The following is a 57,671-nucleotide window of genomic DNA, read 5'->3' as shown; positions in this document are numbered from 1 at the left end:
TCCTTTTTGCCAGCAAGATTGTACCCCCATTTTAGCATAAACACTGCGTTTTCCAACAATTTTCGGCAAAAAAAGAGAAAGCGGAGCGTCGGCTGTAATGTTCTCCGGCTTCGTCTTTCTCTACTAAATATTCTATTCGCTCTGGAATCCGGGTTTGATGACTTTCAGACCCTCCGCTGCCGACTCCGGCTGTTTCATTCTCGTCTTGATCTCCCTGAAACCGACAAAGCCTTTATTCTCTTCATCCCATAAGCGGAAATGCAGTGCCTTCAGGCTGGTTCCAATGGTAATCGTTGTAGCGTGCTGCAGAGGTGTTGATGCATTGTGTGCCAGCTCCAGATTATAGTTCGGCACCTTCGGACTCAAATGATGAACATGGTGAAATCCGATATTGCCGGTAATCCATTGCAGCACCTTCGGCAGTTTATAATACGAGCTGCCTTCCACCGCGGCTGATACATAACTCCATTCTTCTTCATGCTCAAAGTAGGAATCTTCGAATTGATGCTGCACATAGAACAGCCAAATGCCGAGAAAGCCGGAAACGAATACGATCGGCAGCTGCACCATCAGAAAAGCCTGCCAGCCCATCGCCCAGATGAGCGAAGCATAAAGTGCGGCAATGGAAACGTTAGTCAAATAGGTGTTCATCCGTTCCTTGCGTCTTGCACCTTTGGCATTGAAACGGTATTGAATCAGGAAGACGGCGACCGGTCCGACCACGAACATGATCAGCGGATTGCGGTAGATGCGGTAGTACAGGCGTTTTAATGGCTTCGCTGCGATATACTCCTCTACGGTCATAATCCAGATATCGCCGATCCCCCGCTTGTCAAGGTTGCTGCTCCCGGCATGATGGATGGAATGGCTATGCTTCCACTGGCGGTAGGGTACAAGCGTCAATACGCCCGTAATCGTCCCGATGATATCATTGGCTTTGCGGTTTTTGAAGAACGAGCCATGGCAGCAGTCATGGAAAATAATAAAGGTACGGATCACAAACCCGGCTGCGGGAACCGCGAACACAAGCGTTAGCCAGTAGGATACAGACAGGCTGAAATAGGCAGCCATCCATAAAAGCACAAGCGGAACGAGGGTATTAATCAATTGTCTGATACTCGCACTCTGATTTGTTTTTTCAAAGGGGGCCATACTTTTTTTCAGGCTGGAGAGCTGGGATGTCTGGTTTGTAGTCATCTAGTTCGTTTCCTCCTCGGATGTTCCAGGTAACGGATACATTCATCTATCTTCATTATAGAGTAGTATGTGTCATCCCAGAAAGGCATAAACATCAATGATGTTGTATGACAAATGTCATACCTACGTTCCAATTAGTGGTATTATTGGGATTTAGAGAGTATTCCCGCGTCAATAGCTAGGCTGAAGAACCTGAGAGAGCTATGTATCTATTGTGCAAGCTCGGATCGGCCGACTCCCGGGTATCAGGCCAAGCCGAAGGAAGAGATCCGCTTAAACCGTATCCCGCCGGAAATTGGAGAGCTGGAGCAGCTGGAGCAGCTTATCATTCAATATACCTCGATCCATGAGCTGCCGCCCCAGTTAGTGAAGCTGAGGTACCTGCAAAGCTTGAACTTGGAAATGTGTATGATCCACCGAAAACCTGATTTTCTCAATGGTATGAAGCAATTGAAATACATTAATATATCACGGGATTCGTTATGGGGAAATGATTGAATCAAGAGCGCAAACTTCAACAACAAAATCTAATTCGCCTGCCGGGAATTCGCCTCACGGTATTCCGTTGGGGTATTGCCGGTGGCTTTTTTGAATACTTGGGTAAAGTAGCGCGGGTCCTGATAGCCGACAAGCGGCGCGACCTGATAGACCTTCACGTTGCTGTTCTGCAAAATATATTTGGCCTTCTCCATCCGGCAATGGGTTACAAATTCCAGGAAGGTATAGCCGGACATTTGTTTGAACAGTGTGCAAAAGTGGCTGATGCTCAGATCCGCAACCTCCGCAACTTCTTCTATGCTGAGATCCTTGTGGTAGTTAGCTTCAATATACCGTCTGGACTTCTCTACTATGCTCCGGCCATCCTCACGGGAGGCCGATTTATGGCTCTCCAGCATCCATTCGCGGAATTCCATCTTAAGTGCAGCAATCATTGCCGACAAGGTACCGAGACCGTGCATTCTGCTGAGCAAACCTTCTAGTGACCAGTCGGTATGCAAATTAAGATGTTCAAATTGCCGGTACAGCACCACAATCATCTCAATGATCAGTCTCTCTGCAAGCTCCTGCGGCAATCCCTGCGCTTCAATGTAATCGGCCATTTCATCGAATAAGGACATCATCCGCTCCAGATCCAAAGTCCGGATACTCTCAATCAGGGCTAGCTCCAGCTCCTTCGGATATTTCACTTCCCGGCTCCCGCCAGGCAAAGACTCCTCATCAAGAAACACACCTGCCTGCCCCGAATAAAACCGCTGGTACAGTGCTTTGCAGGCGAGCGGGTACACAGTGCTCAATTGATTAATTCCCTGTGTAGTCCGACTGATGCCTACCGAACACTCCAGCTTGGAATATCTTTTAATCCCGGCGGTCAGCTGCTCGCCAAGTTCTTTTCTGCCTGCACTTAGGTTCCCGGGGAATAGCAGAATCCACTCTCCGTTATAGAACGGGAATACGGACAACACTCCATTTTCCAGCGACCACTCTTCCAGAATGTTCCGTACCGCGAAGAGCCAGAGGCGCTTCTCCTCCACACTCCAACGGGCGGTCAGAGAAGCATAATGATCAAGCCGGACCACCGCCATGAAATAGTCGCTTTCCAGCTCGCTATTCTCCAGCCATTTGAGATGCTGAAGCGGACGCGGATTGCCGAGCGTGAATTCAGCGAACATCCGCTCACGGGCCAGCATGGACAAGGTCTGCACCGAGAGCAGCAGCTGTTCATTCTCCTTCTGGCGGTCGAGTCTTTCTCTGGCCCGGGCGAGCATCTCGGTCAATTCGTCGTGATCAATCGGTTTCAGCAAATAATCAAATGCCCCTTGCCGCAGCGCCTCCCGGGCATATTCAAACTCCCCATAACCACTGATGAAGATAAAGATCAGCTTGCCGCTGCGCGGCAGCACCTCCTTCATCAGCGCAATGCCATCAAGGACCGGCATGCGGATATCACTAATGATGATATTGGGTTCTGTCTCCTCAATCAAACGCAGCGCCACTTCCCCATTCCTTGCTTCTCCCACAATCGTTAGACCCAGTTCCTCCCAAGGGATGGCCACATTCAAGCTTCGCAGAATGATCGGTTCATCATCTACCAGCAGCACTTTGTAATTCACCAGTGTTGCACCCATCTCAAGACCCCCCAGGCTTATTGTATGGCCGAACTCCGAATCAATTTCCAGTATTGCTCTGATGAGATCTGTAGCTGCTTCAATGCCTCATCGCCCTGCAGGCCGCCATCAATCATCTCTTCTATGACACTCAGGAATGTTTTCTTGACCTCCGGTGACAGCAGATTATCGTAGGGCACGAAGCTCTGCTGATTCTTCTCCATCATCTCCATGACCTGGGCGAATACCGGCCCAGTCTTATTCGGATCAATGGGAATCCGCATGGACGGAATTCTTAAGCCTTCATACACGATCCGGCTCTGTATCTCTTGGGTATAGAATCCTTTCATCAGTGCAAGTGCCGCTTCCCGTTTGGCTCCGCTCAAGCTGGAGGACAACCCGATCCCGATGGTATACCCGCCCGCGATAGAGGCTTCCTCACTGCTGTTCAGAGCCGGGAACGGAATAACCCCAACTTCGTTCTGGAAATCTGCTGGTGCTTTCTCCCCTGAGAACAGGTTAATATCCCAGTTGCCGTTCAAATACATGGCAGCCTGCCTGCTTGTGAACAGCCCGACTGCATTTTCCGGGGAGGTATCATTAGAAAGCGGGCTAAATGCCTCCTCCCCGATCCATTGCCCCAGATGCCGGAACGCCTGCTTATAATAGCTGTTCTCAAAGCTGGCTCCTTCCTTACCGGTAACCAGTTTCTGGATCAGATCCGGACCCGCGTAGCGGTCCATTAAGTAATGGGCAAATATCCCGGCAGGCCAGCGGTCTTCATTGCCGAGCGCAAAGGGAATGTAGCCCGCTTGCTTCAATCGGAGGATCGCTGCATCCAGTTCAGCCAGCGTCTCAGGGACCTTAATACCCAGCTTATTGAAGATCGTCCGGTTATAATACAGCGGCTCCGCATTGCCTTCAATCGGAAGTCCGTAAATATGATTATTATTGAACGTCCACAGGTGCAGATCCTTGAATTGATCCTTCAAGCCATTCACCTGGGCGAAATCCGTTAAGTCCATCAAGCGGTTGGAACGGACATAAGGCTCGATCTCGGCTCCTCCAAATAACACGAACATATCCGGGGGCGTGCCGGTAACCATTTCACTCTTGAGCTTCTGCTCACGGTGGATGGTCTGGTCCAGTCCCTCGAAATTCACTTTGACATTGGGATGTTCCTGCTGATACTTCTCTACCACCTCTTCGAAAATAGCCAGTAATGGCCGATCATGCTCCTTAATCCAGAAATGGCGGAAGGTGAGGGTGATTTTCTCCTGGGCATTGTCCTCAATCGGTTCCCTTCTGCCTTGCATAATAAAGAGAACCGCTCCCGTCATCAGGCCAATATAGAGAATAATCCAGCCCCGTTTCATCAGCCATCTTAGGACAATCTGCTTTCTAGTCATTCCATCCGCTCCCGTCATGGCTGAATTCTCGGAATACGGATACAAATTGTTGACCCGAAACCAGGGGAGGAACAGACTACAATGCCGTAAGGATTGCCGAACCGGATTTTCAGGCGCTCATGCACATTTTTTAGTCCAACCCCGCTGTCGCTGTATTTTTTCGGATTGATGCGTTCCTTGTTCCACAGACTCATCAGCGTGGCGAGATCAAAGCCCGGGCCGTTGTCCTTGACTATAATAATCAGATCCTTTCCCATCTCCTCCGCTGAGATTGTAATTACTCCGTGCTCCTCCATCTGCTCAATGGCATGGTATAAAGCATTCTCGACAATCGGCTGGACAATAAGCTTCTGGGTCATCAGGTATTTCAGGGAATCCGGCAGCTCCAGTGCATAAGAGAACTTGTCTTCAAAACGGAATTTCTGAATATCCAGATAGTGTCGGACATGCTCAAACTCCATCTGCAGTGGAATCAGTTCCTGATTCTGGCTGATGCTGATCCGCAGCAGCTTGCCGAGAGAGACGACCATTTTGCTGATATCCCGGTTCCCAGCCAGTACAGCCATGGAGTTGATGGATTCCAGTGAATTATAGATAAAATGTGGGTTAATCTGCGCCATCAGCGCCTGCATTTCTGCTTCCTTTTTACGGCCCTGCTCGGTCTGCACCTGCTCGATCAGTTCCACGATCTGTGCGCTCATCCGGTTAAAGCCGTCAATCAGTGAATCGCTTTCATCATCGGCCCGGGGAGGTATGGTTATGGGTGTAAAAATACCCTGCTTTACCCGTTTCATGCCGTTCACTGCACTGTTGATGCTGCGCACAAGCCGGCGTACAAAATAATGGTCAAACAAAAACGCAGATATTAATGAAACCGCACCTAGTATGAGGGCAATATTGCGGATCGACACGGACTCTGAAGAAATCAGATTCATCGGTGTAATCGCTGCCAAATACCAGTCTGTATTATGTGAAGGCAGGAAAGTAATCAGTGATTTCTCCCCTTGATAATTGTCGATGTAATAGTCCTCATCCCGGGAATAGTTGTCCTGTAAAAAAGGGAAATCCGTTCGTTGCCCGATATGCTCCCCGGATTTGGTAAAGACGATGTTCCCCTGCTTGTTCACCAGCAGAATATCCCCTTTTTTCAGTGTGGCGGCTTCCCAGAAAATCTGATCCAGCAAATCCGGTTTCACATACACCACCAGATAACCGATATCCTCCAGGGAATAATAATCCTTAATTATCCTGGCCTGCACCAGCACTGGGTTACCGGAAGATTCCGAGCCGTTCTCCCCTGGACCTGACCAGACGGGACGCCCCTCCGCGCTCTCCATTGCCCCGTACCAGACCTGCTTCCGCATGTCAGAGAAGGACATTGGTGCGTTGTATTGATACAATAGACGGTCTTTGCCATATAAACTAAAGGAAGTTATCATAGGATGGTTGATCAGCAGATTGTTAATCTCCTGCTTACGGTCATAGGTCAGCACAAAATCCGGCTGCTTCAGTGACTGCTGAATCGCCGGCTGCGTTATGGCCGAGTTGGTTATGGATGAAATTTCACTGAGTGCGAACTTCAGCTTGCGGTCCGTCTCCAGAAGCGAGATCCAGTAGAAATTGCTGGATTTCTTCTCCATGGCATTGGAAAAATTAACATAGGTCACGCTCCCCATCACAATGACGGGGATGAACACGAGAAGAATAATAGCGAACAATATTTTGCGGCGGAGCTTCATAAATCCTTCCCTTCCTCCTGCTGTCCTATGTCCTTATTATTCTTCACGGTAATCCTTATTTCCTGTTAGCTCTTGATTGCACCCGAAGTCAGTCCGGCAATGACCCACCGGCTAAAGAGCAGGAACACAACCAGCAGCGGCAGCGTTGCGGTGAAGGTGGCGGACATAATCATTCCATAATCCAGACCGTCACGTGTGGTAAACAGCTGCTGGAGGGCAATCTGAATGGTATAATGCTCTTTATTCTTCAGAACGACGAGAGGCCAGAAGAAATCATTCCACACGGTCATGAAGTTCAGAATGCCAAGTGTAGCCATGGCCGGTGTAATGACTGGAATTGCAATGTTCCAAAAGATGCGGAAATGCCCACCGCCGTCAATGCGGCCGGCTTCAATCAGCTCCGTATGTACGGCTGTAGAAATGTACTGACGCATCCAGAAAATCCCAAATGCATTAACCATCGCCGGCACAATCAGTGCTTTGAAGCTGTCGATCCAGTGCAGCTTTGCCATAATCACGTAGGTTGGCAATACACCCAGCTGCTGCGGTACAAAGAGGGTGGCAATGACAAAATAGAACAGTACATTTTTGAACGGAAACTCATATTTGGCAAACGCATAGCCGGCCAGTGTGCAGAAGAACACGACCGAGATCGTCACCATCGACGAAACAAACAGAGAGTTACCCAGCGCCTGGAAGAAATCCGCTTTATCCAGTACACGCTTGAAGTTGTCGATGAACTGATCTCCGATAGTCAGCAGCGGCGGCACATGAAAGACAGCACCTTTGTCATTAGTACCCACCACAAACATCCAGTAAAACGGAAAGATGGATACCAGCGCCCCGAGAATTAACAAAACATAGAACCAGAATTTGCCAAAAAGACCGAGATCATCCGGATTTTTTTTGAACATACGTAGTGTACTCACGCTTTTTTCCCTCCTGTATCTCCACCCATGCGGCTTGAGACCAGCATATTAAGCAAAGAGAAAATAATCGTGACGAGGAACAGCAGAACTGCCGTAGCCGCCGCCGTACCAAAGAATCCATTACGGAAGGCTTCACTATACAGATAGGTCACCATTGTAATCCCTTCCTGCCGTGTCGAGCCGGTTCCGGATTGGCCCAGGAATACATATGGCTCCGTGAAGAGCTGCAGGGCGCCAATCGTAGAGAGCAGGGTAACAAAAATAATGAACGGACGCAGCAGCGGAAGAGTAATGAACGTAAGCTGCTGTCTTCTGCTGGCTCCGTCGATGCGGGCCGCTTCATACAGATCCATCGGAATACTCTGTAGACCCGAGAGGAAGATAATCGCGTTGTAGCCCGTCCAGCGCCACATGACCATCGAGGAAATGGCAATTTTGACGCCCCACCACCCGGAGTTGAAGGCTACGCTGTCTAAGCCCAGTCCATTCAGCATCCAGTTGATCATCCCGTTATTGCCGAACAGTGTGCTGAATACCAGCGTAACGGCAACGATAGAAGTGATGTTCGGCATAAAATAGAGAATGCGGAATGTTTTTTTGAACCGGGTCATCCCTGAATGCAGGAGTACGGCCAGCAGCAGCGCCAGAATAATCTGCGGCACTGTTCCCATAAGTCCCATAATGAGCGTGTTGGTGAAAGAGATCCAGAAGGTGGGGTCGCTCGTCACCAGATCATAGTTTTTCATGCCGACATACTTCATGGGACCCAGTGCATCCCACTTGAAAAAGGATAAATAAATCGTGAAAAAGATCGGGTACAGTCCAAATATCGAGAACAGAATAAAGAAAGGAGAAATAAAGGTATATGCAGTAATGCGGCTCCGTCTTTGTTCAGTTAAAAAAGGGCGTTTGCTCTCGGCATGTGGACTCGCGAGTACGGGCTCAGCCATGTCACACCTCCAGGGAATATAACGTTTTTAAATCCGGATTCAAGGAGGATACTGCACCCCATGAATCCGGACAGTCATGACAACTTCATTGAAAGACTTAGCCGCGTTCTGCCAGAGTCTTCGCCTGTTTCACAGCTTCATCCCACTCTTTGGCCGGATCAGCTTTCTTCTCCAGCACGTTTTTCAGGGCGTTCTTGAAGAACGTATCGGTCTGGTCATGCAGAGGACCGTAGTAGACAGGTTTTACGCGGTTTGCTGATTTACCGAATTCAACCGCAGTCTGCTGGCCGCCAAAGAAATCATCCTTGAAGTCCTTAAATGCAGGATCTTCATAGAGTGCAGGAATGGAAGGCATCAGACCCTTGGTCTTGAACGATTCGAGCTGGTTGTCTTTATTGACCAGCCATTGGATAAAGTCATAAGCTTCCTTAGGATGCTTGCCTTCCTTTGGCAGGGTGATGAACGATCCGCCCCAGTTGCCTGCGCCTTCAGGAAGCTGGGCGATTTTCCATTTGCCGGAGGAATCCGGTGCGTTGCTCTTAATGTTGCCAGCCATCCATGCAGGTCCCATAACCACTGCAAAGGAACCGTCACTCATACCTTGACCCCACTCAGGGGACCACAGCATTACATTGCTGATCCAACCTTCCTGAATGCCCTTAACCGTGAAATCATAAGCTTTCTTCACCTGCGGATTCGTGTCGCCGATGAATTTGCCGTCAGCTTTGCTGAAGTAAATTTCGTCAGCGGACTGATCGCGCAGAGCGTTATAAGTCAGATCCGTCAGATCCACAAACGGCTTGCCGGTTTTGTCTTTGAACGCTTTAGCTACCGTAGCGAATTTATCCCAGGTATCAATAGCAGCGCCGAAGCCGTCAGGATCATCCGGTAACCCGGCAGCCTTAGCCAAGTCCGTGCGGTAGTATACAACGGTAGGTCCGATATCTGTTGGAAGACCCAATTGGAAGCTGCCATCCACAGAAGAGGCTTGTTTCCATTTCCAGTCCAGATAATTGGCTTGAATATCCTTCGCACCATAATCGTTCAAGTTGTAGAATTTATCCTGAGCCCCCAGGAAACGTTCCATGAAACCGATTTCAAGTTGAAAAATATCAGGTGCTCCCGAACCCGCAGACAATGCTGTCGTCAGGTTGTTGTGGTGAGCGGTCTGGTCACCGGTGTTCTGAACCTTAATGGTAATGTTCGGATGATCCTTCGTGTATTGGTTCGCCAGCTCTTCATAGTTGACATTGCCAAGCGTCCAGAAGGAGAGCTCAATTTTTTCAGCAGGATCTGCAGCCTTTTCGGTTGCCGGAGCATTTGTACTTGCCGCGTTGTTACCTGCATTTTCTTTTTTGGTGTCGTTCCCGGCTTTGTTGTTCCCTCCGCATCCTGCCAGTGAACCTACTAGCAGAACGGCGGCAAGTGACACTGCCAGGTGCTTTGCTTTTCTCATTCCTCTGTACCCCTTTCAAAGGTTTCTCTTACAAGATTTAGTGTACAGTAGGCAATCCGGTTTTTTGAGGAGGCAAACTTCCGATTTATGGTGGAAATATTTACGATAGTGGTTATTCACCTTTGTGCTCACTCTGGATTTATGTGCTGCACACAGGTATACTATTTTTATTTCCATCCTTCCCCCATCCAGATCCTTATATTTTACAAAAGGAGAGTATTATCATGCCTATCAACCGCCCTTTGCTGACCGACAACGATCTTCAGGAAGCCGTTGACCGCAAACTGCCGGTTCGGGTCTTCGAGGATGACCATCTGGTGAATTCCGGAGCGACCGTCGTCCGCTTCACCGATTCGGATGTTGTGATTCAATCCCGGGTCAGCGACTTAACCTATTATTCCCGCAGGAGCTGCCAGTTCTTTGAGGTTAGACCTTAGCCGCTTTAACAAATTCACATTTGATTATGCACAAAAGAGCTGTCGCATAAGCCATGAAATGGTGGTACGCTCTTTGTTTCAAGAGTTGGATAGACGGTTGCGCTAGGTGAGGACGCTCCGCGAACGAAACGTTGTTCCAATCGCTGTGGTCTCCAGATTTTTTTCATTCCCCTTAGCGGTGAAAATCCGGAGACCAAGGCGAACGCTTCGCTTTTCCACAATCATTCCGTTCTCTCCGCTGTTTAAGTGGGAACCCTATCTGCAATCCTTCTAAAATCATAAATAAAGAAACCTTTCTTTGGTAAAATGGAAGTGCACACAACCATTTTAAATCAAGGATAGGTTTCTTTTGTACATTCAATATACCATGGACCAACTTTGCTTGGAGAGTGGACCAGAAAGAAGATATTCCAGAAAATCATCGTCTACGCCTACACTCTGCTGGAGCAAGCAACCAAAGACCAAAAACGAAGAGCAGCAATTCTCCAGTAGTGGAAGAATCACTGCTCTTCTTTCGTTTTACGATTTTTTAAAATGAACTTTCCCACTCGTAGAAAATTCTACTTATGGGACAGCCCCTATCTTTTTAAACGTTATAGGTTTGCTGGACTGCTACAGTTATTTCTTCAACCCGCCATTCGCCTTCATTTTCTCGCTCAGAATATCCTGAAAGCTGAGTGTTTTGTCATCCGACCTTTGCGGCTTCGGATCAGCCACAGGTTGAGGTCTGAAATATTGATGATTATAGGCCATAAGATTATGTACTGTCATACTCATTTAAGTTCAACCTCCTTGAATAGGTTCGACCATATTTGCGTATCTGCGCATCATCTTATCCCTTATTTAACCCGTACCTTCCAATCCTAAACAGTTTTTTTGCATATGAAGATAAAAAAAATAAAAACCTCCGTATCCGCTAAGCGGAATGGAGGTTGAACAAGTTTCAATAGTAAGAGGCCTATACACATTTAGGTTCATTATTTCTGAGCTGACCAGGAGACTTCGTTCAGATGATCAAGCTCGCCTTGCTCAAGACGGAAGCTCATGGCTCCAATATTCTCCCGTGCATGACGGACCTTGGAAGCCCCTGGAATAGCAACTACCGTGTCCCCGTTGTAATATATCAGCCAGTTAAGGGCAATTTGACCAGGAGTCACTCCATACTTCTCAGCTAATCCCTTCAGGCTCTCTATTAATGGCTTACTGCGGGCCAGCCCTTTGTCATCCAGGCCGGACTGCAATTTTCGCATACGTGATATTGCCTGGATCTGCGCAGGGTCCTGGTGGAAGCGTCCGGTCAGGATGCCTTGCTGCAGCGGGGAGTAGGCGATAATCGAAATCCCAAGCTCTTTAGCCGCCGCCATCGTTCCATTCCGGTCTATTTTTCGGTCCAGCAGATTGTATTTCACTTGGTTGGAGACAAGGTTCAAGCCATATTGGCGGAGCAGCCGGTGGGCCTCTGTCATCTGTTTCGCCGAATAGTTGCTCACCCCGATGTTACGGATCTTACCAGCTTGCACAAGACCGGCCATCGCTTTCATCTCACTGGCGATCGAAGAGAGGGAAAAGGGCTGATGAATCTGGTACAAATCGATATCCCGCCCGCCAAGGCAGCGAAGCCGTTCATCAATCGTGGAAGTAATGGAATTAGCGGTGCGGAACAGCGGCCACCATTTGGTTGCAATCAGAGGCGTGGCATGGGGGCTGTTCTCCCTCTTCATCTGATCCAACACATGAGCCAGAGCTTCCTCCGATTTTCCGCCGCCATAAATCTCTGCAGTATCAACCCAATTCATGCCGCCTTCCAGACTTACCCGGACAATTTCCAGAATATCCGCATCCTCCAGATTACTCCAATACTTCCCGACAATGCCTTTGCCCCGGCTGAATTGCCAGCATCCCAGTCCAAGCGGTGACACCAATAACGCGGATTGCCCCAAAGGACGTAAGCCGGCAGTTGCCCATCCTGATTCCATGAATCATCCTTCTCCCATAGATAGAGTACGATCTGATGTGCAGACTGAACACAGAAAATCCCTGTGCTAATCAGCAGATACAACCCCAGCTTAAGACTTAAGGCTTTGACTGTCAATTTAGCCTTACAGTCAGCTTGACTGTCTCTGAAACGAGTCTGTTCCCGTATGGGTTATCCGGCGGTTCAATCCGTATTGTCAGCTTCCCGTATAGTGAGGATAGAACTCTTCCCCTCCCAAGTCACCGAAAGTCCAAGAGCATGGATCAGTGCAGAGGCCGGGACCAGCTCTGTATAGCTGACTTTTACCGGAGGCGGGGTCATTGTCATACTTTTTCCGCCAGCTAACTGGATCTGGCTCTCCCGGATCAGCAGAGACTTGCCGTTTCTCGTAAGCTTTGTGCCTGCATCCCAAGTAACCGTATAGCCCAGACTCTCCGATACGGCACGGACCGGCAGCATCAATCCTCCATTTACATAGATCGGCGGCTGCTCGGCTTCCATAGGCTTTCCGTTAATGACTAGAGTAATCGGCTTTAGAATCGGCGACAGCCTGAACGGCCGTGATTCGAGCACACTGATGCCTAGCTGGCCGAACATGTTCGTTCCCCAGGCTACTGCAGTTCCGTCCTTGAGCACCGCGTATCTGCTATTCTCCCCTGAGGTGATGGATACCGGAGACTGAAGACCTTTGATTTGCTTAGGGGTTGTGAACGTCAGCCTGGGATCTGTTGCATAGTTTCTACCCCAGGTCCAGACGGTACCATCCTTCTTCACTCCAACAAGCCCGTCTAACCCCAAACTAAGCTTCGCCAGACCGTTAAGAGAAGTAACCTTTTGTAAGGAGTTCAAATCCGTTCCAGATGACCACAGCCAATATTCTCCTTTCTTGCTGCGGACAACATTGAAGCCATTTCCTGTATCTATGGTGACAATACCGGTTAATCCGGCCATTTTCTTCACAACTAGCTTGGATAGATCATGGACGTCGCCATCCACGCTCCCCCACACCGTCCCGCTTTCTGTCAATGCAAGCAGGCTATCCCCATTCATCACAATGGATTTCACATGATACAGATTACTTACTGGAGTTGGCGACAGAGGCAACGCCTTGCCGGGTGCTACTCCTGAAGCCGATTGCCACACCCACAGAGTGCCATTATCCTTGAGTGCCGCTTGAAAAGCACCCCCTGCGATATCTTTTACACCGCTTATACCCTTAACGGGATTTGCCGGAGGAATTACAGCATAGCCTGCAGCCGTTCTGTCCGGAGCTGTCCACTGCATTAATGTGCCGTCTTTCTTCAGAGCCAGCATGCCCCCTGAGCAGGAGGTGATTTTAATGACGTCAGCTAACCCGGGTATTGTCTGCGGCTGCTGAACCTCACTTTGCTGGTTAACCGAAATGTTATCATCCTTGGCATAAGCCCCCCACACCGTCACCGTTCCCTCTTCTCTCAGCGCCAGATAATATCCATATCCAATCAATAGCTGCCGGGTATGGTCCAGCGCCTCAATACGGTGTGGAGTTATGGTCCAGCCCTGAGGCCCGGCAGTGCCATTTGCGAATTGGCCATATACATTGCTGCCCCAAACCCATACGGAACCATCCTTGCCAAGTGCAAATGAACTTCCGCCCCAGAACCCTGCAGATGCTACGATTTGTTGAATCCCTGGCAGTTTGGAAGCTGCTGAAACGGTGCTGTTTGCCACTGCTGCCGAATCAGAAGTTGAAGTTGAACCGGAGGCAGTTACGTGAATAGAAGGTAATCCAAATACTCCAGTTACTGCAGTTACAGCAATTGTTGATAGCATACCTAAAAGTCGGATTTTCCGGAAAAATATATTCATGGCAATCCTGCCTTTCTTCTCAAGCAGATTGGTATCTTTTGTATAATATAGTCTATATACGCAGTCCAGTCCGCAAAAGTTGTGCTCGTTCTGTTCAAAAAATTACAATCAGAAATATAGGCTGATATGGTATAATTACCCTGCTCTGCAGTCTTCTATAGAAATGAGTTCGGAAACACCAATATAACGGAGGGAATTCATGTTTAAAATTCTTGGTTTTTTGCTGCTGTACCGCCTGGTGGGCAACCCTTTTCTGGCACTTATCCTTCTGCTCGTTATCCTGTATTTTCTGGACCGCCGATACGTCGGTATATTCCCAAGCATCTCCAAACCCTTCCGCCGGAGCCGCCAAATGTCCAGACTGCGGACGACCATTTCACTCAATCCCAATGATGTGTCAGCCAAGTTCGATTTGGCACGGTTGCTGATTGAGCGCAAGCGTTACAGTGAATCCAAGGAACTGCTTGTACAAATCGCTGACCGCTACGAGCAATCTGCCGAATATTGGGTTGAGCTCGGCTATGCAAATTTGAAGCTGGGTCTCCTGCCCGAAGGCGAAGCTCAGATGCTGCAAGGCCTGGAGATCAACCGCAAGGCCCAATACGGACAGCCTTATCTCCGTCTCGCCGAAACCTTCCGCAATACCGACCATGACAAAGCCTTGCACTATGTAACCCAGTTTCAAGAGATCCAATCCTCCTCCAGCGAAGCCTATTATCTTGCAGGTTCGATGTACAAGGCACTGGGCAGAGTTGACGATGCCAAACGTGCTTTTGCCGAATCAACAGCTATTTACCGCTCGCTCCCCAAATACAAAAAACGCCAGGAACGCAGATGGGCGCTGCGCAGTTATTTCGCAAAAATGCGTTAGTTCAGCTGCTACATACATCAACGAAAAAACCTCCTGCCAGCACAGGTAATGTGCAGCGGAGGTTTTTTTGGAGTTCAAACTACAACTCAGATAAAGTTTTTACATATCCAGCGATTTGGGTTTGTCATCTGAAGCGGACCCGCTGAACGGCCACCAGTTGGCCCGGCCGAACATCCGTACCATCACCGGTACGAAGAACGGCAGAAACACCAGCGCGTACAGGGCAAGACCCGACAGGACTACGGTTGCAATCTGCATCATTGACAGTACTCCTGACGGGTACATCGAGGCGAAGGTGCCGCCTAAAATCACTACCGCAGACAGGATAACTGTACCCATGTTACGCATTGCGTGCAGGATCGCTTCACGTACATCCCAGGTTTTGTTCTCATTGAATCGGGCCATGAGGAAAATGCTATAGTCCACACCCAGCGCAATCAGCATCACAAAGCTGAAGAATGGCGTCGTCCAGGTGATTCCTGAATAATTCAGCAAATGTACAAAAATCGCCTCGGTCACCCCGAGCGCTGTAAAGTATGTGATGACTAGTGAAAGAATCAGATACAGCGGCATAATAATCGAACGAAGCAAAACTACCAGTATGATGAAGATACCGCCTAGCATAAGGACAACCGTCCGTGTATAATCCTCATTCGAAATTTTCTGCAAATCACTATAGGTACTGGTTACTCCGCTGATGGCCGTTTCAGCATTTTCCAGCTTTGTACCTATGACGGCGCGGTCTACAGCTGCCTGAACATCCCCCATACTGTCTATCGCCTTCGCACTGTATGGATTGGCAGCAAACACTACATCCAGTGTCATCACCTTACGGTCTCCAGACAGATAATTATCAAACACCTGCCGCATGCCATCAGACTTAAGCGCCTCAGCCGGTACTAAGAACCCGCTCAGCTCATCATCCTTGGCATCTTGAATCTGCTTAAGGTAATCCTGTGCAGAATCAAGTCCGCCTGTAATCTGCTTCAGGCCGTCCGCACTGTCGCTCAGCCCATCGGTCAATTGGCTGATTTGTCCTGTAAGCTGGCCGAAGCCGTCTGCCAGTTGCTGCTGGCCACCCTGAAGCTGATCCAGACCGCTTGTAATGGAAGGAATCTTATCCACGATCTGTCCTTGTCCGGCTGCCGCCTGATTCAGCCCTGATTGCAGCTGGCTGATTCCGGCCACGAGCTTATTGAGACCCTGTGCCAGCGCTGTCTGTCCGGCTGCCGCTTTGGCATATCCTGTATTGGCCTCATTCAGGCCCGCTGCGGCTCCTTTCAACTGCCCCGTAATCTGGCCTAGGCCTTCTGCGAGCTGAGCTGTTCCTGCACCAGTCTGTGTTACAGTGCCTTTGATCGTCTGATAATTCACATCCTGCAGGAGATCCGGATGAGCAGCTTCCAGACCGGTGAAAGATGCACCCAAACTGCCTAGTGCCTTTGCCACACCTTGAAGCTGGGTCTGGAGCTGTCCAAGTCCGCCATCCAGCGCCGTCAGTCCTGCCCCGATTTTCTTGTAGCCCGCGAGCAGCGATGCATTGGCATCGGCTAACTGCTTGGCACTGGCTGCCGCCTGGGCCAGCCCGGCTTTGATCTCACCGGCTCCCGAAGAGCCGCTCTTTATACCGTTTTCGATGCGCAACAATCCGTCTCCCAGAGCATCAATGCCTTTTCTCAGCGCGGCTGTGCCTTGTGTCAGCTTCGCGCTTCCTGATACAGCTTCATTCAGCTTCGGCTCATTGTCACTGAGCTGCTTACTCGCTTTCTCCAGCCCCGACTGTATCTTGGTCAGTCCTTGATTGCTCTGGCTAAGACCATCGGTTAGAGTTGCCACCTGCGTCGGAATCAAAAAGTCATTGATCTGTTCTCCGGTCGGACGCGACATACTGCGTACCGATTTGACACCTTCCACCTTTTCCAGCTCACGGCTAATTTTCTCCGCAAGCCCTATATATTCCGGGGTGTCCATACGGTCGTCATTCTTAATAACGATCTTGCCGGGCATAGATTCCCCGGGGCCGAAGCTCTCAGAAATAATGTTAAAGCCCTTGACCGAATCGTAGTTTGAACCAATCTCATTCATGCTGTTAAAGGACAGTTTGCCAGTGTAAGTCAACAGGAATGGTAATACGATCGCCGCTACAATCAACAAAGCTGCCCAAGGTCTTTTAAGTGAAAAGGAACCTGCTGCCCCCCAAATCCGGCTCTCACTGTGCGCAAGCTTGCTGCTTGACGGCCAGAACAGTCTTTTGCCAAGCACTGCCATGAAGAAGGGGACGACTGTCACGAGTGCCAGCAGCATCACGGCGATTCCTACGGCCACCGCTACCGCCGAACGGTAGAGCACGAACTTGGACAGTCCGATCGCCAGGAAGCCGACGAATACAGCAAGACCGGAGTAGAATACTGTGCCGCCTGCTTTTTGGTAGGTTGAAATAATTGCACTTTTGGTATCCTCAGCAGAAGCCAGCTCTTCCTTGAAGCGGCTGATCAGCAATATGCAGTAATCCGTCCCGATCCCGAACATGACGGCAACCATGAATATCTGCGTAAAGGTCGATAATGGAAAATCAAAGCGGTCCACAAGAAACGCTACAATGGATTGAGACACAATATAACTGAGCCCCACAGTCAGCAGCGGCACAAATGGTGCAACAAACGAACGGAAGACTACAAACAGAATCAGCAAAATGAAGATAACGGTGATGTATTCCGATTTCTTCAGCCCTGCTTCCGAGCTGGCAATAGTATCCTCTGTAATCAGTCCTTCGCTCGTCAAGTAGTGACCGGCGCTGACACCACTTAGCAGTGCATTCACTTTATCCGGCAGTTGCTTGACGGCTTCCCCCCCGCCACTTACCATGAGCGCTGTCATCACCGTTTTGCCGTCTTTGGCAATCAGGGTGTCCTTCAATTCCGGCTGCGAAAACGGGTCGGTGATGGAGTCAATATTCAGCGAGTCTTTTTGAGCGGCGAGTTTCCCGACGCCTTGCTTAATGCTCTCTGTGTCTTCAGCGGAAAGTCCGCCGGGTTTGTTGAAGACAAGCGCTACCTGATGCAGCGTCTCTCCGCCTTTGGCATCGGCTACTTCCTTCATAATCTCTGAAGCCCTTGTTGAGGAGTAGCCGTCCGGAACGGAAATCTGCCCCTTCTCGCGTACCAGATCTGACATGCCCGGAGCTGTCAAAAATAACAGAACCGCCACGGCGAGCCATACGGCTATAATGGCCCATCTTGCTTTAAGTATGGTCTTCAATTGTTTCTACCTCCTGTATCCTGCATCAAAAATGCCAGCTTTTCAAACATAGTGATGAATTTCTCAATATCCCGTTCCTCAAAATGCGAGAAATAAGGGGAAATCACCTCATGTACCTGCTTTTCAGCCGTAGAATAGGTTTCTCTTCCTGTGTTTGTAAGTGACAAATAGACTTGGCGGCGGTCATTCTCATCCCGGGTACGGTCAATAAATCCGGCTTCAACCAGTCTATTAATTATTGCAGTGATGGAACTCTTCCCCACAGCTACTGCTTCTGCTAAATAAGTGGAAGTACAGAGATCCTGGCTCTTGATCAGACGCATGATGAGAAATTGATCGTTGGTTAATCCTTCTGCCATACTGTCTCTAATTTGCGCGTTGATCTGCCGGGTCACTACCATATATGCATCCACATAGCGGTTAATCCATTGCTCCGCCTCAAGCTTCAAAATCCCAACCTCCTAGCCCTGATAATAGTTCGTGTATAGAATAGTTTTACAGTAAAACTATATGATTGGCAACCTAAAAAGTCAATATCACGAATCAGGTCCCCGTAAAAGATTTATACTGCAAAAAAAAGCCACCCCGCAATTCATATGCGAAATGGCTTACACCCATGCTGCCTAAACAGCATGAAACATAAAATCCTTATATTTTGGAAAATACGGATGCAGTCCGCAGGATTACTCCTCATCCTCAGCTTCTTCAACTTCATACACACAGCGGAACATTTCAATACCTGCGGGATTCTCCCCAAGACTGTAGACCATAAAGCCTAGATTCCGGTAAAAGTCTGCGGCAATCTCATCCTCCGTCTCAGCCAGCAGATACCGCGGATTACGGACCGCCAGCAGCTCCAGAATGATTCCCCGCGCATAGCCTTTGCCCCGGTTCTCCGGGAGCACGGCAATATGACGGATTTCCAGCGAACCATCTTCGGTCTCCTCAAAGCCTACCAGTCCTACAAGCAATCCTTCCTCTTCCCAGCCGCAGAGCTGAAGACCCGCCTTACTACCATATTCCACCGTTGTACGCCAGAGCGCATCCGGTTCATCAATCACAGCATAAGCCAGCAGCTCCTTTACTTCTTCTGTATCGATACGCTGCTTCAAATTAATCAGCATTTGTTTTGTTCTCCTCTCCGTACTTTCACCTAATCCTGCTATAAGAGCCTATGATTACATTTTTACTTTCTTCTAAAATACACAATCCGAAGCAAGATGTACCCGCTTAATACTCCCACAAGGTTCAGCAGCACATCATCAATATCGAAGCTGCCGGCGCGCAGCAGCATTTGCATGGTTTCTAAGAGCAGTATGCCCGCTGCCGAGACCACGAGCAGCCGAATGACAGCGTGCAAATTCCGCTTCAGCAACGGCAGCAGAAACCCAAATGGCGCAAATACAATTACATTGCCCAGTATATTGATAACCCTTCCTGTCACAGAAACTCCGTTCTCTAGATCAAAATACAACTTTATAGTACGAAACAGCTCCAGGTTATACCGGAAAGGCCCGTCGGTGTGAACCGTTCGTCCAAATCCAAGGAACATCCAGTATACCAGGGCGGCACTATATCCAATAAACAGAATCATGAGGAGCGCCTTGGCTATTCCCTCCGCTTGCGGTGGCATGTGCCTTTTCCTGCTGCTCTGGCCGGTGCTGCTGTGCTTACCTTTGTTACTCGCCTTGCCCGCGCTCAATGACTTCAATGCTCCCGTCCGGTTTGCCGACAATCGCCACAGCGGCGATGCCAATAAAGAGGCCATGTTCCACTACCCCTGTAATATTCTGAAGGGAATCCGCGAGTTCAGCAGCTGAAGCAATAGACCCGAAACGGCAATCCGCAATGTAATTTCCGTTGTCAGTCTTGTACAGGGCATCCCCGCTCCGCCGGAGCTCTGGTGTGCAGCCCAGCTTGGCCAGCGCAGCCACGGTCCACTCCCAGGCAAATGGAACGATCTCCACCGGCAATGGAAATTTACCTAGCGTATGAACAGCTTTGCTCTCGTCAGCCACCACAATCATCCGTGTACTATTGCGGGCTACGATCTTCTCACGAAGCAGCGCACCTCCGCCGCCCTTAATGAGCTCCAGATCATGGTTCAGCTCATCCGCACCGTCGATGGTGAGATCAAGACTCCCGATATCGCCGAAACCGACCAGAGGGATCCCGAGCTCACGTGCCTGTTTCTCTGAGGCAACCGAAGTGGCAACGGCAGTGATCTGCAGCCCTTCCTTTACCCGCTCACCGAGCTTCCGGATGGCCCAGTAAGCTGTAGAACCTGTTCCGAGTCCGACCTTCATTCCGTCCTTTACATACTCTACTGCCTTTTCTGCCGCTAGCTGCTTCACATTGATACTCATTTTTAATACCCCCATGTATCCGTTATAATAGTTTTGAAGTACCATCAAATCATCACCGCCAGGAGGCTCCCAGCATGAGAACCGAACATCAGATCCAATCCAAAATTAACGAATTGACCCTGCAGAAAAGATCCGTGGAATCCCGGCTGACACCGCTGCCGGATGGCAGCCCCCAGCGGGAACCGCTGAATGCCCAGCTGAGCCGGGTTGAGGATATGATCCTGATGCTGGAGTGGGTGCTGGATGCACCGGCCGGCAAGTACCACGCATAAACTTGGATTAAGACAAAATTTTGCCGTAACAAAGACTGTCAGGATCACCAATATAGGGTCCAAACAAATCAATGGGCCGGTAGCCGTTCTTCTCATACAGCGCAATGGCTTCCGGCTGCTTGATGCCTGTCTCCAGCCGGATTTCTCTGCAGCCCGCTGCTGCAGCCCTTTGTTCCAAATCCAGCAGCATACGGTTTGCTATCCCTTGCTGGCGGGTATCCGGATCTACATAGAACCGCTTGAGTTCCATACTGGAAGAATCTTCAGCCAGTGGACGCAGGCCCCCGCAGCCTACCGGCTTGTCCCCGGCATATGCCACCACGAAGGTCATTTCCCGCACCTTGGGGTCAGAGAAGTCCACTACGTAGATCGTCTCATGCGGATACCTTGATTTCAGTTCAACATCCAGACGGTCAATTAACGCCCTCAAATCCTTATTCTCGGGATCAACTACAACAAAGTTCACTCCAATATTAGAACACATTTATGATTCCTCACTCTCATCCTATTGGAATGTACTTTTATCTATATAGTTGCAGCTTGTGATTTTCATATTAGCACAGGAACGTGATAACGCAATTCAGGCAAAGACATGAAGCATTTCCTCGTATAATTGGGCATTATCCTTCTCATAGCAGATGAATTCTATCCGTTTCAGCGGCAGTCCACCGGAATCGCGTTCCTGTATATACTCAATGACAGAATTCAGCGCAATCTGGCAAGCCAGGACTTTGGGGAAAGTGTAGACCCCAGTGCTGATGTTGGGAAAAGCAACACTAACCGCCCCCCGTCTACAGGCTGCCTCCAGACTGCTCGAATAGCATTTGGCCAGAATTGCAGCTTCTCCCGCAGCTCCGCCTTTCCATATCGGCCCTACCGTATGTATGATCCCCAGGAAAGGCAGATTTCCCGCATTGGTCACCGCAGCTTCACCTGGAAGGATACCGCCTTGCTTGTGACGGATCTCTGCACATGCCTCAGCTATTTGCGGTCCGCCAGCCCGGTGAATCGCGCCGTCCACGCCACCACCGCCAAAAAGGCCCGAATTCGAAGCATTTACAATCATGTCTCCCTGCCAGGCGGTAATGTCACCCTGCCGGGTGGAAATGGCTACATGGTTAATGATGATTTGCATCTGCGGTCTCCTCCTTCACAGCCGATTCCAAACGGAGGATCATCTCTTTCTCCCCATTGCTCAATGCGTTGTCCGTAAAAGAATCCGCCTGGATCTGCTCGCCCCGCAGAGAAGACTGCCGGATATTGCCCAGCATCCAGCTCTGAGCGTCAGAGAGTGCCATTTCCCCGCCTCCTGCAGGAACCCGGCACAGGGCTATCGTCTTGTCGACTTCTCCGCCTGCAAGCTGCCCCTCCAGAAGTGAACGAACGCTAAATTGAAACAAAGGAACCGCTTCCGGCCGCTCATCATTGTATGAAAAGGACTGATGATAGACAGAATACATTAAGCTGCTGATGCGTCCTGCAGATTCATCCGCTTCCTGCTGGGCAACCAGCCTGCTGTTCTGGAAAGCAATGATTCCGGCAGCAAATAAAAGAAAGGCGACAACCCCTGCATATACTATAAACATATCTGACACCTGCCCTTTCGGCGATATGGGCAACACCGCTTCTATATTATCACGTGACGAACGTGTCAGGGAATGGGCACAGCGCGCTGAATTAACATTTTACCTGGAATTCTATAAAGTTATTTTGAAATATTCATATTAACAGTTGAATCTTCCAGTAGCATGATTCATAATGAAGTGGTGCAAAAATGTTTGTCAATCCATATCAAACCAAGGGAGGATACCACGAAATGAAATTTTTCTTGGATACCGGAAATATTGAAGAAATCAAACGTATTACCCGCCTCGGATTAGTGGATGGCGTAACGACAAATCCGTCGCTTATCGCCAAAGAAGGCAGACTGTTCAAAGATGTTATCAAAGAAATCGTTGCGATTGTACCAGGCCCTGTCAGCGCTGAGGTCATCGGTCTGAAAGCCGAAGAAATGTTGAAGGAAGCTTACGAAATCGCTGAATGGGCACCTAACGTGGTTATCAAGCTGCCGATGACTGAAGATGGTCTGGAAGCTTGTTATGAATTAACCAAAAAAGGCATTAAAACGAACGTAACCCTCATCTTCTCGGCAGCCCAGGGACTGATGGCCGCCAAAGCCGGCGCAACCTATATCAGCCCGTTTGTTGGACGTCTGGATGATATCGGTGTTGACGGCATGAAGCTGATCTCGGATTTGAAGACCATCCTGACCAACTACGGACTTCAGTCGGAAATCATCGCTGCAAGTATCCGCAACATTGCACATGTGGAGCAGGCAGCAATTGCAGGTGCGCACATTGCAACTATTCCGGGCTCCCTCCTGCCTTCTCTCTGGAAGCATCCACTGACCGACAGCGGTATCGAGCGTTTCCTGAAAGACTGGGAGAAAGTTCCGCAAGTCTAAGCACCCATTACCAATACATTACCAGCCTTTTTCCGCAGATGCGGGGAGAGGCTTTTTTGTTGTACATTGACATATATAGATGTCTTGAATATAATTGTTATGACAAGTATTTGTGAAAGGATGAGTAATCATGCCCTTTTCTTCACCACAAGATTTCCTCGGATTTCTTCTCGGCTCTACACACCGGAGGATATCCAATGCATTTGCCCGTGTCCTTAAGCCTTATGACATCACTCCGGAGCAGTGGTCTATCCTGCTGATGATCTGTAACCGTGAAGGCATTAACCAGAAAGAGGTTGCCACTGCGGCCGCCAAGGACCAGCCGACTACCGCCCGCATTGTAGAACTGCTGCAGAAGAAAGGGTTCATACACAAGACCATGAGCCCCACCGACCGGCGTGCCTTCCAGCTCTATGCGACTGAGACAGGCAAGTCATTGATTGAGCGAACGGTTTCTCTAGAGCAACAGATGATTACAACAGCTGTTAATGGACTCCGCCCAGAGCAGCTGGAAGACCTCCGCTCCATGCTGGAGCTGATCTATGACAACACCGGAAATACGCTTAAAGAATAGGAGAAACCCGTTTTGAATCATACATCTGAGCGATTATGGACCCCGTCTTTTATTATTCTCACAATCTGTAACTTAATGTTGTTCATGGGTCTGCAAATGACCCTCTCCACCCTCCCTGCGTATGCCGAAGGAACACTCCACGCTTCTTCCGTACAAGTCAGTCTTGTAACCAGTCTATTCGCACTAAGCGCCATTGCCTCACGCCTCTTCTCCGCAAAGGCTATGGAGAAGGGCGGCCGCAATCTGCTGATCTTCCTTGGACTGGCTGTTTCCCTTGCTGCGGTGATTGGCTACTACTGGGCAGGAAGCATTCTTGCTCTCTTGCTCCTCCGGATGCTGTTCGGGGTTGGCTTCGGCATGGCCAGCACCGCATTCCCGACAATGGCCTCTGATGTGATCCCGATCCGGCGAATGGGCGAAGGTATGGGGTATTTCGGCCTCTCTACGAGTCTGGCGATGTCAGTCGGCCCGCTGATCGGGCTCAGCCTGCTGCAGGGACCCGGCTTCGGTTCGCTGCTTATCTGCACAGCAGCAGTGCTGGCCCTGATTGTGCCACTCGGCTACCGTTTGACCACGAAGCTGCCTGCACATCATAAGGAACCGGTAAGAGCACCGGTATCGGAACTTAAGGGCGGAGCCTTCCGCAGACTATTCGTACCCTGCGTGCTTAATTTCCTGCTAGCCGTCTCATATGGAGGCCTGCTGGGATTTTTGGCTTTATTTGGTGCGGAAATCCATCTGGATCATATCGCTTACTTCTTCCTGTTCAATGCCGTTGCCATTGTGGTTGTAAGACCTCTGTCCGGTAAAATCTATGACCGTTTCGGTCCTCCAGCCCTGCTTATTCCGGGAAGTCTATTCATTATCGCAGGATTGCTGCTGCTTTCTTTCGCTTCTTCAACAGGCGCCCTTTTTCCGGCCGCAATTTGTTATGGAATAGGGTTTGGCTCGATGCAGCCTGCACTGCAGACCTGGATGATTCAATCGGTAGAGCCCCGCCAGCGCGGGATGGCTAACGGTATGTTCTTCAACTCACTGGATCTGGGTGTAGCACTTGGCTCCCTAATTCTCGGTTCGGTTGCACTGTATACCAGCTATGCTGTCATGTACCGTTATTCAACCCTTGCCCCGCTTTTATTGCTGTTGATCTATACTGTGATACTCCTTACTTCACGTTATAAACGCAGGAGCTTTGCGCAAGAACCTTCCATAAGCCACCCAGCAGCCAAATAGGTATTGCCATAGATGCTCCACCGAGGACACTTAAGACCACTCTGAGGAATATTCAGAAAAAGACCGCCTTCCAAATATCAATTTTTGGAGGCGGTCTTTGCACTGTATTTGTATTCCTGCGTTTAGCTCTGTGAAGCCCCGGCGGTCACAGACTCACGAACCTCAGCAGGCAGGAAGTGATTGGGCTGGCCCAGACTGTAGATATGCAGCAAATGCATCGCCCGGGTACATGCGGTATAGAACAGCTTGCGTTCACTTTCCCGGCCATATTTAGCTTCAGAGCCGTCGTAAATGATCACGGCATCGAATTCTACACCTTTGGCCAGGTAGGCGGGGAGTACCAGTGTTCCTCTTTGAAAATTGGGCGTATCCTTTGTAACCAGTCTTACCGGAAGTCTGTCCTGTAGCTCGGCATGAACCTTGGCACTCTCTTCCGCTGTCTTGCAGATGACCGCTACATAATGATAGCCCATGGAATGCAGATTCAGTACATCCCGTTCTACTGAAGCCAGCAGCCCCTCCTCGTTGTCCACAACGGTCAGCTGTGGTGATTCTCCCCGGCGGTTGAAAGGAACGATCTTTTCCCCTCCGGGAATCATCGAACGCGTAAACTCAACGATCTCATAGGTGGAACGGTAGCTGCGGGTCAATGAGATCACCTCTGTGTTCTCCTCCCCATAGATGCTGACCAGTCCACCCAGATCTCCCAGTACCTCACCTTGGGCATAAATCGCCTGATTCAGATCGCCGAGCACTGTCATTTTGGCCCGCGGGAACAGTCGCCGCATGAACTCCAGCTGGAAAGGAGAGTAATCCTGCACCTCATCTACAATCACATGGCGGATCAGTGTGTTCGTACGGAAACCCTGGCTCAGTTCCTTCAGATACAGAAAAGGTGTGGCATCTTCATAGGCAAGCTCGTTCTGGTGCATTGATGTTATCGTCTGCCGGCAGATGTTGTCCCAGACATCAGGAAGCTTCTGACTGCTGCTCAGACGCTCCATTAATCCACGGTCTGCAAAAAGCAGGCTGTACAGCCCCTTCACATCTACGAATCTTCCGCGTTTGGTCCAGCCGCGTAGCGGCTTCAGACGCTGACTGACGATGAATCTGGCGAGCGAGGTTTTCTCCATATCGAAATCATCAAAGCTGTCATTCTGGCCGCCGCCCTTGCGGCGAAGCATATTGTAGGCCCGCTGATAGTCGCTGGAATCCATTAACTCAATCTGATCCTCTACCCATTGCGACTCCCGTTCTTCCACACTGAACGCAGCGATTTTTTTGAGCAGCCAGCCTGTCATAAGATCGATACGGTTCGCCAGTTTAATGCTGGAATCAAAGCTGTAGAACTTGCGCTCCATCTCTTCCTTGCTCACAACTGCCCGGCCTTGAAATACAAGCGGCTTAAACAGCATCCCTTCATGCTCCAGAAGATTGACATAACGCCGGATCACATCCAGAAAGGTCACAGAGGATTTATAGGCGATTCCCGCTCTTCGAGTGGCCGCCTCTGGTCCTTCAGGGGCATTCAGCAGGCTTTCTGTCTGATTGAAGACGTCCTCCAGCTCAAACTCCTGGCCCAGCCGGTGCTCCAGGTACATTTGGAAGGTGGTCTGCTGCATGTTTTCTTCACCCAGTTCCGGGAGCACAGTGGAGACATAGCTGTTAAAAAGCGGATTGGGCGAGAAGAGCAGCATTTGGTCTGCCTGCAGTACTTCACGGTATTTATAGAGCAGATAGGCTACGCGCTGTAATGCGGCTGAGGTTTTACCGCTGCCCGCTGCCCCTTGAACGACCAGCATCCGGCTCCGGTCATTGCGGATGATGGCATTCTGCTCCTTCTGAATCGTCGCTACGATACTCTTCATCCGGTCGTCAGCACTGTGGCTGAGTACCTGCTGAAGCAGCTCGTCGCCGATGGTTACACCTGTATCAAACATGACTTCTATCGTACCGTCATCGATGACGAACTGGCGCTTCAACTCCATCGTTCCGGAGATTAGCCCGCCTGGCGTTTCATAGGCTGCCGGCCCGGGAGCCCCGTCATAGTAAAGGCTGGAGATGGGTGCGCGCCAGTCGTAAATCAGGAAAGTGCCGTTATCCTCCATAAGTGAGCCGATGCCCAGATAAATCTGCTCTGTCCCGGCTTCAGGTGTCTCCTTGAAATCAATCCGGCCGAAATAGGGAGATACAACCAGCTTTCTATATTTTTTAAGCGCTTTGCTTGACTGTAGATGATGGCGCTCACGTTCGTTCAGAATTTGGGCCTGCTGCCGCAGACTTGTTGAGGTTTCCCCGAGGTCATCCGGGCTGCTGAAATTCACCGTAACCTCTTCCCAGAAGTCCTTACGCATATCGACGACATCACTGCGATGAAGTCCGAGTTCCTCGGATAACCGCCGGATATGGGCTGACAACAGCTTCGTAATCCCGTTAACCCTTTCCTGCTCTTCTTTCCATTCACTATCATGTTTCTCCATTGCAATTCATCCCCTTTGGAAGGTTGACATTCACCCTTACCCATGTTATAATTAAGTTGCGCATTTATGTTTTATCGCAAACGATTTTCCCATATCTTTTTATTGTATCAACTGCATCACACTTAATCAAGTCTTTGATGATCCGGTCCCACTAGGGGCCGGATCTTTTTGCTCTGTCTAGACTAGTTAACCTTACATGCTGAACACTATAAAGTATGCTCCATTATCAGATGGGTGGTCAACATAGGCATATCCATGCGGAATGGCGAACTATTCCTTTTCATCCCCTGAAAGCCGGTTGATCTGGTCCGCCACTTTATCCAGACGCTCCAACTGGTACCCATAGTCATAGATCGCTGCTGCCACAACAGACAATCTCAGCTGTCCGTTTTTCCGGGCATCATAGCCGTTGATGGCTGCTTGCAGGAAACGGTCGTTATCCCCGCCGAGCGGGGCAATATCGGTCGCTCCCGGCTTTAGTTTGTCTTCGAATTTGAGCAAAATTGTCTCATGGTACTTGATCAGCTGCTCCAAATGATGGTCGAATAACTCATCTGTAAGCTCTGTACGTTCGGCCTGAAAATAATGCCGTTCCACCGCCTCCAGCACCTCAAACCCTTTCTGCAGTGAAGCCAGCAGATTCTTGTAGACGACCATTTGCCGGGTCTGGCTGTATTTAGCCCTGCGAAGCTGCTTTTGCTCCTCCTCAAACAAAGTGTATTTGTCGGCTAGTGACCGGATCGAGCCTTCCAGCGCATTTTTCTCATCGCGGAAGACGCTCTCCTTCATTTCATGAGACACCGCCGTCCGCAGCAGCAGCGACAAGCTGCCGAATACATTTTCAATCTGCTGGATATACTGCTTCCGCGGCTGCGGAGGAAATACAGCGATATTAATAATGAATGCTGAAATAATACCGGTCAGCGTGAGCAAAAAACGGGTTAAGGCAAAATCCCACTGCCCCGAGGCCTCCATGACTGAGATTACAGTTACCAGGGTCAGACCGATCGTATCGGCCCGGTTCATTTTCATACTGATCATAATCACGAGAATACATACCAGACCGACAGCAATCGGTTCGTTGGACAGCAGCATTCCACCCAGCAGCGCCAGAACCGCCCCCATAGTACTCGTCTGAATCTGATCCAGAAAGTACCGCCAGGATCTGTAGATGGAGGGTTGCATGGCGAATATCGCTGCAATCGCCGCGCCCACGGGGGAAGTGAAGTGCAATAGAGCGGACAGATAGAGGGCAAGTGTTACTGCCAATCCGGTTTTGAGTATGCGGGCGCCAAAAGCCAAATCCATCCCTCCTAAAGTTTTGTGAGCTTACTTCATCGATATCACTACGTCAAAACTCGCTTCGAAAGCATACGCTAAAGTTTTGTAAGCGTTACTTCATCGATATCACTACGTACAAATATGTATATCCTGATCCGCTTTGGTTCATCTCTATTAGTACAGACATTATTACCCAGGATGCAGGCTGGCGAATTTTAGTATGTCTTAAGGCAGCCTTCAGGATTCTTTCAGCATTCGGGGAATACTGGTTACAGCAGTCCCACAAATAACAGCCGAGGTGAAACCATGAGCAAGAATGTCAAAAAAATCACAGCTTTCACAGCAGCGCTACTCCTCTGCTTGGTTCCGGCCGCCGCTTTTGCCGAAAATACAACCGGAAGAACTCCCTCCGCTACACCGGATTCGGCGGTTCATGCTGAGAAAGCACAACCGCATCCCCATGCCCCGCATATGGACAAAGGTTTCAGAGCCGGAGGCGGACATTTCATCATCAATGAGACATCCAAGTTACTGGAGATGGACCGTGCCGAGTTAATCCGCAGCCTGAGAGCGGGAAAAACCCTGTATGCTCTAGCCCGGGAGAAAAAAGGATGGACCGAGGATCAATATATCCAAAAGCTAAGTGAAGCGGCAAGCCTGAAGCTGGAAGCTTCGATTACAAACGGCCAGGTAACCCGGGAAGAGGCGAATAAGCTGAAAGCCAGCTTACCGGCACTACTGAAGCTGAGTATCAGTCGCACCGCTCATTTTCAGGAGTCTAAAAAGCCCTGAAACTCATTGCGAGCCAAGGATAACTGGTAAAAGCGGTCATGCCGCCAAATGCGGATTCCCAGGTGAGCGTTAATGGGAATCCGCATTTTTCATCGGTGCTGCTGCCTCTGCTTCCGTGAATTCCGGAACGCCTCAAAACAGGTAATGCACAACATCAGCCAAGCCCCGCTGGCAGCATATCCTCCAATAACATCGCTTGGGTAGTGCACGCCCAAATAGACACGGCTCCAGCCAATACCTCCAGTTATAAGTACAGTGAACAGAATCAACAGTACCTGCTCGGTTCCGCCCCTCATATGCTTCCATAGCAGGTACGCAAGCACACCATAGAGTGAAAACGCCGCCATAGAGTGTCCGCTCGGGAAGCTGTATCCCGCTTGTTCAATTAACCGGTGGATGTTCGGGCGCTCCCGGTGAAACCAAAGTTTCATCCAGGTGTTCAGCATCTGTGAGCCTAAGCCGACTACGAGGAACAAAAGCAATTCCATCCTATGCTTCAGTACAAAAAACAACAGCATCATGGTCAGCAGCGAAATACCGATTGCAATTTTTGAGGAGCCCACCAGGGATAATCCTTTGGCAAGCGAAGTGAGCACCGGGATCTCCGCTGATTGTACAGCATGTATAATCGAGATATCAAAACCTGAGATCCTGTCCAGCTTCACAAACACAGCGATCACAGCAAAAGCTAGCAGAAACCATAAAAAACCCCGAAAACCTCTGGATCCGTATAGAAATTGCAGCATAACTACCCCCTTGTCTAATCTAAAGCTTAGCATTCCCATTTCCAGTGAAGGTCTTACCCGTGGTATAATGTCCTGGAAAACAATTCAAAAAAAGATGGAGTGCTGCCGAAGTGGAAACTCTGAAATTACAGGAACGTTTGTTGAACCAGTGCATTTCAACCAAGGTTCCCGTGACAATCTTTACAACCAATGGAGTTAAAATGCAAGGATATGTAACCTCCTATGACGCTTACACCATCACTTTGCAGGGCCAGGGTGACGGTAGACAGAATGTACTGTTCAAATCGGCTGTTTCCACCATTGTGCCGCTGAAGCCTGTTTCGCTAAAATAAGAAATATTTTTCCACGGAACCTTCTTTTCAAAAGGAACACCGGAGCAAGCAGCTCCGGTGTTCCTTTTGCTTAAAATATAAGGATCTAAAGAACTAACCATGTACATCATCCTTGTATTTGTCACAGAGCCGGGTTCTCCGGGAGTTATATCATCACCGGGAAATAAGCAGGTTTTACACACACCGGTTTGGATACCTCAGCTGTATTGCCCGTGAAGATAAGTCTTCCGCTTACACGGTCAACGCTGAATACAACCAGATTATTGCCATCACGATTCGCAGCGATCAGGTAAGCGCCGTCAGGGGTTAGGGCGAAATGGCGGGGATGCCCGCCATGGGTGGATACATGCTCCACCAGTGTAAGCCTGGCGGTTGCAGGATCAACGGCATACACCACAATACTGTCATGCCCGCGGTTTGATCCGTACAAATAGAGTCCGTCTGCGGACAAAGCGATTTCGGCACAGCTATTGTCTGCAGACGGGTAGCCATCAGGCAGTGTAGAAATGGTGGCAACCGTTTGAAGCGTACCGGCTGTATTATCATAAAGAAAAGAAGTAACTGTGCTATCCAACTCATTGATAACATAGGCGGATTTACCGTCCGGATGAAAAACGAAATGACGCGGTCCGGCTCCATCATGAAGTAGGGTATCTCCTTTTGCTTCCAGCGTCCGGGTGTCATGGTTAATCTGGTACTTACGAATCACATCAAGTCCAAGATCGGAAACGAACAGGAATTTCTCATCCGGACTGAAGATTGCGGAATGCGGGTGAGGCTTGTCCTGCCCATGCATCTTTCCTTGTCCCGTATGTACTGCGGTATCCTCCAGCCGGACCGGCAGACTTTGCTGATCCAGAGTCACCAGTCCCACCAGTCCTCCGTGATAGCTGCACACTATAATATACTCACTTTGAGAATCTCTTGAGATATGGCAAGTTGTGGTTTGATTGCTGCCTGTGGCTGGCATGGTCGAAATGCGGTCCAATTCGGTGAGCTTGCCGGACTGCGGGTCAATGGAAAAAGAAACCACTTCCCCTTCCTTGCCCCCCTCTCCATTGAACTTTTCTCCAATGGCATACAGCCGTCCTTCAGCAGCATTTACATTAACAAAGGTCGGGTTTGTTATACCCTGTACCTTATCCACCAGTGCAAGCGTGCCTCCCGCTGCTCTATCCAATTCATATACCTGAACCCCGCTTTCTTCAGCGCTTGCGTAGGAACCGGTAAACAGCAGCAGTCTAGTATTGTCTTTCATCTCGGTAATCCTCCTCAAATGGTTCATCCATATTGTGGGCCATTACAGCCCAATTTCACTGTAGCCATCTTATTAATTTACATTTTTTCAGCGTCTATGACAAATCGCAAGCTAAAAATGTCATAAAACATTTTAAAAATAAGGCTTCTCAAGGGTAAAACGTTATGTTATAATGAAAGCGCTAACATTGAGTTTTAATTTTGTATAAAGGGGGAACATGAATGAGCAGCCTGCTGGAAGCCAGAAATGTGTATGAGGACTTCGAGGTGGAAACGGACATTCTGTTCTTTAAGGTCGGGGACCATGATTTGGTCATTTTTCACGGCAGAAACTATAATATTAAAAAGAGAATGACTGCCGAGCAGCTTAACCGTTTGTTATCTAATCCAAGTTATTACCATGTGTATGGGGGCTGTTACGTCAATCTTAACAAGATCAGCTCCATCGAAGACGACAGTATTTATTTCGGAGAGATGGGTCTGTACGCCAAGACTGTCCGCGTGCCAAGACGCAAACAGGAAAGCATACGCCATCTGCTGAAAAGCCTCAGCTCTTAAGCGGTTACATATCCGCCGCAGGAAAAAAATACGGAGCCTACCAAAAGCCGGAAACGCATGGAGATACCCATGACGCTCCGGCTTTTTCCTTGTATCTTAAGAGAAACTTAAAAAGTAAATCAGCTTTTTTATACTTTCTTAAGGTTTGGAATCCTGATTTCTGGTAAAGTTGTAGAAAGACAGGCAACACCTATATTGAAGGGAGTCATTAATTATAATGGACAAAAAGGATTTCAATGAGAATGAACATCTGGACAACAATGGATCGACGGAAGATAACAGCACTTCCGGTATCAATGAAGGATTAGGAGAAGAATCCGCTTCAGTTCCTGAATTGGAACCCGTAAGCGCGCAGGAAGCGGCAGAAGTATTCGAAGAGAAGGACGCACCTGACAGCGCTGCCAATGTTCCGGTTATGAACAAAGTCGGCGATGGAACACCTCCTTCCACCCCATCTGCTAAAGGCGGCAAGGGCTGGATGATCGCATCGCTTGTCCTCGCTGCAGCCCTTATTGTTGTTCTCATCGTGCAGCCATTCCAGAAGGATGACAGCAAAGTAGCTGTTGCATCCGTCAATGGTACCGATATTTCCAAAGCTGAGCTCTACGACAAGCTGGTTGAAGCCGGCGGGGCAGCCACTCTGCAGAACCTGATCACCACCACGCTTGTTGACCAGGAGGCCAAAAAGGCTAACATTACAGTTACCGATGCCGACATCACTGCTGAGATTGAAGACCTGAAGACACAGTTCGGTGGTGAAGAGGGACTCAAGAACGCTTTGCAGCAAAGTTCGATGACGCTGGACGATCTGAAAAAGCAAATGCCGCTGCAAGTTAAAATCCGCAAGCTGGTTGAGCCTAAAGTAACTGTCACTGATGATGAAATTTCCAAATACTACAATGAAAATAAAGCTTCCTTTAACCAGGAAGAACAAGTCCGGGCTTCCCATATTCTAGTAAAAACCAAAGAAGAAGCGGATGCCATTGTGAAACAGCTGAAAGATGGCGCGGATTTTGCCACACTCGCGAAAGAGAAATCAGCTGATACTGGCTCCAAGGATAAAGGCGGCGATCTTAACTTCTTCAAGAAAGGCGATATGGTCGCTGAATTCGCAGATGCTGCCTTCAAGCTCAAGGTTGGTGAAACCAGCGGCGCTGTCAAAACTCAATACGGCTACCATGTTATTAAAGTAACTGACCGTAAAGAAGCTCATGAATACACGCTTGCCGAGAAGAAAGAAGAAATCACCAAAACCCTAAAAGCTAAAAAGGTATCCGAAATGTCTTCCACTTGGCTTCAGGATCTGACTGCAGCTGCCAAGATTACGAATACACTGACTGATGCCAAAGCTAAAGCATCCGCATCTCCTGCTACAAGCGCGGCTCCTGATGCCAGCGCAGCTCCTGCAACAGAAGCTCCGACTACAAAGTAAGGGGAATTACTCCCGTATAGCCGAACTAGAACCACTTCAAAAAGAGGACAGGCGCTTCCGCCGTCCTCTTTTTTTCAATTCGTACAAACTGATAAGTGTTACTGGTTCTTCAAGTTACATTCCCTTATTTAATTACTTTTACGCGCTCTTCAATCGGCTGGAATTCTTTTTCACCCGGTGCGTTAACGGTTTTACCGAAAGGCATTTGAGCAATAAGCTTCCAGTCTGCCGGAATATCAAAGGTTGCTTTTACTTCATCATCAATTAAAGGGTTATAGTGCTGCAAGGAAGCTCCAAGACCTGCATCAGCAAATGCAGTCCAAACTACGAATTGTAGAATTCCGGAGGACTGGTTTGACCAAATCGGGAAATTCTCAGCGTAAAGGGCAAAGTTCTCTTGCAGATGCTTCACTACTGCCTGATCTTCAAAGAACAATACTGTACCGTAGCCAGCTTTGAAAGAGGACAATTTCTGTGCAGTACCTTCAAATTGTTCTGTTGGTACAATTTTGCGCAGGGTATCCGCTGTAATATCCCACACCTTATCGTGCTTATCTCCAAGCAGTACTACCGCTCTTGAGCTCTGGGAGTTAAAAGAAGTTGGGCTATGTAGAACGGCCGCTTCTACAATCTCTTGAATCTGTGCATCGGAAATCGGGGATTCTTTGCTGATTGCATAGATGGATCGTCTGCCTTTTACTGCTTCAAAAAAGTTCTTAGACATGATATAAATACCTCCATTTATTTAGTTACTTACTTTTTTAAATCTTAACACTTTAATTCCGAAAAAACAATACCCATTCACAACTTTTTCCTTTTGCCTGATTCTTCATGCCACCCCTTATTGTCGCAGTTCTTGTGCAAAATTATGCGCGCTCCCCTACTTTCTATACTCCAATCTGAAGATTAAGTAACAGTTACTCACTTTTCGATATACAATTCTGCACCAAATAGGCTACAATAATTCAGCAAAAGTGCAGAAGGAAGGTTGATTGATATAATGAAAATCCACAACAATAAACGGATATTTTCTTCAAAAAAAACAAATCTATATACACTTACCATGCTCATGGCTGCCAGCTTCATTCTCGCGAGCTGTAAAGACACTCCATTGCCATTAGGGAATGCTGCGGAATCCAGCGTAGCTGCTGCTGAGAACGCAACAGACCCTGTATCGTTCTGGGTGGCTACAGATACCCATTATCTCGATAAGGACCTTCAGGATGGCGGAGAAGCCTTTCAGGCCTACGTGAACGGCGGAGACGGGAAAATCCTGCCTTATAGCGATGAACTAATGGAAGCCCTCGTCTATGACGCGCAGCAGAAGAAGCCGGAATTTTTGATTCTTAGTGGTGATCTTACCAATAACGGGGAAGCAAGCAGCCATAAGAAGCTGGCGGAGAAGTTGAAACGTGTGGAAGCATCAGGCACCGATGTCTATGTCATTCCTGGTAATCACGACTTGAATAATCCCTGGGCGAGATCGTTCAAAGCGGACAAACAGATCGTTGCGGAGCATATCACTCCGGGGGATTTTACAGAGCTGTATTCTGATTTTGGCTATAGTGAAGCAATCTCCCGTGACAAGGACAGCCTAAGCTACCTCGTTCAAGCGGCACCGGGGCTATATCTACTGATGATCGACAGCAGCCAATATGCCAACAATGAAAGCTACGGATTTCCCCAGACGGACGGCCGCATCCTCCCTTCTACCCTCTCCTGGATGGATGAATGCGCGAAGCTGGCAGCTGAGAAACAGGCCTCGATCATTACGGTGATGCATCATAACCTTCTCAGCCATACCTCCATGTCTGTGTCGGGATTCAAGCTTAACAACAGTCAGGAAACCATGAAGACACTTCGTAAGGACGGGCTTAATCTGGTATTGTCCGGGCATATCCACATGCAGGATATCGCACGCGATCCAGACGGTACGACTGACTCCAGAGACACTCCAGTCTATGATATTGCTACCAGTGCCATGGCCGTGAACCCGCATCAATATGGTGCAATGAGCTTTGATCCTGTAACCAGGGCTGTAACCTATCACACTGCAGCAGTAGATGTTGAAGGCTGGGCCAAGGCTAATGGAAATACCGATCCCCATTTACTGGCCTTTAAAAGCTACGCCGAGGGGGTATTCGCCCGGCAATCGTATAACAAGGCGATGGCCCGCCTCAAAGACTCCACCTTCAGCGAAAGTGAAAAACAATCGATGGCTAAAGTGATGGCCCGGCTGAACGTGAATTATTTCGCCGGAACTGCTGCCAATGCTTTGGATGAGATCAAGTCCATGCCGGGTTATAAACTGTGGATGGGCATGGATGGCGGCTTCATGTCCGGTTATATACAGAGTATGGCTGAGGATAAAGTACTCAGCAATGTCTCGCTTGACATGGTATTGACCCAACCCAAATCATTGAGTAATTGAAACATCACGGCGTGGCACAACAAAAAACCGGAACCTCTTGTATAAGAGATTCCGGCTTTTTGTTGTTAATGTTTGTTTACGGACGGTCAATGTAGATGTAACCATCTTCATCTTTTTCTACCTTGGCATGAAGCGCTTCTGCCAGCAGACGAAGCGGTACATAAGCATCACCGTATTCGTCCACGAATACCGGCTGGGCAAGCTTCACTGTCTTTCCGTTGATCAGAACCTTGTCAGAGCCGATTTTGAATACCAGCTTATCTCCGTAGACGTCATCGGTAACATTGATGGCGCGGTTAGCCCCATCCCACTCGACTACAGCATCCATATCTTCTGCCAGATACCGCAGTGGCACATAAGTGGTGTTTCCTTCAACAATCGGATAATAGTAATCATCATCCGGTGCAATCATCAGAGATTTCGCAGTGATATTCAAATCATTCTTGAGCATGTTATATACATCTGAACCTGGTTCAAAGCTTCGGAGTGTCTGCCCCGGAGTAAGCTCGGCAGAAGACAAATCCAACGCTCCCTTTGTCGAGATCGGATTAGCAGTTACTGCACCATTCACATTCCAGGTTTGCGTATCCATTTTGAGGGAAATGCTCTGAAGAGGCAGGTCCCTACTTGCCGGCAATGCGACGAAGAGATTGATATTCTGCTTGCGCACATGGAATCCGCTATCCACAAACATATCGATATTCAGCTTGGTCTCTTTGCTGAGGATGGTTTTCAGTTCCGGTGTTGAAGCATAAAGATTATCCAACTGTTTATCATAGACAAGCAGAAGTGCATCTACAGCCAATTTGGCCGCATCATGCGCCACAGTCACTACACCTTCCTTGTTTTCCAGAGGAATTTCACCCAGACCCAGATCGCTGAGTTCATCTGCGCCTACACCATTCGCTTCCAGGAGCGGGTACAGATAATCATAGAGACCGCTGATGAAATTGGTAAAGCCCTCAGTATCCTTGGAAATGGATTTCAGGAAGCTCTTCACAAGCGCCGGCATCTCGTCGCCGGTAATCTCCGTATGTAGCTTAGTTAAATTCAGCTGTTCACCATATACAGATTCATTTACAGAGGCTACGCTAATCGCGCCGGGATTCGGCAGATTCTTCACCACGAACGAGGTCAACAGCTTGGAAATCTCCTGTGCCTTGTTCTGGTCAAGCCCTTGAATGCCCATGGATTCCTCATACCCTTTAATCGGGTAGTAGAATGGCTGTTTGGCACCTTCTGCGGTAAAGACAACAGCCTCTTTATCCATAAAGAATGTAAAAGGAATAGATAATTGCTTATAGCCTACAACTCCGGCCGCAGATACGTTGCCATTGTCCTGAAGCTTCATGCTGCTAAGGTTCAAGGAGAAAGAATTGATGAGATCTACCATTTCTTTATCTTCCGCGCTAATTCCTGCGGCAGGCACTGCCTTCAGTGACAAGGTGGTGCTGGATTCAGAAGATTTTACATCCAGATCTCCCAGAAGCGCCTTGTTGACATCAAATCCTGCCACATTCTGGCAACCCGCCAGAATCAGCAGCACTGCGAGAATCGGGAGTAACCATTTGGTTCTTGCTTTCATTTTCTTCATAGCATGTCTCCTCTAGTTATATTTGCAATCTATATCCATCAACTCTAAAGAGGGAGGATCGGGTGATATAGGGTGTATCCGGTAACAGGATTATATTGTAAACAGACTCCGCCATTCTATAAATACCCATTCCTGAAAAAACAGAATCTTCACTAGAGCAAGCAAAGCCAGATGGGCCGGATAAAATGACCACCAAATCCAGCGCGGCAACCGTTTGTTCTCCAGAAGCCTCCAGAAACCAGGGGCCGTTACTATGAGAATGGTAGGCACGACGCTGAACATTTGCACCCGCCAGCCATAATAGAACAGATACACGCCATTCAACACGAAATGGGCCAGAATCAGCCAGTAGGAACGGGCATAACGGAAGATCAGCACCAGCAGCAGACCATAGGCGTTATAATCCAGCGGCAGCCGGTCCATGAGAACAAAAGCAAGAATCACTACAGGAATGCCGTACCAGAGGTTTGGCAGCTTATCCAGAATAAACAACACTGCCGCAGACAGCAGCAAGGTAAATACGACATTCCACCCGCCCGGATCAAGCGCCAGATTATAGGGAATCTGAGCGAACAGCGCAATCCACAGCAGCCGGCGCAAATAACGGGGTCTTGATGATGTATGTATATGCCCTTGCACCAGCGCGTAGCAGTATATTGGAAAAGCAATTCTCCCCACATATCTCCAGGCCATCTCCCCCGGAAAAAAAATGTAGCCGATATGATCAATCAGCATGGTCACCATCGCGAGAATCTGCATCTGAAGCCTCCAGTTGAATGATTAAGGGATAACTATGACTTCTTCGATGAATGATCATGGAACTGTCCTCTTTCCAACCGTGTACTGAGAACATTATAGCAGAGGTGTAAGCTTTTTACTAAGAAAGTACTTCCAATTTTAACTACCCGATAAAAAAAAGAACCCTCCCTTGGAATACCAGGAACGGTTCCCCTATTCTTTTCTTTCTATCAAGTCTGCCCGCTTCGCTTATGAGGTCTTCGATTTATTGTAAATATCAAAGCCTACTGCCAGCAGCAGCACTAGACCCTTAATGCCCTGCTGCCAATCGACGCCGAGGCCGATGAGTGACATACCGTTGTTCATAACGCCCATGACCAGGCCGCCGATAATGGCGCCCACCACTGTTCCTATCCCGCCTGAAGCAGATGCTCCTCCGATGAAGCAGGCCGCGATGGCGTCCAGCTCGAAGTTGGTGCCGGCTTTTGGTGTCGCCGAATTCAGACGTGCTGCAAACACCAGACCGGACAGGGCTGCAAGCACGCCCATATTGACGAATACCCAGAAGGTGACACGTTTAGTTTTGACACCGGAGAGACTGGCTGCCTTCTCATTGCCACCAAGAGCATAGATATGCCGTCCCATCGTCATATGATTCATAACGAAGGAATAGATGACGATCAACACCATCAAGATCACCAGAATGTTCGGAATCCCGTTATATTGGGCAATGACATAGGAGAACAGGTTAATGACAATCACAAGCGCTGCAGCCTTGGCAACGGACAGCCAGACAGAGGTTTGCTCAAAGCCGTATTTTATAGAGATTTTCCGGTTCCGGAACTCCTGGTACACGACCAGCACGGAAAGTACAACTCCCACAACTAGTGTCAGGACATTCAGCGAGCTGCCGCCAAAGAAATCCGGGATGAACCCCGAGCTGATCTTTTGAAAAGTTTTGGGGAAAGGCGCAATGGACTGGCCATTGAGCACAATCATCGTCAGCCCCCTGAACAGCAGCATCCCCGCCAGTGTTACGATAAACGCAGGAATTTTGATATAGGCGACCCAGAAGCCCTGCCAGGCTCCAACCAGTGCCCCCATCAGCAGCGAAAGAATAACCGCCAGCACCGGGTTCATATGCATATCCACCATCATAATCGCTGACAGTGCCCCGATAAAAGCGGCTACGGAGCCTACTGAAAGGTCGATATGTCCAGTGATGATCACAAGCACCATCCCGATTGCCAACACCAGAATATAGCTGTTCTGCAGGATCAGATTGGTTACATTAAGCGGCTTGAGCAGAATACCGTCTGTAAGAATTTGAAAGAAAATCGAGATAAAGATCAAAGCAATGATCATGCCGTATTGGCGGATATTCTTTTTAAAAATTTCACTAATCGCTCCCATGACGTGCTACCCCCTGCTTCGTGTCATATATTTCATCAGCAGCTCTTGTGATGCATCCTGCCGTTCTACCTCGCCGCTGATGCGGCCTTCGCACATGGTATAAATCCGGTCACACATCCCGATAATCTCCGGCAGCTCAGACGAGATGACCAGCACCCCTTTGCCCTCTGCCGCCAGCCCATTAATGATGGAGTAAATTTCATATTTGGCTCCCACATCGATTCCACGTGTAGGCTCATCAAGAATGAGGATATCCGGCTGGGCGTAGATCCATTTACTGAGGACAACCTTTTGCTGATTGCCTCCGCTGAGATTCACCGTTTTCTGTAAAATGCTTGGCGTCTTGATGTTCAGCTTCCTGCGGTATTCCTCAGCGACCAGCACTTCCTCGTTCTCATTAATGACACCCCGGCGGGACAGTTTCTTCAAGCTGCTAAGCGAAATATTCCGTTTGATGTCGTCGATCAAAATCAATCCATAATGCTTACGGTCTTCCGTTACATAGGCCAATCCGCTATCGATCGCTTTGTTGATATCGTTCAGATGAACCTCTTTGCCATGCATGAATAGCTGGCCGCTGATCCGTCTGCCATACGATTTGCCGAACACACTCATTGCCAGCTCCGTCCGCCCCGCTCCCATGAGTCCGGCTATGCCTACCACTTCCCCGCGCCGGATATGGAGGTTGATCTTGTCAAGCATTTTGCGGCCCGCCTGAGTCGGATGGTAGACTTCCCAGTCGCGGATTTCGAAAATGGTCTCACCCAGGTCCGGCGTCCGCTCCGGATAACGGTTGGTCAGATCACGGCCCACCATGCCTTTAATAATGACGTCCTCGGTAACCTCATCCTGCTTCATATCCAAAGTGCGAATCGTCTGCCCATCCCGTAGAATGGTCACAGAGTCTGCCACCTTCTCAATTTCATTCAGTTTGTGGGAAATGATAATTGAAGCAATCCCGCGCTTTTTCAGCTCCAGAATCAGTGTAAGCAGGTTTTCACTGTCATCTTCATTCAGTGCTGCTGTCGGTTCGTCGAGTATGAGCAGCTTCACCTCTTTGGACAACGCCTTGGCGATTTCCACAAGCTGCTGCTTGCCTACACCGATCGTCGATACCCGGGTGAACGGCGACTCGCTGAGACCAACGGTCTGAAGCAGCTCCTTGGTTTTCACCGTCGTTGCATTCCAGTTAATCACCCCGCGACTTGCCTGCTCATTGCCGAGAAAAATGTTCTCCGAGATGGACAGATACGGAATCAGAGCCAGCTCCTGATGAATAATGACAATCCCCAGGCTTTCACTATCCTTAATATCCTTGAATTGGGAGACCTGTCCTTGAAATAAAATATCCCCTTCATACGTTCCATGCGGATAGACTCCACTCAGTACCTTCATCAGGGTGGATTTCCCGGCCCCGTTCTCTCCGCAGAGCGCGTGAATCTCTCCGGCTTTGACCTTCAGGTTCACGTTGGACAGTGCCTTGACACCGGGAAAGGTTTTGGTAATGCCCTTCATTTCCAGAATAATTTCGTTCATTGCCTCTCACCCAGCTTTCCATTAAGACTGTGGCAGCGGTTGTTGCGGCTGGCAGCCTCTTTAAGAACTGCCGCCGCATTCCCCGCTAAAAGCATTCGCAACCGGTTATTTGCCGAGCTGTTCTTTGGTATAGTAGCCGCCGTCGACCAGCACTTTATCTACATTGGAAGCATCTACAGATACAGGCTCCAACAGATAGGACGGTACAATTTTGACTCCATTATTATAAGTGGTGGTATCATTGACTTCCGCTTCCGTGCCGTTCAGTACACTTTCCGTCATCTCTACCGCTTTTTTGGCCAGCTCGCGGGTATCCTTGAATACTGTCTGTGTCTGCTCTCCGGCCAGAATCGACTTAACGGAGGCAAGCTCGGCGTCCTGCCCGGTAACAACCGGAAGCTTCTTGTCGCCCGAACCGTAGCCCACGCCTTTCAGTGAGGAAAGAATGCCAATGGTGATGCCATCGTAAGGGGACAGGACAGCATCCAGGTTATCGCTGGCATAATTGGCACTCAGCAGATTATCCATCCGGGCTTGAGCAGCTGCCCCATCCCAGCGCAATGTAGCTACCTGATCCATTGTAATCTGCTTACTGCGGACAACCAGCTTGCCGGAATCAATGTAAGGCTTCAGGATCGACATGGCTCCGTCAAAGAAAAAGTAGGCGTTGTTATCATCCGGTGAACCGCCGAAAAGTTCAATGTTAAACGGGCCCTTGCCTTCTTTCAGGCCCAGCTTCTCTTCAATGTAAGAGCCCTGCAGCACACCGACTTTGAAATTGTCGAAGGTAGCATAATAGTCCACAAATTCGCTTTTCTTGATCAGACGGTCATAGGCAATGATCTTCACGTTAGCATCATGCGCTTTTTGCAGGACATCCGTCAGGGCTTCACCGTCAATCGAAGCAATAACAATGGCCTTCACGCCTTTGGTAATCATATTCTCGATTTGAGATACCTGGTTCTCAACAACATCCTCCGCGTACTGCAGATCCGTACCGTAACCCAGACTCTTAAATTCTTTTACCATGTTATTGCCATCGTTCACCCAGCGCTCAGAGGACTTCGTCGGCATCGCGATGCCCACCTTACCCTTCGTTCCTTCCGAACTGCCGCCGGAGCTGTTCCCTCCGTTATTGCCGCAAGCGGATAAAACCAGTACAAGTGCCAATGCCAGCATGAGTAATGAATACTTTTTCATATCTGCGCTACCCCCTGAACTATTCTGTTGTCCCGGGCAGTCTGCCCGTCTGACAAGTTGAGTATAGCAAGGGGAACAGGGGTCCGTATTTACACTCAGGCTACTGTTTTTATAAAATCAGAACTTTTGTCAGCGTTTTCAAAAGTGATATTTATGTTGAACTTTTGATTTATTTAATCGGCCTTGGTCGTGACTGCGGTGAATGTTTGGGCTTCCGGCCGCTGTTATGTTTGGATTTCCTGATTTAAACCGTTGTCTACGGGTGAAATCCAAACATAAAGGCGGACGCTACCGCTCCTCCAGCTCCAAACTTCACCTCCGCCACTTCTGACCTTTGGTAGGTCTTTCGTTCATCTTAAATGAAATGAGAATAAATAAACCACATGCGGGATTAGCCGCATGTGGTTCCTTTTTACAGTATATGAGTTTAGTCTTGCTCTCCTTCGCGGCCTGCACGCTCTCCATCTCCGGGCAGCACACCTTTGCGGAACTGCAGAGGGGATACACCTGTATGCTTCTTAAAGGCGGTGCTGAAATAATGCTGGGTTTCGTAACCCGTGCGTTCCGCCACTTCGCCTATGCTTAGTTCTGTTGAGTGCAGCATCTGCGCCGCTTTACGGATACGGATTTGGGTCAGATACGTTCCGAAGGATTCACCCAGCTCCTGCTTGAACAGCCGGCTGAGATAGACCGGTGAGGCTTGAAGGCTGCCGGCTATGAATTCCAGAGTAAGCCCGTATTCGCTAAAGTGCTCCAGCATGTACTGCCTGGCTCTGCGGACCAGGGGCGACAAAGGCTGTTCTTTGGAGAGGCTCACTCTGCATTTGCGGTAGGCGGCTGTCAGACCTGTGGGATCTCCCTCAACAGGCTCGATGCCAACCTCAACGGCAATCTTGAGAAGGCTTCGCACTACGGCTTCAACCCCGGCCAGCACCGCTTCTCCTGCCGCATCCCACAGCAGAAGAATGATCTGACCTGCAGCATCCCGGAAGATCACCTTTATAGAGTTCTGAAGCAGCTCTGAAACAATGTTCTCTATTGCAAAAAGAAACAGCTGCCGTTCTTTCTCCTGTAGTCCGGAATTCTGCGCTTCCCATCTCCAGCGGATAATGGCTACTATTTCTGGACGCTCTTGTGGCAGCTGCAAGAAGTGCAGCTGCTCCCGGATCTCACCCTGGCTCAGATTCCCCTCCAGCCATTCCTGGCAGAAGCGTTCTCTCAGCAGCGGGAAATTCTTAATGATCTGCCGGGAGGCCTGCTGGAGATGCTGGTTCTTTTGCTTCTCCGAGACCAGCAGATCCCTGACCCCGCGAAGCACCTGCATCAATTGCCTGGGCTCGGCAGGCTTAAGAATATAGTCATGCACCTGCAGACGGATTGATTCCTGGGCGTAGGAAAATTCATCATGGCCGGTTATAACGATGATTTTACATTCAGGTAGCTGCTCCCGAAGCTGCTTCATCAGTTCAATGCCATGCATGATCGGCATATTCAAATCTACTAATGCAATATGCACTTTATGCTGGACGGCCAAATCCAAGGCTTCTTCACCGTCTTCCGCTTCCGCAACGACCTGCAGTCCGAGGCCTTCCCAATCCACACATTTTCTAATCCCTTCACGGATGATCGCTTCATCATCGGCAATCATAACTTTCCAGGTATCCATTGCGATGCAGCTCCTTCTCCTTCAAATTCAATCCACAGGATAGCTGTCATGGACAACCGGATGACGCACAGTCACTACCGTTCCCACCCCGCGTTCACTTTCAATTTGCAGCCCATACGGTTCTCCATAAGTGAGCCGGATTCGGGCCTGCACATTCAGAATGCCATAGCCGCTGCCCGCACTGTCCGGCAGCGGCTGCTCGATGTCCCCCGTATCTCCGGCATTGCTGCCAACAGCCGCAAGACGCTTCTGCAGCATGGCAAGCCGCTCCGGTGTCATCCCTGCCCCATCATCGCGGACCGTCAGGTACAGCTCACCTGCTTGCTGTGCCACCTCTATGGAAATATGGCCGGGACCGCGCCGCTCCTTGATGCCGTGATAGATCGCGTTCTCCACAATAGGCTGCAGAAGCAGCTTAAGCACGTACAGCTCATCAAGCTGCGGTTCCACTTCAATGCGGTAAGCCAGCTTGCTGCTGTAACGCACCTGTTGAATCTTCAGATAGCTCACCATATGCTCCAGCTCGTCGGACAGTGGAACCAGATCACTGCCTTTGCTGAGACCCAGCCGGAACAGCTTGGATAAGGATTGAACCACTTCGGCTATATCGTCCGCCCCTTTGTTGCGGGCCATCCAGTGGATTGTATCCAATGTGTTATAGAGAAAATGCGGCTTGATATGCGCCTGCAGGCTGCGCAGCTCCGCTTCCCGCTTCTGCCGAGCCTGCAGCTCAGTAAGCGAGAGCAGCCGGGAAATCTGCGCCAGCATGGAGTTGAAGCTGCGGCCCAGCAGCCCAATTTCGTCGGATCGGTTGCCCCAATATCGGATCGTCAGATCACCGGACTGCGCCTTGCTCATAAAGGAGGCCAGTTGTCCGATTGGACGAGAAATGGAATGCGCCAGATAGAATGAGGCCGTCATCCCAAGCATACAGACAATAAAAACAAAGGTGACCACATTAAACGTAATCTCCCGTACCCCAAACGCCGATTCCTCCATCGGGAACACACCCACCGTTGTCCACCCCGTAAAGGATGAGGTCCGGTAAATGAGCTGCAAATGGCGGCCAGCCGCGGTCTCTGAGGTAATGCCCGAGGTTTCGGTGAGTAACCCTTTCGGGATATTTTTCATAAAAGGATGTTGTGGCGCATAGATCATCTCCCCGCTGCTGTCGACGATAGTAAGATAACCCGTTTTGCCCAGCGTGACATCTCTGGCCGTTTCGGCGATAACCCTCAGCTTCAGATCAATTAGTACTACTCCCTGAACCACCTGTGTCTCGGGGTCAACGATGGCTCTTACAGCAGACACCACCTCGCTCTCCTTATAGTCAACATGCGACCTTACAGCACGGCCATAAGGATGTCCGATGATTTTGAAAATCCCTTTATTGTTTTCCGCTTCTTTGTACCAGGCCTCGCTCTTCACAGCTGTGCCCGGACGGGTGTACATCTCATTGCTGATAAATTCGCCTTCTCGATTAACCAGCATAATACCAGCAATCTCGGAACTAAGGGTGGTAAAACCCTGAAGAAACTTGCGGATGTTATATTCCGCGGGCTCCCGGCCTTCAGCCCATCTCATAGCTTGCGCCGGATCGTTCATTGAACCGTTCAGAAAGGCCTGCACACCGGGGTCAAAAGAAATCAGGTAGGTGATCTTCTGGAGATCTTCCACCTCATTTTCCAGTGAGGAATTGACCTTCCCGATGAGCTGCATCGTATTCTCATTGCTTCGCTCCTCCACAATCCGGTCGACCGTCCAGCCGATAAGCAGCCCCAGTCCGATGGAGGGAAGAATGCTGATCAGGAGAAAATGAATGATCAGCTTATAGCGGATTGGGAGGTTGTTCAGCTTTAGCTTTTCCATATTCAGGCCACGCTTAAGCATCGGCAGCTCCTCCCCTGCGGCTGATTACTTGGCATAGTAATTCTCCACATTGGCCCGGGTCACCACATCAATCCCGGTATCCACCTTATCCGGCACGGGCCTCGGTTTGCTTCCCTCGTAAGCATTCGGATTTTCCTGCAAATCACTGTGTAAATGGAACAGCTCTGTCAGCGACCAATAACCCATGTTCCAGGTTCCTTGCGCCATGGTCGCGGCAATCCTGCCTTCTTTTACAAGATCGAGCGTCAGTTTATCCGTATCGAAGCTGATAATTTGCAAAGTGGAATGATCTCCCTGCTGCGCCTGCACGGCTTCGGCCACGCCAATTCCGCCGTTCGACTCCGTGGCGAATATTCCCTTAAGCTTCGGATACTGAAGCAACAGCTGCTCAGCCGCTTGCCTTGAAGCTATCTGATCACCATGGCCGTCCTTGACCGAAACCAGTTTCATCTCCGGAAACTCACTGCGGATCGTGCGGCTGAATCCATCGGTTCGTTCCTGGTGATTGTGCTGATCAGGTGTTGTAATAACCGCCACTTCGCCTTCCCCCCCGGTAAGCTCAGCCATTTTGCGGGCAGCTTCAACGCCGGCGTTGTAATTATCCGTTCCGAGAAAAGAATACGCTTTGCTGTTAGGTGCCCCCGAGTCAAACAGCACCACCGGAATTCCGCTCTCCACCGCTTTGTTAATCGTAGCCGTCAGAAGTTTAGAATTCACCGCCGATATGGCAATTCCCGCTGGCTTTTTGGCAATCGTCTGCTCCAGCACTGTCATCTGCTCACTGGCATTATGCTGGGTTGAGCCATGATATTCTACGGAAACATTCAGCTCCTCTGCCGCATCCTCAAAGCCTTTCAATACACTTTTCCAGTAATCGATGCCAATCTGGAACGTAACCATTACGTACTTATCTTCGATATTACCGCGCAGGCCGGCGGTTTCCCACGGGTCCTCCGGGCCAGGCTGCAGCTTGTAATTCAGCACATAAATCAGGAAAAGGCCAATCAGAAGCACATAGACAAGCCCCAGCTTTTTCAAAATGTAACCCCTTTCAATATTTAAAATAACACCAATTGCGGTTTAGTCGCTTCCACCCTCATATGTTAAGTCCAACATGCTGATTCCGTCAATTGATGTACCAGAAATCCCCTTTCCCAGACAACAGAATACACAAAAGAACCCCGCGATAACAGCGGAGTTCTCGTCTTTAAGAGCATTATTTCCCTGGAACATTTCTTCTATTCAGAACATCAAATCCTCTGCATACCCTTTTCCTTCCAACAGATCATACTCCACCATACGATAGTCGTCCAGTAACGACTGTTGCACAGATGTCACGGTGGTTATCCCGTCCGAAGCGCCGATCAGCACGCTTTTGCTTAGACCGGTTAGCTGTGACTGTACCTGTTCCAGCATTTTATAGAACGGCGGCAACGATTGTCCTGACAAGTTGAACACAGTGGGTCCAAGGTAGGCAGGGCTCAGCGTTCCCAGAGGCTTCTGGCCGATATCAAAATTGGCAAGGATCATCAGCTTGGTTTCATGCTTCAGCCGCGGTTCCTGATCCCAGCCCGCATCCGTATAGATTCCAGCCGACAGCGCCGGAAGATGATCCCCCCAGAACACAGCAATGGTCGGCCGTTCAATCGTCTTCAGCTCCTGCTGCAAATAAGATAATGCCTCATCGGTCAGCCGGGTATCCTGAACATACGTTTCCAGCTCATCTTTCCAGGAAGCCTTAGCACCTTGCACAGTAATGGTATTCGGACCGTTCAGACCTTTGGTAAATGGAAAGTGATTCTGCATGGTCACCATATGCAAAAAGGTTGGAGCATCTGCAGCCTTCAGTTCACGGATAGCCTCCTGCACAGCTGCTTTGTCAGAAATATAGCCGTCCGGAGTTATCCGCTCTGCAAGCGGTAAATCCTTCTCACTCGTAAAGCGGTCAAACCCGAGTACAGGGTACACCCGGTTCCGGTTGTAAAATGTCTCATCAAACGGATGCAATGCCAGTGTCTGATAACCTCTGTCCTTCAGGATGCTGACGATGGAGGGCAACGAGGACATTTTGACTATACGCTGCTGGTAAGGAATCGACCCGTCCCCCAGAAAATACATCGACATCCCCGTCAGCGCTTCAAATTCCACATTCGCTGTATTGCCGCCGAACTCAGGAGAGAGCAGATATCCTGCCGGGGTCACGCGCTCCTCCTGATGAATGAATGGCAGCGGATCTTCGCTTAACTTAAGACTTGGCAACCGGGTGGGATCAAAAAACGCTTCATCCATCATGAACATGATGTTCGGCTGCTCCACAACAGTTTGCGCAGCGGTCGTATCCGGCAAGGAGCCGTATTTTGCAGCAATGGCTTCTATCGTCCCGCGGCTATAGCCTTCCGGTTCCTCCAGCAGATTCTGCCGGAGATTTCCTGTGAATGCGAACACAAAGCCATTTTGGGAGTAATTCACCTTCTGGTTCCAGAAAATATTCTGGTAATTCAGCGAGGAAGCAAACGTAGTTTGCCCGCTAACCATCACTATAAAGCCGGCAACCATACCCGCTGACACCGCAGTGAGCAGCAAACGCAGCGGCAACTGAACTTTGATCTTGGGAAGCTTAAACAGCAGCCACACCCCTGCAGCGATCACCAGAAGTGCAAGCCCTGCCGCAAAAGGTGAAATCATGCCTTTCGTGATCTTACTCATTTCTCCGGCGTTCTTCATCAGCATCAGATCCCAAGGGAACAGAGGCTCCCCTGTCGTCCCTTGCTTCTTGTAATTGGCGATGCCCAGCAGAAGAATCAAGAGTGATCCAACTACCGGGCCTATATATAGATTGGGTAATATCAACGAAAAAGCCAACAGGACAAAGAAAAAGAACAAGCTTCCGCCTACATACAGCCAATAGGACTTCCCGATCCAATGGAGCACACTCCAGAAATCCATATCCAGCGAAGCCGCTTGAACAAAAAAGTTCAGTACAAAACCGCCCAGCAGTAAGCTAAGCAGCAGAACACCCAATTTTTTGGAAGGTAGAACATAACGCATCATTTTCACTCCTATCTGTACTAAACGTACAGTATACGCCTCTTAGCTTAAAGGAGCATTAAAGCATATTCACAAAATTAAATCTATGTAAATTAATTGTTAATTTCCGCAGGAAAAGCCGCCACGACATTCGTGCATCGCGACGGCTTACCCAAGTCCATATTTTTGGGTTCTATATAATTTTCTACCTGCAAACAAACCGGCCTTCGGCGTTCCAACAACAGCATTTCTGCTGTTGTTGAGTACTAATTATTTTACATAAATCCGGCTGGTTTCTTCCCAATATTCGCCCGGCTCCAGGCCAAACAAACCGATATCATCTGCAGGAAGATCCACCTTAGGAGCATTAACCAGATTAATCTGCGGCTCCGGACAGAAGAACCCTTCGGTTGCACCATTGTTCCAGATCATCCATTGCTTGTAGGAAGTACCCACATCGTATACGAGTGTGACTCCAGCCTTGCTGTCCGTAAGCTCCATACGGTTGCGCCCATTCTGTGCGGCTGCGGTGTAATGATTGTCCATTGGTGCGTAGAAAGGATACAAGCCCTCGTCGCGAAGAGCAATCTCATCCGAGGTCAATTCCTGGAATGATCCGGTCGGCAGCATGCGGTTGCTAAGCTCCCAGCGGTTCCCGATGGTCAGCTTCACGCGGTAATCGTGAGGGGTGCTTCCCGGTGCAAAAGGTGCGTTAATCGCGGTGTGGAAGGCTAGCAGACAGGGCATAAGCTCCTCACCATCATTATGCACCAGGAGTTGCTGGGACAGACCGGCCTCGCCAAGGCTGTAGCGCAGTTTGACCGTATATTTGAACGGGAGGTATTGATAGGATGGATGATTCTCATCCACCTTAATGAATACCGTGACGAAGCTCTCATTCACACCGCTGCCGAATTCTTCTACCTGCCATGCCGCTGTATGCAGGAACCCGTGCAGGTGGTTGTGAGTAGTTGCTTCATTTACCGGGAGATGATAGGTTTGTCCGTTCCACGGAAACTCCCCGTCCTCATAACGGTTCGGCGGAAACAGTACTGGGATACCGTGAATTCCCGGGTTCGCCTTGAACGCTTCCATCTCATCCGCACCTGGTTCATGGAGGAAACGGTAACCGTTTTCGTTATCGCGGAAGCAGATTAGATTGCCGCCAATACCCGGTAGAATGGCTGCCTCATACCGGCCTGCTTTTAGCCAGACTGCAGCCTCTCCTTCATATAGTCCTTCGTAAGCTGTAATTGTCATTGTGTGTTTCTCCCTTCCATAATCTCAAAATGACGCTCTCCTAGATAGATTACCACATCTGCCCAGGAGGGAATATGTCATTTTTACAACTGTTCCACTTCCACGCTCATCACATGCTCAATTTTCTTCACGTCATAATAGATTTCCGTTGAGTATTCACGGTCTGGAGCAGAAATGAGCATATCGATCATTTGTCTTCCGTCATCCAGATCCTTGATTTTCATTCGCCGGATCGTCCTGCCGTTCTTCTTCGTCTTCCGGGATTCGACCGCATGACGTTCTTCAATTTTCTGGATCACATCTGTCAGCACATAATTAGGCTCCATGATGATTTTGACAGAGATTTCGTGCTTGTTCAGCACCTCAGGCCCAATAACCTTGATTAGATGCGGTACAGCATTGACAGCGAACATCAGCAGTACGACTGCATACCCGGCTTCCACATAAAAGCCTGCTCCGACCGCGATTCCGATCCCGGACGCCGTCCAGATCAGCGCTGCAGAGGTGAGGCCTGAAATCGCATCTCCGCCCCGGCGGAGAATCACGCCTGCTCCGAGAAACCCGATCCCGCTGACAATCTGCGCCGCAAGACGCATCGGGTCCATGTTGGGATGCTCTGTTCCGCCAAATTTGTCGTAAGCATGAATGGAGACGAGTGTCACCAGACAGCTTGCGATACTGATGACCATACTGGTCCGGATCCCCAGCGGTTTCTGTTTTAATTGCCGGTCAATCCCGATGAACAGCCCGAACAGCATGGCCACAAGCAGTTTGATAATCGATTCCATGTGCAGATTAAGATCCATATTCATAAGTGCCCTCTCTTCTAAGACGATAAAAATAGTATACCTAAGCAGCAACGCCTGCGCCATCTTTAATACAGGCGTCCAAATATTTTACTGAATAGCCGCCTATGCGACCCGTCAATAAAACACGAAGAAACGGTATCGCTGTACTCTGCTATACTTACAGCCTGCAGGGCTGTACAAGTGCAGAAGACAGAACCGTTTCTCCAGACAACTGCTTCATTAAAGGTATGCTTGCTTATTATCGGTTAGAAGAGGTTACCCGTGCAGCAGTGATTCGGCACCATCACAAAAGATTTCTGTACCGGTAATGTGATCGGAATCATCTGAAGCCAGAAACAGCGCCAGTTTAGCCACCTGATCCGGACGCCCTGGCCCTTTTTCCAGCGGCTCACCGCCGTCCGGGAATTCCACAGCGATCTGCACTTCCTTCAGGTCCTCGGATGGATACGTGTTGTCGTCAATATTCGTAGTGATTGCACCCGGGCATATCGCATTGACACGTATTTTGTACTGGGCGAGCTCCAGCGCAGCCATCTTCATAAAAGCCACTTGACCCGCCTTGGTAGTACTGTAAGCTGAGAAGCCGATATTTGAAAAGACACGGTTGCCGTTAATGGAACTGTTGATCAATATGCTGCCGCCATTCTTTTTCAAGTAAGGAACCGCATATTTGACAGTGGCAAAGGTACCCCGAAGGTTGATGTTCATAGTCTGGTCCCAAGATGCGATGTCCATGGTTTCAATCGGTGTCATCGCTCCATTAATACCGGCGTTGGCGAAGACAATATCGAGTCTGCCCCATTTAGCTGCAGCCTGCTTCACCGCCTCTTCCACCTGCTGAGGTTCAGCAATGTCACATTCAATGACTACGGCTTCTCCGCCTTCCCCCTCCACCTGCCGGCGCACCTTTTCGGCATGCTCGACCGTACGGTCAAGCATCACAATTTTCGCCCCGTTCCGGGCAAACTCCAGCACGGATGCCCGCCCGATGCCAGATCCGCCCCCGCTGACAATGGCTACCTTGCCTTGAAGCTTTTGTTCTGCCATACCTGATGTCCCTCCCTAAGTAATTACGCGTTCTAGTTAAGTTGTTTCCCTAACTTATACCTCGCATACCCGGGAGTGAATCGGCAAAAGGCTGGGCTGCCCGTTGCATTTCACTTCAGCACACCCTTTCCCCATCACATGCTTAGCCCTTGAGACCACTTGTGCTGATGCCATCCACAATCTGCTTCTGGAAAATGAAGAAGATCAGCATAACCGGTGTGAGACTCAGTACGGACATGGCGAACATCGGGCCCCAGTTGGATACGGACTCACTGTCCAGGAACATTTTGAGGCCCATGGACACTGTGTACTTGGAAGGTGAATTCAGGTAGAGCACAGGCCCCAGCAGATCCTCCCAGCGCCAGTAGAAGGAGAAGATCGCTGCTGTTGCCATCGATGGTCGGATCAGCGGCAGGATGATTTTGTAATAAAGTCTGAACTTGCCGCAGCCGTCAATTGTCGCTGCTTCATCCAGCTCTGCGGGAATTGTGCGGATGAACTGCAGCATCAGGAAGATGAAGAATGGAACCCCGAAGAACTGTGGAATCACGATCGGCCGGATGCTGTCCAGCCAATTCAGCTTGGTATAAATAATATATTGCGGAACCAGCACGACGTCAGCCGGCAGCATCAGGGTCATCATCATGATCCCGAACCAAAGGCCATGTCCGGCAAATTTGTTGCGGGCGAAGCCGAACGCTACTAGTGACGAAGAGAATACGGCACCAATTGTGGCGACGATAACAATCACAAAAGAGTTCTTGATGAACACTCCAAAGGAGTAACCGGCTACGCCTTCCCAGCCTTTGGCGTAATTGCCCCATTCCCAGGGATGCGGCAGCAGGGTCTGTGCGGTAACAAATACCAGACGGCTTTCCTTAAAGGAGCTCAGGACCATCCACAGAATCGGGTACAGCATGATAATAGCGAGTCCGCCGATCAGAATGTGGTAGATTGGCCATTTGATTTTATTTTTCACCATGGCTCACTTTCCCCCTCCCGATTCATAGAAGACCCATGATTTGGATGTTTTGAACAGAATGCCTGTCATAATACCTACCAGCAGCAGCATCACCCAAGCCATTGCCGAGGCATACCCCATGTTGTTGAACATGAAGGCCTGGCGGAACAAATACAGGGAGTAGAGCATCGTACCGTCCATTGGGCCGCCCTCGCCTTTGGAGATGATATAAGCAGGTACAAAGGTCATGAATGCACTGATAGTCTGCATAACCATGTTGAACAAGATGACGGAGCTGAGCAGCGGCAGGGTAATTTTGAAGAATTTGCGGAAAAAGCTCGCCCCGTCCACACTTGCTGCTTCATACATCTCCCCTGAGATATTCTTCAGCCCCGCCAGGAAGATCAGCATTGACGAGCCGAACTGCCAGACAGACAGCGTAATCAGCATGAATAGTGCGGCATTGGGATTGCCGAACCAGCTGACAGGTCCCAGGCCGAAGAAGCCAAGCATACCGTTGATAATTCCGGTGTCACTAAAAATATTGCGCCACATGATGGAGACTGCCACACTGCCTCCAATGATGGAAGGCAGATAATACACCGTGCGGTAAGCGCCCACCATCCGGGACTTGGTATTCAGAATCATCGCTACGAACAAGGCGAAGCCCAGCCGGAGCGGTACACCAACGAACACATACAGCAGCGTAACCTTAAGGGAATGCAGGTATTTGGGATCGCCGGTGAACATTTTAGTATAATTGTCAAATCCGATCCAGCGCGGCGGGGCGAAGAGATTATACTTGGTAAAAGACAGATACAGGGATATAGCCATCGGCACCAGTGTAAAGCACAGGAACCCGATGATGAATGGACTGATAAAGGCATAACCCGTCAAATTCTTGCGCAACCGGTGGCCCAGCGGTTTCTTCGTTCTATAGGCCCGCGGACTTGAGGTAAGGGGATTGCTTAAGCCCAACGTTCTCCAACTCCTATCTAGTTAGAATTCACAGTATGGTATCTACCGTTTTAGCGGTTCGCCAGAATCTCGCTGGCTTCTTTGCGGAACTGTGCTGCAGCAGCATCCGGTTTGATCTGGCCAAAGTTCATTTGCTCCGCAAGGTCGGTCAGCAAGGCAACCACTTCAGGCGAACCCACAGGAGGACTCATTGGTGAAGTTTTAGGCTCCATATCTGCTACAAACTTGAACACCTGTTTACCGGAATCTGTTAATTCCGTAGCGAGGGATTCCTTAATTTTGCTCGAAATCGGTACGCCGCGTTCACCCTTGATCAGCTTGTTTGCCTCAGCATTGTTGGTCCAGAAATCGATAAACTTGGCTGCTTCCTCCTTGGACTTGGAGTTCGCTGTAACTGACCAGTACATGCTTGGCTGCATATACAGGCCTTTTTCCATATCCGGACCCGGCATTTGGGCCAGCTCCATTGGACGGTTCACTGCGATTTGCAGGGCCACATACTGGTTCGACCACTGCCACATGCCGATTCCGGTTCCTTTAACGATGTCCGATTCTTCGATAACGCCTTTGTTCTGGCTCAGTTTGTCTTGTGACGGCACTGCACCTTTGGCAATGAGATCGGAAGTCATCCCGAAAAAGTCTCTGAACAGTGCATCATCATCGTAGCCCAGTGCGGAGCCGTCTGTGTTGTAGAGTGACAGGCCCTTTGTGCGCAGATAGTAGTTGAAGAAAATATCCGCAGCCATGGAGGAATCCATGAAAAGTCCGGCGTCTTTGGCTTTCATGGCAATCTCCTTGTACTGATCCCAGGTCCAGTTCTCAGGAATCGCGTCTACACCGGCTTTCTTCAGTAATGCAGGGTCGTATTGGAATCCAAGCACGTTAACTCCCAGTGGAATACCGTATTGTTTGCTATCAATAACTCCGGTAGAGAGTACATTTTCATTCACATCACCCACCTGGATCGTCTTGTTCAGGTAGGGCGTCAAATCCTCCAACTGGCCGTTAGAGCCGTATTGATTAATGTAGGACACGTCCATTTGTACAATATCAGGGAGGCGGTTAGCTGCAGCTTGGGGAGCAAGTTTTTTCCAGTAATCATCAAAAGATGCGTATTCCGGTTCGATCTTCACATTCGGATTCTGGGCTTCATACATATCAATGACCTGCTGGGTATACGAATGGCGCGTATCGCTGCCCCACCAGGCAATCCGCAGCGTTACAGGTTCTGAAGAACTGGCAGCCGTTGCCTTCGCCGGTTGGTTGGTTGCTGCGTCGGCCGCAGCGGAATCCTGAGTGTTGTTATTGTTGCCGCCGCATCCGGCCAGCATGGACAGCAGCATCGGAACAGCCAATAATGCGAATCTCTTTTTCAATTGGATATCTCCCCTTTTCGTAAAGTGAGTAGGAAGTCCAGTTGGACTGGTAACGCTTCCATGACTAAATTTTCTCAAATTCCGCCACTTTCTTGAATACAAAAAACCGTCATCTTTGTTCAATAATCAGGTTCAAGTGTTCTATTCCTTACTGGGGCTTCATAAAATCCGTCGGCGTCTTCCCGGTCACCTTCTTGAACACCTGGCTGAAATATTGGGCATTGCCGCCAAATCCGTACAGCTCTGCCAGCTCAAATACCTTCACATCGCCGCTGCGGATAATATGCTCGGAGGCTTTGCCAATCCGGTAGCTGGTGACATAGTTGGAGAACTTCTCACCGGTTACTTTTTTGAATATTTTCCCGAGGTAGTCGGGATTCATATAGAGCATCTCAGCAGCCACCGAGCCGAGCGACAGCTCCGAGTTCTGATAATCGGCCTCGATGATATGGAGCATTTTATCTACAATCGCAGATTGTCGGGTCACAAAATGACGGTCATACATGGCGGTAAGCCGTTCTGCCGCATTCATGACAAAAGCTTTTAGACTCCCTAGTGTCCCGAGCTCCGCCAGCTCTGCCAGCCCGGAAGTAAACCGGCTCCGCTCGTCGGGAATGCATAACCGGATCATCGCCGAGTACAGCTGCAGCACATAGGAACGTGTCACATTCATCTCCAAACGCTGGTCTGCAAGCACGCCGAATAAGCGGCCCAGCTCGTTCACAACAGCATGTTGGTCCCCGGCTTTGATCAGCAGGCAAATCTGCTCCTCTTGCAGATCTATTTCGCCATGGCCGCTAAGCTCATCAGAGGGAATATCACTTCCGGTGATCAGACTGCCTTCTTCGAGATAAAACCGGTGATTCATACACTGCAGCGTCTGCCGGTACAGACAACGCGACTCACTCATCCGTCCCTTGTCACTGACAGCGATCGTTACATGGATTTTGTAAAAGTTAAAAAAGATCTCCTTCACGCTAGCAATCCGTTCCAGCAGATCATGCTGAGGGTCCGCTTCTTCCGGCTGTTCCAGCAGGATCAGCAACTGGGAGCCAATTGTCGTACAGAGAAGCACCTCACTTAGCATATCCTGGGCAATATTTTGCAGGGCGAACAAATGCTCATACTCAACAGACTCCTCCAGCCTGAACAGGATGAGCCGGACACCTTTGCCGCCCAGCTCAATGCCGAACAGCTCCTGATAATAATCCAGGTCGTGACTCCCGTACGTTTTATTGGAAATCCATTCCTTTAGAAACTGTGCTTTGACATGCGGCAGCACCTTGGTGAGGCGATGCTTCATCTCGGTGACGAATTGCTCGCGGCGGCTCTCCTCATTCAGCTCCTGCACAAGCTCGGTCAACGCCTCATGAATCTGCTTCTCATTGCAGGGTTTCAGCAGGTAATGCCTCACTCCATGCTGCATGGCGCTGCAGGCATAATCAAAATCCTTATACCCGGTCAGCATTACAAATTTTATACCGGGATACTGTACGCTGCAGCGGTCCACAAGCCCAAGCCCATCCAGGCCCGGCATAGAAATATCAGTGATTACAATGTCCGGTTCCAGCTTCCCGATTTGTTCCAGTGCCTCAATGCCGTTGCGTGCCGTCCCCACCAGCTCGGTACCTGCCATCCCCCAATCCACCACTTGGGAGATCCCTTCCAGAATCAAGCGTTCATCATCCACCAGCAGCAATCTGTACATGTCTGATTTCTCCTCTCCAATACGGAATGTGTACATGAATCGTCGTGCCGGCTCCAGGTGTACTCTCTATTTCCGT

General features: G+C 49.5%; 51 protein-coding genes (1 of these 51 only partly in view). 11 read left to right on the top strand and 40 right to left on the bottom strand.

Annotation, left to right across the window (positions count from 1 at the left end; genetic code table 11):
• Positions 1-132 precede the first annotated feature (132 nt).
• The 7 genes from desA to A3848_RS29815 form a co-directional block, all read right to left on the bottom strand.
• Positions 133-1,197 (bottom strand): Delta(5) desaturase DesA, encoded by a 1,065-nt coding sequence (gene desA, locus A3848_RS29845; RefSeq protein ID WP_074088656.1) that lies wholly within the window; start codon positions 1,195-1,197, stop codon positions 133-135.
• Positions 1,198-1,724: 527 nt separating this feature from the next.
• Positions 1,725-3,323 (bottom strand): response regulator, encoded by a 1,599-nt coding sequence (locus tag A3848_RS29840; RefSeq protein WP_074088655.1) that lies wholly within the window; start codon positions 3,321-3,323, stop codon positions 1,725-1,727.
• Between the two features lie 17 nt (positions 3,324-3,340).
• Positions 3,341-4,711 (bottom strand): ABC transporter substrate-binding protein, encoded by a 1,371-nt coding sequence (locus A3848_RS29835; protein ID WP_074088654.1) that lies wholly within the window; start codon positions 4,709-4,711, stop codon positions 3,341-3,343.
• Between the two features lie 14 nt (positions 4,712-4,725).
• Entirely contained in the window at positions 4,726-6,450 is a 1,725-nt protein-coding gene (locus tag A3848_RS29830; protein ID WP_074088653.1) for a sensor histidine kinase, read from the bottom strand.
• Positions 6,451-6,515: 65 nt separating this feature from the next.
• Positions 6,516-7,364: a carbohydrate ABC transporter permease gene (locus tag A3848_RS29825; protein ID WP_371916007.1), complete on the bottom strand. Its 849-nt coding sequence runs from the start codon at positions 7,362-7,364 to the stop codon at positions 6,516-6,518.
• Positions 7,365-7,375: 11 nt separating this feature from the next.
• Positions 7,376-8,329: a carbohydrate ABC transporter permease gene (locus tag A3848_RS29820; RefSeq protein ID WP_074088651.1), complete on the bottom strand. Its 954-nt coding sequence runs from the start codon at positions 8,327-8,329 to the stop codon at positions 7,376-7,378.
• Between the two features lie 97 nt (positions 8,330-8,426).
• Complete coding sequence (locus A3848_RS29815; protein ID WP_074088650.1) at positions 8,427-9,785, bottom strand: ABC transporter substrate-binding protein; 1,359 nt, start codon at positions 9,783-9,785, stop codon at positions 8,427-8,429.
• 224 nt (positions 9,786-10,009) lie between these two features.
• Here A3848_RS29815 and A3848_RS29810 point away from each other — a divergent pair, with 224 nt between their 5' ends.
• Positions 10,010-10,222, top strand: coding sequence for a hypothetical protein (locus A3848_RS29810; RefSeq protein WP_074088649.1), 213 nt, complete (start codon positions 10,010-10,012; stop codon positions 10,220-10,222).
• 618 nt (positions 10,223-10,840) lie between these two features.
• Here the strand turns inward: A3848_RS29810 and A3848_RS32570 are convergent.
• The 3 genes from A3848_RS32570 to A3848_RS29800 all read right to left on the bottom strand — a co-directional run bounded on the left by A3848_RS32570 (position 10,841) and on the right by A3848_RS29800 (position 14,009).
• Positions 10,841-10,999, bottom strand: coding sequence for a hypothetical protein (locus tag A3848_RS32570; protein WP_167374618.1), 159 nt, complete (start codon positions 10,997-10,999; stop codon positions 10,841-10,843).
• A 200-nt stretch (positions 11,000-11,199) separates the two neighbouring features.
• Positions 11,200-12,198 carry an aldo/keto reductase gene (locus tag A3848_RS29805; RefSeq protein WP_074088648.1) on the bottom strand — a complete coding sequence of 333 codons (999 nt, stop codon included), beginning with the start codon at positions 12,196-12,198 and terminating at the stop codon, positions 11,200-11,202.
• 182 nt (positions 12,199-12,380) lie between these two features.
• Positions 12,381-14,009 carry a stalk domain-containing protein gene (locus A3848_RS29800; RefSeq protein ID WP_178382105.1) on the bottom strand — a complete coding sequence of 543 codons (1,629 nt, stop codon included), beginning with the start codon at positions 14,007-14,009 and terminating at the stop codon, positions 12,381-12,383.
• A 235-nt stretch (positions 14,010-14,244) separates the two neighbouring features.
• Between A3848_RS29800 and A3848_RS29795 the strand changes: the two genes are divergently transcribed.
• Positions 14,245-14,916, top strand: coding sequence for a tetratricopeptide repeat protein (locus tag A3848_RS29795; RefSeq protein ID WP_074088646.1), 672 nt, complete (start codon positions 14,245-14,247; stop codon positions 14,914-14,916).
• A gap of 99 nt (positions 14,917-15,015) precedes the next feature.
• Here the strand turns inward: A3848_RS29795 and A3848_RS29790 are convergent, their stop codons facing one another.
• The 5 genes from A3848_RS29790 to rpiA all read right to left on the bottom strand — a co-directional run bounded on the left by A3848_RS29790 (position 15,016) and on the right by rpiA (position 20,534).
• Positions 15,016-18,174: an MMPL family transporter gene (locus A3848_RS29790; RefSeq protein ID WP_074088645.1), complete on the bottom strand. Its 3,159-nt coding sequence runs from the start codon at positions 18,172-18,174 to the stop codon at positions 15,016-15,018.
• The gene (locus tag A3848_RS29785; protein WP_143191978.1) at positions 18,171-18,623 is read right to left on the bottom strand and encodes a MarR family winged helix-turn-helix transcriptional regulator; all 453 of its coding nucleotides are present in this window, start codon (positions 18,621-18,623) and stop codon (positions 18,171-18,173) included. Before A3848_RS29785 ends, A3848_RS29790 begins: the two co-directional genes overlap by 4 nt.
• 234 nt (positions 18,624-18,857) lie before the next feature.
• On the bottom strand, positions 18,858-19,298 hold the full coding sequence (locus tag A3848_RS29780; RefSeq protein WP_074088644.1) for a GNAT family N-acetyltransferase: 441 nt from the start codon (positions 19,296-19,298) through the stop codon (positions 18,858-18,860).
• Positions 19,299-19,360: 62 nt separating this feature from the next.
• A complete protein-coding gene (locus A3848_RS29775; protein ID WP_074088694.1) occupies positions 19,361-19,807 on the bottom strand; it encodes a VanZ family protein in 447 nt (148 codons plus the stop codon).
• 46 nt (positions 19,808-19,853) lie between these two features.
• Entirely contained in the window at positions 19,854-20,534 is a 681-nt protein-coding gene (gene rpiA / locus A3848_RS29770; RefSeq protein ID WP_143192485.1) for a ribose-5-phosphate isomerase RpiA, read from the bottom strand.
• An 80-nt stretch (positions 20,535-20,614) separates the two neighbouring features.
• Between rpiA and A3848_RS29765 the strand changes: the two genes are divergently transcribed.
• Complete coding sequence (locus tag A3848_RS29765; protein WP_074088642.1) at positions 20,615-20,812, top strand: hypothetical protein; 198 nt, start codon at positions 20,615-20,617, stop codon at positions 20,810-20,812.
• A gap of 7 nt (positions 20,813-20,819) precedes the next feature.
• Here the strand turns inward: A3848_RS29765 and A3848_RS29760 are convergent, their stop codons facing one another.
• The 3 genes from A3848_RS29760 to A3848_RS29750 all read right to left on the bottom strand — a co-directional run bounded on the left by A3848_RS29760 (position 20,820) and on the right by A3848_RS29750 (position 22,398).
• A complete protein-coding gene (locus A3848_RS29760) occupies positions 20,820-21,296 on the bottom strand; it encodes a GNAT family N-acetyltransferase (protein WP_083606644.1) in 477 nt (158 codons plus the stop codon).
• Positions 21,297-21,392: 96 nt separating this feature from the next.
• On the bottom strand, positions 21,393-21,947 hold the full coding sequence (locus A3848_RS29755) for a macro domain-containing protein (protein ID WP_074088641.1): 555 nt from the start codon (positions 21,945-21,947) through the stop codon (positions 21,393-21,395).
• Positions 21,931-22,398: a hypothetical protein gene (locus tag A3848_RS29750; RefSeq protein WP_074088640.1), complete on the bottom strand. Its 468-nt coding sequence runs from the start codon at positions 22,396-22,398 to the stop codon at positions 21,931-21,933. Before A3848_RS29750 ends, A3848_RS29755 begins: the two co-directional genes overlap by 17 nt.
• A gap of 230 nt (positions 22,399-22,628) precedes the next feature.
• On the opposite strand from A3848_RS29750, the gene fsa reads away from it, so the two are divergent.
• From fsa to A3848_RS29735, 3 genes are all read left to right on the top strand, one after another.
• Entirely contained in the window at positions 22,629-23,276 is a 648-nt protein-coding gene (gene fsa / locus A3848_RS29745; RefSeq protein WP_074088639.1) for a fructose-6-phosphate aldolase, read from the top strand.
• Between the two features lie 130 nt (positions 23,277-23,406).
• Positions 23,407-23,850: a MarR family winged helix-turn-helix transcriptional regulator gene (locus A3848_RS29740; RefSeq protein ID WP_074088638.1), complete on the top strand. Its 444-nt coding sequence runs from the start codon at positions 23,407-23,409 to the stop codon at positions 23,848-23,850.
• Between the two features lie 12 nt (positions 23,851-23,862).
• Entirely contained in the window at positions 23,863-25,083 is a 1,221-nt protein-coding gene (locus A3848_RS29735; protein ID WP_074088637.1) for an MFS transporter, read from the top strand.
• Positions 25,084-25,205: 122 nt separating this feature from the next.
• On the opposite strand, the gene helD is transcribed toward A3848_RS29735, so the two are convergent.
• Both helD and A3848_RS29725 read right to left on the bottom strand, forming a co-directional pair.
• Positions 25,206-27,563 (bottom strand): RNA polymerase recycling motor HelD, encoded by a 2,358-nt coding sequence (helD, locus tag A3848_RS29730; protein ID WP_074088636.1) that lies wholly within the window; start codon positions 27,561-27,563, stop codon positions 25,206-25,208.
• Between the two features lie 270 nt (positions 27,564-27,833).
• Entirely contained in the window at positions 27,834-28,865 is a 1,032-nt protein-coding gene (locus tag A3848_RS29725) for an FUSC family protein (protein ID WP_074088635.1), read from the bottom strand.
• Between the two features lie 285 nt (positions 28,866-29,150).
• Here A3848_RS29725 and A3848_RS29720 point away from each other — a divergent pair, with 285 nt between their 5' ends.
• Positions 29,151-29,636 (top strand): hypothetical protein, encoded by a 486-nt coding sequence (locus A3848_RS29720; RefSeq protein WP_074088634.1) that lies wholly within the window; start codon positions 29,151-29,153, stop codon positions 29,634-29,636.
• A gap of 89 nt (positions 29,637-29,725) precedes the next feature.
• On the opposite strand, the gene A3848_RS29715 is transcribed toward A3848_RS29720, so the two are convergent.
• Positions 29,726-30,382, bottom strand: a complete 657-nt coding sequence (locus tag A3848_RS29715; protein WP_074088633.1) for a phosphatase PAP2 family protein — start codon at positions 30,380-30,382, stop codon at positions 29,726-29,728.
• Between the two features lie 110 nt (positions 30,383-30,492).
• On the opposite strand from A3848_RS29715, the gene hfq reads away from it, so the two are divergent.
• Positions 30,493-30,714 carry an RNA chaperone Hfq gene (hfq, locus tag A3848_RS29710; protein ID WP_074088632.1) on the top strand — a complete coding sequence of 74 codons (222 nt, stop codon included), beginning with the start codon at positions 30,493-30,495 and terminating at the stop codon, positions 30,712-30,714.
• A gap of 145 nt (positions 30,715-30,859) precedes the next feature.
• On the opposite strand, the gene A3848_RS29705 is transcribed toward hfq, so the two are convergent.
• Positions 30,860-31,972: a lactonase family protein gene (locus A3848_RS29705; RefSeq protein WP_074088631.1), complete on the bottom strand. Its 1,113-nt coding sequence runs from the start codon at positions 31,970-31,972 to the stop codon at positions 30,860-30,862.
• A 221-nt stretch (positions 31,973-32,193) separates the two neighbouring features.
• Here A3848_RS29705 and A3848_RS29700 point away from each other — a divergent pair, with 221 nt between their 5' ends.
• Both A3848_RS29700 and A3848_RS29695 read left to right on the top strand, forming a co-directional pair.
• A complete protein-coding gene (locus A3848_RS29700) occupies positions 32,194-32,529 on the top strand; it encodes a LytTR family transcriptional regulator DNA-binding domain-containing protein (RefSeq protein WP_074088630.1) in 336 nt (111 codons plus the stop codon).
• A gap of 217 nt (positions 32,530-32,746) precedes the next feature.
• Complete coding sequence (locus A3848_RS29695; RefSeq protein ID WP_074088629.1) at positions 32,747-33,961, top strand: foldase protein PrsA; 1,215 nt, start codon at positions 32,747-32,749, stop codon at positions 33,959-33,961.
• A 124-nt stretch (positions 33,962-34,085) separates the two neighbouring features.
• On the opposite strand, the gene A3848_RS29690 is transcribed toward A3848_RS29695, so the two are convergent.
• A complete protein-coding gene (locus tag A3848_RS29690; protein ID WP_074088628.1) occupies positions 34,086-34,685 on the bottom strand; it encodes a nitroreductase family protein in 600 nt (199 codons plus the stop codon).
• Positions 34,686-35,030: 345 nt separating this feature from the next.
• Between A3848_RS29690 and A3848_RS29685 the strand changes: the two genes are divergently transcribed.
• The gene (locus tag A3848_RS29685; RefSeq protein WP_178382104.1) at positions 35,031-36,392 is read left to right on the top strand and encodes a metallophosphoesterase; all 1,362 of its coding nucleotides are present in this window, start codon (positions 35,031-35,033) and stop codon (positions 36,390-36,392) included.
• Positions 36,393-36,468: 76 nt separating this feature from the next.
• Here A3848_RS29685 and A3848_RS29680 read toward each other — a convergent pair whose 3' ends face one another.
• The 17 genes from A3848_RS29680 to A3848_RS29600 form a co-directional block, all read right to left on the bottom strand.
• Positions 36,469-37,986 (bottom strand): copper amine oxidase N-terminal domain-containing protein, encoded by a 1,518-nt coding sequence (locus A3848_RS29680; protein ID WP_083612451.1) that lies wholly within the window; start codon positions 37,984-37,986, stop codon positions 36,469-36,471.
• Between the two features lie 90 nt (positions 37,987-38,076).
• Complete coding sequence (locus A3848_RS29675; RefSeq protein ID WP_074088626.1) at positions 38,077-38,745, bottom strand: TraX family protein; 669 nt, start codon at positions 38,743-38,745, stop codon at positions 38,077-38,079.
• A 228-nt stretch (positions 38,746-38,973) separates the two neighbouring features.
• Positions 38,974-40,137, bottom strand: coding sequence for a multiple monosaccharide ABC transporter permease (gene mmsB / locus A3848_RS29670; RefSeq protein ID WP_074088625.1), 1,164 nt, complete (start codon positions 40,135-40,137; stop codon positions 38,974-38,976).
• Positions 40,138-40,143: 6 nt separating this feature from the next.
• A complete protein-coding gene (gene mmsA / locus A3848_RS29665; RefSeq protein WP_074088624.1) occupies positions 40,144-41,673 on the bottom strand; it encodes a multiple monosaccharide ABC transporter ATP-binding protein in 1,530 nt (509 codons plus the stop codon).
• A gap of 105 nt (positions 41,674-41,778) precedes the next feature.
• Complete coding sequence (gene chvE / locus A3848_RS29660; protein WP_074088623.1) at positions 41,779-42,873, bottom strand: multiple monosaccharide ABC transporter substrate-binding protein; 1,095 nt, start codon at positions 42,871-42,873, stop codon at positions 41,779-41,781.
• A 427-nt stretch (positions 42,874-43,300) separates the two neighbouring features.
• Positions 43,301-44,539: a response regulator transcription factor gene (locus A3848_RS29655; RefSeq protein WP_074088622.1), complete on the bottom strand. Its 1,239-nt coding sequence runs from the start codon at positions 44,537-44,539 to the stop codon at positions 43,301-43,303.
• A gap of 27 nt (positions 44,540-44,566) precedes the next feature.
• Positions 44,567-46,429 (bottom strand): cache domain-containing sensor histidine kinase, encoded by a 1,863-nt coding sequence (locus tag A3848_RS29650; RefSeq protein ID WP_074088621.1) that lies wholly within the window; start codon positions 46,427-46,429, stop codon positions 44,567-44,569.
• A 24-nt stretch (positions 46,430-46,453) separates the two neighbouring features.
• Positions 46,454-47,467: a substrate-binding domain-containing protein gene (locus A3848_RS29645; RefSeq protein WP_074088620.1), complete on the bottom strand. Its 1,014-nt coding sequence runs from the start codon at positions 47,465-47,467 to the stop codon at positions 46,454-46,456.
• A 204-nt stretch (positions 47,468-47,671) separates the two neighbouring features.
• Positions 47,672-49,477 (bottom strand): LTA synthase family protein, encoded by a 1,806-nt coding sequence (locus A3848_RS29640; RefSeq protein WP_074088619.1) that lies wholly within the window; start codon positions 49,475-49,477, stop codon positions 47,672-47,674.
• Positions 49,478-49,726: 249 nt separating this feature from the next.
• Entirely contained in the window at positions 49,727-50,716 is a 990-nt protein-coding gene (locus A3848_RS29635) for an aldose 1-epimerase (protein WP_074088618.1), read from the bottom strand.
• Positions 50,717-50,799: 83 nt separating this feature from the next.
• Complete coding sequence (locus tag A3848_RS29630; RefSeq protein ID WP_074088691.1) at positions 50,800-51,522, bottom strand: MgtC/SapB family protein; 723 nt, start codon at positions 51,520-51,522, stop codon at positions 50,800-50,802.
• A gap of 258 nt (positions 51,523-51,780) precedes the next feature.
• Entirely contained in the window at positions 51,781-52,572 is a 792-nt protein-coding gene (locus A3848_RS29625) for an SDR family oxidoreductase (protein ID WP_074088617.1), read from the bottom strand.
• Between the two features lie 142 nt (positions 52,573-52,714).
• Positions 52,715-53,554: a carbohydrate ABC transporter permease gene (locus tag A3848_RS29620; RefSeq protein ID WP_074088616.1), complete on the bottom strand. Its 840-nt coding sequence runs from the start codon at positions 53,552-53,554 to the stop codon at positions 52,715-52,717.
• 3 nt (positions 53,555-53,557) lie between these two features.
• Positions 53,558-54,454, bottom strand: a complete 897-nt coding sequence (locus A3848_RS29615) for a carbohydrate ABC transporter permease (protein WP_074088690.1) — start codon at positions 54,452-54,454, stop codon at positions 53,558-53,560.
• Between the two features lie 107 nt (positions 54,455-54,561).
• Positions 54,562-55,887: an ABC transporter substrate-binding protein gene (locus tag A3848_RS29610; RefSeq protein ID WP_074088615.1), complete on the bottom strand. Its 1,326-nt coding sequence runs from the start codon at positions 55,885-55,887 to the stop codon at positions 54,562-54,564.
• A 148-nt stretch (positions 55,888-56,035) separates the two neighbouring features.
• A complete protein-coding gene (locus A3848_RS29605) occupies positions 56,036-57,595 on the bottom strand; it encodes a response regulator (RefSeq protein ID WP_074088614.1) in 1,560 nt (519 codons plus the stop codon).
• Positions 57,570-57,671: the final stretch of a sensor histidine kinase gene (locus A3848_RS29600; protein WP_074088613.1), read on the bottom strand. Its footprint extends 1,695 nt past the window's final position; the window shows 102 of its 1,797 coding nt (coding positions 1,696-1,797); the start codon falls outside the window, past its right edge; its stop codon occupies positions 57,570-57,572. Before A3848_RS29600 ends, A3848_RS29605 begins: the two co-directional genes overlap by 26 nt.

This window comes from Paenibacillus sp. P32E (assembly GCF_001909085.1).
Taxonomy (GTDB): domain Bacteria; phylum Bacillota; class Bacilli; order Paenibacillales; family Paenibacillaceae; genus Paenibacillus_AQ; species Paenibacillus_AQ helianthi.
The sequence above is the reverse complement of the archived record's forward strand: the minus strand, read 5'-3'. Positions and strand labels throughout refer to the sequence as shown.

Bases quoted from the DNA above. Each gene is read 5' to 3' on its own strand.
- desA (WP_074088656.1), bottom strand. From the start codon at position 1,197: ATGACTACAAACCAGACATCCCAGCTCTCCAGCCTGAAAAAAAGTATG.
- A3848_RS29840 (WP_074088655.1), bottom strand. From the start codon at position 3,323: ATGGGTGCAACACTGGTGAATTACAAAGTGCTGCTGGTAGATGATGAA.
- A3848_RS29835 (WP_074088654.1), bottom strand. From the start codon at position 4,711: ATGACTAGAAAGCAGATTGTCCTAAGATGGCTGATGAAACGGGGCTGG.
- A3848_RS29830 (WP_074088653.1), bottom strand. From the start codon at position 6,450: ATGAAGCTCCGCCGCAAAATATTGTTCGCTATTATTCTTCTCGTGTTC.
- A3848_RS29825 (WP_371916007.1), bottom strand. From the start codon at position 7,364: ATGTTCAAAAAAAATCCGGATGATCTCGGTCTTTTTGGCAAATTCTGG.
- A3848_RS29820 (WP_074088651.1), bottom strand. From the start codon at position 8,329: ATGGCTGAGCCCGTACTCGCGAGTCCACATGCCGAGAGCAAACGCCCT.
- A3848_RS29815 (WP_074088650.1), bottom strand. From the start codon at position 9,785: ATGAGAAAAGCAAAGCACCTGGCAGTGTCACTTGCCGCCGTTCTGCTA.
- A3848_RS29810 (WP_074088649.1), top strand. From the start codon at position 10,010: ATGCCTATCAACCGCCCTTTGCTGACCGACAACGATCTTCAGGAAGCC.
- A3848_RS32570 (WP_167374618.1), bottom strand. From the start codon at position 10,999: ATGAGTATGACAGTACATAATCTTATGGCCTATAATCATCAATATTTC.
- A3848_RS29805 (WP_074088648.1), bottom strand. From the start codon at position 12,198: ATGGAATCAGGATGGGCAACTGCCGGCTTACGTCCTTTGGGGCAATCC.
- A3848_RS29800 (WP_178382105.1), bottom strand. From the start codon at position 14,009: ATGCTATCAACAATTGCTGTAACTGCAGTAACTGGAGTATTTGGATTA.
- A3848_RS29795 (WP_074088646.1), top strand. From the start codon at position 14,245: ATGTTTAAAATTCTTGGTTTTTTGCTGCTGTACCGCCTGGTGGGCAAC.
- A3848_RS29780 (WP_074088644.1), bottom strand. From the start codon at position 19,298: ATGCTGATTAATTTGAAGCAGCGTATCGATACAGAAGAAGTAAAGGAG.
- A3848_RS29775 (WP_074088694.1), bottom strand. From the start codon at position 19,807: ATGCCACCGCAAGCGGAGGGAATAGCCAAGGCGCTCCTCATGATTCTG.
- A3848_RS29765 (WP_074088642.1), top strand. From the start codon at position 20,615: ATGAGAACCGAACATCAGATCCAATCCAAAATTAACGAATTGACCCTG.
- A3848_RS29760 (WP_083606644.1), bottom strand. From the start codon at position 21,296: ATGTGTTCTAATATTGGAGTGAACTTTGTTGTAGTTGATCCCGAGAAT.
- A3848_RS29755 (WP_074088641.1), bottom strand. From the start codon at position 21,947: ATGCAAATCATCATTAACCATGTAGCCATTTCCACCCGGCAGGGTGAC.
- A3848_RS29750 (WP_074088640.1), bottom strand. From the start codon at position 22,398: ATGTTTATAGTATATGCAGGGGTTGTCGCCTTTCTTTTATTTGCTGCC.
- fsa (WP_074088639.1), top strand. From the start codon at position 22,629: ATGAAATTTTTCTTGGATACCGGAAATATTGAAGAAATCAAACGTATT.
- A3848_RS29740 (WP_074088638.1), top strand. From the start codon at position 23,407: ATGCCCTTTTCTTCACCACAAGATTTCCTCGGATTTCTTCTCGGCTCT.
- helD (WP_074088636.1), bottom strand. From the start codon at position 27,563: ATGGAGAAACATGATAGTGAATGGAAAGAAGAGCAGGAAAGGGTTAAC.
- A3848_RS29720 (WP_074088634.1), top strand. From the start codon at position 29,151: ATGAGCAAGAATGTCAAAAAAATCACAGCTTTCACAGCAGCGCTACTC.
- A3848_RS29715 (WP_074088633.1), bottom strand. From the start codon at position 30,382: ATGCTGCAATTTCTATACGGATCCAGAGGTTTTCGGGGTTTTTTATGG.
- A3848_RS29705 (WP_074088631.1), bottom strand. From the start codon at position 31,972: ATGAAAGACAATACTAGACTGCTGCTGTTTACCGGTTCCTACGCAAGC.
- A3848_RS29700 (WP_074088630.1), top strand. From the start codon at position 32,194: ATGAGCAGCCTGCTGGAAGCCAGAAATGTGTATGAGGACTTCGAGGTG.
- A3848_RS29695 (WP_074088629.1), top strand. From the start codon at position 32,747: ATGGACAAAAAGGATTTCAATGAGAATGAACATCTGGACAACAATGGA.
- A3848_RS29690 (WP_074088628.1), bottom strand. From the start codon at position 34,685: ATGTCTAAGAACTTTTTTGAAGCAGTAAAAGGCAGACGATCCATCTAT.
- A3848_RS29685 (WP_178382104.1), top strand. From the start codon at position 35,031: ATGGCTGCCAGCTTCATTCTCGCGAGCTGTAAAGACACTCCATTGCCA.
- A3848_RS29680 (WP_083612451.1), bottom strand. From the start codon at position 37,986: ATGAAGAAAATGAAAGCAAGAACCAAATGGTTACTCCCGATTCTCGCA.
- A3848_RS29675 (WP_074088626.1), bottom strand. From the start codon at position 38,745: ATGCAGATTCTCGCGATGGTGACCATGCTGATTGATCATATCGGCTAC.
- mmsB (WP_074088625.1), bottom strand. From the start codon at position 40,137: ATGGGAGCGATTAGTGAAATTTTTAAAAAGAATATCCGCCAATACGGC.
- mmsA (WP_074088624.1), bottom strand. From the start codon at position 41,673: ATGAACGAAATTATTCTGGAAATGAAGGGCATTACCAAAACCTTTCCC.
- chvE (WP_074088623.1), bottom strand. From the start codon at position 42,873: ATGAAAAAGTATTCATTACTCATGCTGGCATTGGCACTTGTACTGGTT.
- A3848_RS29655 (WP_074088622.1), bottom strand. From the start codon at position 44,539: ATGGATACCTGGAAAGTTATGATTGCCGATGATGAAGCGATCATCCGT.
- A3848_RS29650 (WP_074088621.1), bottom strand. From the start codon at position 46,429: ATGCTTAAGCGTGGCCTGAATATGGAAAAGCTAAAGCTGAACAACCTC.
- A3848_RS29640 (WP_074088619.1), bottom strand. From the start codon at position 49,477: ATGCGTTATGTTCTACCTTCCAAAAAATTGGGTGTTCTGCTGCTTAGC.
- A3848_RS29635 (WP_074088618.1), bottom strand. From the start codon at position 50,716: ATGACAATTACAGCTTACGAAGGACTATATGAAGGAGAGGCTGCAGTC.
- A3848_RS29630 (WP_074088691.1), bottom strand. From the start codon at position 51,522: ATGGATCTTAATCTGCACATGGAATCGATTATCAAACTGCTTGTGGCC.
- A3848_RS29625 (WP_074088617.1), bottom strand. From the start codon at position 52,572: ATGGCAGAACAAAAGCTTCAAGGCAAGGTAGCCATTGTCAGCGGGGGC.
- A3848_RS29620 (WP_074088616.1), bottom strand. From the start codon at position 53,554: ATGGTGAAAAATAAAATCAAATGGCCAATCTACCACATTCTGATCGGC.
- A3848_RS29605 (WP_074088614.1), bottom strand. From the start codon at position 57,595: ATGTACAGATTGCTGCTGGTGGATGATGAACGCTTGATTCTGGAAGGG.